We start from the raw sequence: 57,671 nt of genomic DNA on the forward strand, positions 1-57,671 counted from the left end.
GGTCTAGATAGTCCGGGCCGGTTTTAAATACCCGCACCACCTTGCCCTGATTACGCAGCAGCCTTGCCAGCCCTGCCGTGACAGTAGTTTTGCCCTGGCCTGAAGCTGGGGCGGCAATAAACAGCGCGGGGCAAGTCGTGGTTGGTGCACTCATCAGTATTCGATCCCCAGTTGCGCTTTAACGCCGCCGCGAAAGGCGTGGCGTTCGTCCTGAACGGTGCTGATGGTATCCGCGATTTCCTGCAGCGGCGTGGCCATGGTGCGCCCGGTAATAATCACGTTTTGATGAGCGGGTCGGCGCTTCAGCGCTTCTACCACCGGTTCGGGGTCGAGATAGCCGTACTTGAACATATAGCTCATCTCATCTAGCACGATCAGGTGATAAGCGGGATTTTCCAGCAGCCCTTTAGCAACCAGCCAGGCAGCCTGGGCGGCTTCGACATCCCGCTCCCGGTCTTGGGTTTCCCAGGTAAAACCGTGGCCCATAATGTGCCAGTCAAGCTTGGGATGATCGCGGAAGAACAGGTACTCGCCGGTTTCGCGGCGGCCTTTAATAAACTGAATCACCGCGCACTGCTGGCCGTGCCCCAACGAGCGCGCCATGGTGCCAAAAGCGGAGCTGCTTTTGCCCTTGCCGTTGCCTTTGAGCAGAATCAATACGCCGCGCTCTTCGGTGGCGCGGCTGATCCGCTCATCGACTACCTCTTTTTTGCGCTGCATACGGTTTAGATGGCTAGCGTCGCTCATGGGGTTTCCCCGGTTAGTCGGTCAAATAGGGTTTACTAAAGATGGCTTTCCAAAATCAGCCGGCCAATAGCGTGCGCCCAGCTGTTGAGCAATGCGCGCTCCTTGCCCGCGTTTGACCTTGGACTGTTCGGTATCGATTAACAAACAATCGCCTAGCGGAGCGAGATCGTCAACGGACTCCCGGGTGCGGCCATCGGTAATCAGGTAGGTGCGCACCTGCAGGCCGGGCTCGCGGCGCTGCCACTGTTGAATCAGCCGTTTGGCTTCAACAATCGCTTCCCGCAGGGGTGTTCCGCCGCCGCCTTTGGCACTGTCGAGAGTCCCCCGAGCGTTTTTGGGCGCACGACGGCGTGAGAGAATTGGCACCACTCCGCCATTACCAAACCCCAGCACCGCTACCTGCTCCCGCGCGGCGTAGGCTTGGGTCACCAGCGATTCAACCAGCCCTTTCGCCTGACCTAACAGGCGCTGGCCCAGGGTCGAGCCGGAGGTGTCCAGCAGCACCAGATGCGCCGTCGCTTGCCCCGCTCGGGCCTTGCGCATTTTCAACTGCTGCCAGGGCCACTGGCCGCGATTGGCGATAATGGTCGCAAATCCGTCCAGTCGGGAAGTCGCCACCTGGGAGCGCCCCTGGCCCAACGTACCGCCTTTGCCCGCGCTAGAAGCGGTATCGGCGCGTTTAATCCGCTGAAAAAGGTCTTCGCTATCGGGCAAGTTCACCGCTGGCTGGCTAATCGACGCTTGCGCCATAGGAGGCATCGCGCCCCACTGGCCCTGTTCACCGTGCTGATGTGATGAGCCGCCGGTGGGCGCGTTATTAGCGGATGACGAACCGCCCTCGCCATTTGAAGGCGTTTGATTAGGTGGCGATGACGGCGGGCTCTGCTCTGGCGGTTGGGTACGCCGATGCGCCAGCACCCAGGGCTCAACGGTATCGATATCCTGCTGCTCAACGCTACCCACGTCACGCCAGGCAGCATGGGCCTGGGCGGCGCGGTGCCAGGTAACGTCGGCGCGCAGGCCTTCAACCCCGGCAGCTTCGCAGCGGGTAGCAATTGCTCGATATATCCAGGGGTCGGTGGTGATCTCTTTGAGTAAGCGCTGCGCTCTGGCAATACGCTCGGTCAGGGCAATTTGTTCATGCTCAACCCGTTCGAGGGTGCCAGCGGGGTCGAGATCAAAAGCTTCCCGCTGCTGCACAATGGCAATGCGCTCGTCGATGCTTAGCGCACCCGCTTGTTCAAGGCAGAGGCCGAAGCGGTCGAGCAGTTGAGGGCGCAGCTCGCCTTCATCCGGGTTCATGGTGCCGATCAGGCTAAAGCGCGCCGGATGGGAGTGGCTGATGCCGTCGCGCTCAACGATATTGGTACCGCTGGCGGCGACGTCTAGCAGCAAATCAACCAGGGTGTCTGGCAGTAGATTGACCTCATCCACATACAGCACCCCGCCGTCGGCTTTGGCGAGTAAGCCTTGATGAAAAGTCGCCTCACGCTCGGCCAGCACCTTTTGCAGGTCCAGACTGCCGACCAAGCGATCTTCGCTGGCGCCCAGAGGCAGAGTAACAAAAGGGGCACGCTGCCCTTCACTATCGCTGGGCAGAATGGCGGCTAGCGCCCTGGCTAAGGTTGATTTAGCGCTGCCTCTTGGCCCGCTGATCAGCACACCGCCGATGCGCGGGTTAATGGCGTTAAGGAGCAGCGCCGTTTTTAGCGCCTCCTGGCCAACCACCGCCGCAAAGGGAAACTCACTCACCGGCACCTCCCGTGCTGGCCAAGCCCACTAACCGATCACCATTAGCCAACTGATCCAGGGAATGTGGGACTTGAATATGATTCATGATAACTAGCTGAGTGTTAATAAAACCATTCATAAAGAAGTGGGAACAGAAAAGGCGTTCAGTATAGAGGAAGGGGTAGCGGCGAGGCCAATCTGTTACGTGCTATTAACCTTGCAAGCACTTATATCAGTTCACGCTAAGGATGCTGCTGGATTTTTACACGCGCTCAAAATACAATGTTATAACATTACATATATTGCGGGGTCTCATAACATCCTTAGGCTTTCTGTTGTTCGCTATCCACCTGCCACCTAGAATGGCCAGTGTCGGTGTTCCCCACGGAACTTAATAGAGAATCCGCCGCGGCTTGCCGCGAAACGGAACTGCCCCCGCAACTGTAGGCGGTGAGCGATGCTCTTTAATGCCACTGGACACATAGTCTGGGAAGGCGAGCTAGCCATGATCCGTCAGTCAGGAGAACTGCCGACATATTACTTACATCGAGCAAAGTGGCTCGGTCAGTATTTGCTGTCCGAATGCTGAGCTCATCATGCACGGGAGTGTACATGATGTTGAGATTGACCACGGCCATCGCCGCGAGCGCTGTTGGCCTTACCCAGGTGGCTTACGCCGCCACCGACTACCCGCTTACGCTGACCAACTGCGGCATAGAGATCAGCGTGGCGTCGCCCCCGGAGCGAACGGTGACGGTGGGCCAATCAGCCACGGAGATTCTCTATTCACTGGGGCTCGCTGATCGCGTCAGCGGCACCTCGGTATGGTTTAACCCGGTTTTGCCCGCGTTTACTGAAGCCAATGAAGCGATTGAGCGGATTGCCAACGACGACCCTAGCTTTGAGGCCGTGGTCAATAAACGGCCTGGCCTGGTGGCCGTGCAGTACGAGTGGCACGTTGGCCCGACCGGCAGCGTCGCCACCCGTGAACAGTTCCATGAGCTGGGTATTAACACCTATATTATGCCCGCCGACTGCGACACCAAGGATAACTCTACCGGTGGCGACGGTACCCGCACGGCCGCTTTCTCAACGGATTCGATCTATAAAGGCATTACCGAACTAGCCCAAATTTATGATGTACAAGACGCTGGCGAAGCCCTGGTAGCCGATCTTATTGATCGCGAAGCGCGCGCTATTGAGTTGGCGAACAGCCTTGATCTGCCGGAAGACCTGTCGGCGGCCTTCTGGTTTTCATCGACAGACCTGGGGGTTAGTCCCTTTGTTGCAGGCCAACTGGGCGCACCGGGCTATATGATGGACAAACTCGGCATTCGCAATGTGATTGAGTCGGATGAGGAGTGGCCCACGGTGGGCTGGGAGAGCATCGCCAGGGCTGATCCTGATGTACTCGTGATCGCCACCATGGATCGCCGCCGTTTTCCCGCCGACGATATTGAAGCCAAGCGTGAGTTCCTGCGCAATGACCCAGTCACTAGCGAAATGAGCGCGGTTAAAAATAACCGCATCGTGGAGATGGACGCCCATGCCATGAGCGCCACCATGCGCACTATCTACGGCCTTGAAACACTGGCCGAGGCGTTATCGACGATGGCATTTGACGAATGAGCATAGCCTTAACGCGGCTATCAACGGCGGGTTTTGGACTACGCTGGCTCTGGATAACGCCGCTGGTGCTCGTGGTGGCACTGATCGCGGGTACCGCCATCGGCGAGACGCCGATTCCGGTTGATACCATTCTCAAAGTGCTCGCCAATCAGCTACTGGGCGCGGATTACGCAGTAGACCGGATCGATGCAGGGATTATCTGGAACTACCGGCTTAGTCGTGCCGTTGTGGCCGCCTGCTGCGGTACCAGCCTGGCGCTGGCGGGGGTAGTGCTTCAGGCGCTGCTGCGCAATCCCTTGGCCGACCCTTACTTAATGGGCATTTCCGCTGGGGCGTCTACCGGCGCGGTGGCCGTGGCGGTAGCAGGATTAGGCGCTGGGGCGCTTTCGCTCTCACTGGGTGCTTTTGTGGGCGCCCTGCTCGCCTTTGGTATCGTAGTGATGCTCGCCCATGCTGCCAATAGCGGCGTGGGGGGTGGCCGCGGTATTCAGGCTGCAGGGGCGATTATTCTGGCAGGCATTGCCGGTTCGCAGCTGTTCAATGCGCTCACCGCTTTTATCATCACCAAGTCGGCGAGTGCCGAGCAGGCCCGGGGCATTATGTTTTGGCTGATGGGCAACCTTTCTGGGGTGCGCTGGGCCAATGTGACCTTGGCGGTGCCCGCTGCCCTGTTCGGGCTGCTGGTTTGCCTCTGGCACCGTCGCTCCCTGGATGCGTTTACCTTCGGTGCCGACAGCGCCGCCTCCATGGGCATTGCGGTGCGCCCGGTACGCGGCATGCTGATTATTGCCATGGCGCTGGTGACCGCAGTGATGGTGTCTATTGTGGGGGCGATTGGCTTTGTTGGGCTGGTCATTCCCCATGCCATGCGTTTTATTGTGGGTAGCCAACACACGCGTTTGGTACCCGCCACGGCGCTTGCGGGCGCGGTATTTTTGATCGGTTCGGATATTCTGTCGCGCACTCTGATCCCCGGCCAAGTGCTACCGATCGGGGTAATTACCTCGCTGATCGGCGCGCCTGCCTTTGCGCTTATTCTTATTCGCGGCAAGAGGTCTTAATGCGTTTATCGGCTGAAGGGCTCACTTGGGCGGTGCATGGCACGCCACTGCTTGTTGACGTTAATCTCACCATCGAGCCAGGCCAAACCTTTGGCCTGGTGGGGCCGAACGGCTCGGGCAAGACCTCCCTGCTGCGCCTGTTGGCGGGGTTGAACAAACCCAAAGCGGGCCGTGTGCTGATGGATAGCCAGCCTCTACATACTCTCAAGCAGCGGGCGATTGCCCAGTCCATTGCCCTGGTTGAGCAACAGGCGGACACCACCGACCGCATTACCGTCGGCCAGGTGGTGTCACTGGGACGTACGCCCTTCCTTACCGCCTTACGCCCTTGGTCAAGCAATGATGACGCCATTGTCGCTAAAGCGCTATTCGATGTGGATATGGCGCATATGGCTGACCGGCTTTGGCACACACTCTCTGGCGGCGAGCGCCAGCGGGTGCATATTGCCCGGGCGTTGGCCCAGCAGCCAAAAATCCTGCTACTGGATGAACCCACCAATCATCTGGATATCCGCCATCAACTGTCGATTCTTGAACTGGTCAGGCAGCTGCCGATTACGGTCATTATCTCGCTGCACGACCTTAACCAGGCCATGGAGTGTGACCGCATCGGTGTGATGGATCGCGGCCGCCTGATCGACAGCGGCCATCCTGAAGACGTCCTCACTGCCAGCAGGCTACAGCAGACCTTTGGGGTGTATACCCATGTGATTGATGACCCGGTGGATGGCAAGCAGGTTATGCGTTTTCGTAGCGCGGTTTAGGAAACGTCCGTTGGGCTAGGATCTCTCTATTGTTGGAAAGCAGCCATTTTGGGCAAGCTAAAAATGACGACCCTTACTGTTTTTTCCAATCAATCGCTAGCTCGCCCCCTTTTGCCCAGTTCTCATGACTGGTTTCAGCAAAGAAAATTTGCACCGCTTCAGGCGCAACGTCATAAGCTTGCACAAACGCTTCGGTGATTTTATGGGCCAGTTCACGCTTCATTTCGACTGAACGCGGCGACTGCTGGATAGTCACGATAGGCATATTGATGCCTCCTAGTTAATAGGGCTGATTAATGCTATTTCGAAGAACGTAAAATGTCGTCTCTTCAACTACATCATATTGATTTGAGGCTACTTGCCAAGCTCGCTTGGAATTGGCATTGGCCAACTATCTGGCTGGAACCAATTCTTAGAGCCCGACGGAACCAACCTTTCTTTGCTAAGGTGGAATGGTTCATTCTATTAATTGGCGGGATATCCCTATGCGACTTTTATTCACCGGCGGTAGCGGCAAAGCTGGCCGTCATGCAACGGCGTATCTTCGCGACCAAGGTCACCGCGTCACCAACCTGGATTGGGTGACGTCCGATGTGCCCGGCATTAATACCCTGAAGACCGACCTGACCGATGCAGGCCAGGTATTCAATGCCTGCCAGGCTTACGCCGATTTCGACGAACTGGAGCCAGGCACTGGCGTGCCGCGTTACGATGCGATTGTCCACTTTGCGGCCATCCCCGCTATCCTGCACCGGCCAGACAACGAGACTTACCGTATCAATACGTTGAGCACTTATAACGTGCTGGATGCCGCCACCAAACTGGGCATCACCAAGGTCATCTTCGCCTCCAGCGAGACCACTTATGGCGTTTGCTTTGCCGATGGCGAAAAGAAGCCTGACTACCTCCCCATCGATGAAGAGCACCCCACCGTTCCACAAGACAGCTACGCCATGAGCAAGGTGGTCAACGAGGTAACGGCGCGCTCTTTCCAGGCACGCTCGGGCATCGACATCTACGGCCTACGTATTAACAACGTTATCGAACCCCACGAATACCGTCAGAACTTTCCGGCCTACATGGACAACCCGGCCCTGCGTCGGCGCAATATCTTCGCTTACATCGACGCCCGCGACCTTGGCCAGATGGTCGATTGCTGCCTGAAGACAGACGGCCTGGGCTACCAGGTGTTCAACGTCGCCAATGACGATCTCTCGGTGGGCCTGACCAACCCCGAAGTCATCGAACGCTTCTACGCTGGCGTACCGATCAAGCGCGAAATGGGCGAGTTCGAGACTTTCTATAGCATTGAGAAAGCGCGGCGTTTGGTCGGCTTTGCACCGCGCCACTCCTGGCGGGATGAGCTGGAGCAGTAAAGCTAACTGGGGAAATAAGGGGTTATGCTAGGCTCTGTTGACGCTTCACCGCAGCGCGCGCGGAAGCGTCAACAGACTCTATATGCAAACTAATTGAAGTTGGTACGACCACAGAGGCATTACCATCTATTTCTTTTCAAATGCTGAGCCCCCAATGAATGAATACTGACCACTCACCAAATGCGCACCTTGATAAATGGGAAAATGCAAAAAACCCAGTGGTATCAATGTCCAAAGAGTACCCTGCGGGCCATCATATTCCTCCACATCAACATCAGCGTGGGCAGTTGATATATGCCAGCGCAGGTACCATGAGACTAAAAACTTGCGATGAATATTGGTTGCTACCTCCGTTTCGTGGCGTATGGATGCCCCCTGACGTAGAGCATGAAATGAGTGCCAGCACGTCGGTTTCTTTACGAACATTATATGTCAATGTTGAGTCATTCATCTTAAACTTACCTAATTATCCAGTAGGTATCGGTGTCACTCCACTCTTGCGGGAATTACTCATCCGAGCCTCTTATTTCCCGATAAATTACCAGCCTGACAGTTTTGAAGAGCGCTTATTGAGACTAACACTGGAAGAAATGAGGCATGCATTTGAGGCTGGATTAAAGCTTCCCATGGGTAGAGATAAGCGCTTGAAAAAAATATGCGATACGTTGCTGGAAAATCCTGGGGATGTACGCTCATTGGCAGATTGGGCGAATGAGGTGGGAGCAACCACTCGTACGTTAACCCGACTATTTCGCAGCGAGACAGGTGTTTCTTTTAGCCAATGGAGGGAGCAGGTGCGCATCATAAGTGCTATTTCGGGTTTAAGCACCGGAGAACGTGTCAGCCAAGTTGCTGAAAATCTGGGATATGCTTCACAAGGAGCGTTTACTGTCATGTTCAAGCGTGTAACGGGAAAATCCCCACGAGAGTATTTGAACGACCTGTCCCGTTCTCAAATAAAATTGTCGTGTACGGAAGAATAAGATTCGAATGAGATTGATATTGTTCCCCTACTTATTGAAATAACAGGTAGAGGAATATATGAAGCTTTCGCTAAAACCACTGACTGAGCACTATTACTTTCTGATAATTGCATCCACGTTTCTGCAAGGATCTTCTTTTGTCAGCACAAAGATCGTCATGGAAGATATGTCGCCTTTGTGGTTAGCGTCTGCTCGCTTCCTTATCGCAGCAGTATCTTTATCGCCTTTTGTTTTGATGCAAATGCGAAAGCATAAGATATTTTTTAAAGACCTTCCTTGGATAAAACTGTTAATAATCGGTGGGTTTCAGACTGCGGGAGTAATGTCGCTGCTCAATATTGGACTGACAGCGACTACCTCTTCAATAGCAGCTATCCTAATGGCCAGTAATCCTCTACTCGTGGTTGTCTTAGCATGGCTGATTCTGGGGGAACGTTCATCTACACTTGCTTTGATGGGCTTAGCTTTTGCATTTGTTGGCGTGGTGATCTGCATTGGTATCGACAGTGATGGAACCCATGGGATCGGGCATGGGGAAGTGTTTGTTATGTTAGCTTCAACCTGCTGGGCATGCTCCACCGTGTTAAGCAAGAAATTTGCAATTACGCATTCTCCCTGGATAGTCACTTTCTGGCAGATGCTGCTTGGCTCTCTGCTGCTTATTGCGATAGCAGCATTCAGCAAACAGCCTTTTTCCCTACCCACTGATGCTTACCATTGGGGAATGTTTATGTGGTTGGCAATTCCCGCATCGACTGGGGCGATAGGGCTTTGGTTTGCGGCGTTAAAGATTGGCGGCTCCGTGCATACGAGCGGTTTCCTGTTTCTCTGTCCACTATTCGCTGCCCTGGTTGCATTCATGTTGATCGGGCAACGCCCTGAATGGCACGAGATTATAGGTGGTGCGTTGGTAGGTGCAGGTTTGTTCATCATGTCCCGCAAGCAGCATGCTTCCCATAAGCTCAAGGCCGCCTAGCTCTTCAAAAGCGTCATAAGCTAGCAATTTGACTAGATGCCCTCTGTTACCATGCATCCCATTCCAGTAGCATTTGAGGATTTACCCTTAATTGGCTGCGAATTAAAATCAGCATCACCCTTTTATCGGCACAAAAACCGGCGCGCCATCCACTTCTACCACCGCTAGTTTTTGCCGATAAAGGCTTTCCAACGCACTGGGCACCAGCATGCTATCTCGCGGGCCCCAGCAGGCCTCCCCATTGGGATAGAGCAGTAAAATATGGTCGCACCAGCGGGCAGCCAGGTTTAGGTCGTGTAAGCACATGATGACCGCCTGCCCCTTGGCAGCCTGCTCCGCCATCAGCGCCATTACAGCGCTCTGGTGGTGAAGATCAAGATGGTTGGTGGGCTCGTCGGCCAACCACAGGTTTGGCGCTTGGGTCAGTACAGTAGCTATTGCCACTCGCTGGCGTTCACCGCCGGAAAGCGTGCTGACCAAGCGGTCGCGCAGGTGCGCCACATCCAGGCGCTCAAGAGCAGCCTCGGCGCGGGCGTAGTCATCGGCGCCCTCCATCTGCCATGGGGATAGGTAGGGATGGCGACCAATCAGTGCCGTTTCCAGCACGGTCGCCGGAAATCCATCCTGGCGATCTTGAAATACCACCCCTAAACGCTGGGCGATATGGCGGCGACGTAGGTGACCAAGCACTGAGTCGTTAAGTTGAACGCTGCCTGAACGTGGAGCATGCAGCCCTGCCAAGGTATGCAGCAGCGTGGTTTTACCCGCTCCGTTGGGGCCTAACACTCCCCAAACCTGCCCAGGTTCAATGACTAGGTTTAACGGCATACCTCCTGCGCGTTCGGGCACGTCGATGATGAGGTCTCGGGTAGCCAGTACGCTCATCAGCGGCTCCGGTAGAGCAGGAACAGGAAGGTGGGCACGCCCAATAGTGCCGTGATTACCCCAACGGGCAGCTGTTCCGGGGCGATCATGGTGCGCGCCAGAGTATCGGCCAACACTAAAAGCGTACCGCCCGCCAGTGCGCAGGCAGGCAGTATCAGCCGCTGGTCGTTGCCTAACAACAAGCGCAGCATATGCGGTACGACCAAGCCGACAAAACCAATGCTGCCTGCGGTGGTCACGGCCGCAGCGGTGAGCAGGCTGGCGGCAACGTAAATACACCACTCCAGGGGCCTAACCGCAACGCCCAGCGCAGCGGCTTGCTGCGGGCCACGGGCCAGCACATTCAGGCTACGCCCCAGCGGAATCAGTACCACGCAGGTAGCCAATAACAATAGCAGCGGCGGCCAAGGTGTTCGCGCGTAGGAGAGATCGCCCATCAGCCAGTAGAGCATGCCCGGCAAGCGTTCGGCGGGGCTCAACGCCAGCATTAGCGTAATCACCGCGCCCCACCCCGCCGCGACCACTACGCCGGTAAGCAGTAATCGCGAAGGCGTCCAACTTCCGCTGCCGTGGGCCAAGCCAAACACTAAAAAAGTAGAGAAAAGCGCACCGCCAAAGGCCGAACCTGAAATCGCCAGCCCGCCGAGACCACCCAGCATGGCCGCCAGCGCGCCAATCGAGGCACCGCCGGAAAGCCCCAGCACATAAGGGTCAGCGAGAGGATTGCGCAGTAGCACCTGCATCAAGGCGCCCGCGACCGCCAACAAACCGCCGACGGCAAACGCCGAGAGGGCCCTGGGCAAGCGCAGCTCCATCACCATGGTGCGCGCCAGAGCATCGCCTCCACCCTGCCCTATATGACCAAGTGCAACGTCCCAAATTTGCGCCGGAGAAATCTGCGCACTGCCAACCCCAAGGGCGATAATCAGCGACGCCAACGCCGCTAGTAATAGCAGGCTAAGCGGCAGACCCAGGCGTGAAAGCATTAACTGCGCCCACGCTTTTGGCGTGCAATATCCAGCTTCTCACAGAGTATCTGTGTGCCCTCCATCAGCCGCGGCGTAGGCCGTTGAATCAGCGAAGGCGGCACAAAAAAGAGATTATCTTCGGCCACGGCCTTCAGATTGGGGTACTGCTCCCAGTGGGTCAGCCAGTGGCGGTTCTCTTCGCCCATGCCACCGGCAACAATCGCTTCAGGATTCGCGGCTAACACGGCCTCATCATCGATACGCGGCACCCGCCGCGACAGCCCGCCAAACACATTTTGACCGCCGCAAATCTCGATCACCTGACCGATCAGGTGCTGGTCGTTAATGCTCATTAGCGGCTCATCCCACACTTGGTAGAACGTGGTTACCGGGTCGCGATCTCGGTAGCGCGACGTAAGCGTGGCCATGGTGTCGCGGAAATTATCGGCCACCGCCTGTCCGGCAACCTCTGTGCCTGCCAGTCGCGCCAAACGCTCAATGGCACTGGCAACGCCCGCTACATCGCGGGGCTCGATATAGAACACAGGCATGCCCAAGGCTTCGAGGGTTTCAAGTTGTTCGGCTGGGTTACCCGTCACCCAACCAATGACTAGATCGGGTGCCAGCCCCACCAGCGTTTCTAAATCAATCCGGGTGTGGCTACCCACCGACGCCACTTGTTGGGCTTCAGGCGGATAGTCGCTGTAAGAAACCACTGCCACCACCTGATCTCCCGCACCCGCCGCGTAGGTTAACTCGGTCGCGCCGGGGGAAAGTGTCGCAATCCTTCGGGCGCGATCGTGAAGACATACTTCGCGGTCACGGTCATCCATTGCACAACGCGAGTGATCATGACCCAACGACGCTGCCGACAATAGCAGCAGCGCGAGGCCCAAGGCCCCACGCGCAACACCCCTTGCTCTATTGGCCAAAGTGAACACTCAAGAACCCTGCTCGACCAGCGTTAATATAGTCACGTGACGTCGAATACTCTTTATCAAAGGCATTTTCTAGCGTAACACGAGCGCTCCAGAGTGGCGCAAACCGCCATCCTGCGCGCAGGTTAACCAGTCCATAGCCCCCTAACCGCTGGGTATTGGCGACGTTATCGTAGCGGTAACCCTGCGCGACTAACGAGCCCCCAAACGACCAATCGCCAAGCTCGCGGTCTGCATCCAGGCGCACACTTTGACTGGCACGGCGAGCTAATCGATTACCGGTATCTCGATCTTCCGGATCCAGATAGGTAAAGGCAGCCTGGAGTGTCCAATCGTTGACCTCGACCCCGCTGGCTAGCTCGGCACCCCGTATACGCGCACGGTTAACGTTTTGCGGTGCCCATAAACCACTCGACGTTGGTGCCCAGGCAATCAGATCATCGTAATCGTTTTGAAAGGCGGCCAAATCCCAGAACCACTGGCTATATTGGCCGCGAACACCCACTTCAACAGTTTCGGAGGTTTCCGGATTGAGATCGGGGTTGCCAGAATTCGGCCAATAGAGGTCATTGAAGCTCGGCGCTTTGAACGCAGTACCCACACTGGCACGCAGTGTGTGATCGTTATCCAGCTCGTAGCCTAGCGCCAAGCTGCCGGTGACTTCATCGTCATAGGCTTCGTTGTCGTCGTAACGCAGGCTGGCTTGAATGGTGAACGGCGAAAAGTCGAGCAGTCCTTGGGTAAACACAGCGGTGTTATCGCGGCTGGTGACATCAAAATCGTTGGTGCTTGAAACGCGGTCTTCGCTGATTTCAGCGCCAGCGATCAATTCATGGGCGCCAAACTGAAGGTTGTTCTGCCAGCGGGCGGTTTGGGTGCGGGTATCAATGATCGAGTCACCAAAGTTATCTAGCGTGTCCAGCTCGTCGCGGGCTTCGCTAAGGGTCAGGCGACTCTGCCAGGTATCGGTGACCGGCACCTCGCCGTAAATGCCTGCCACCTGCTGGACAAAATCATTCTCTCCACCGTCATATTCGTTGTTACCGCGCGCGCGCAGTGCCAGCATGCCGACTTCAGCGCCACTCTCAAAGGTATGCGCAACGCGGGCCAGCGCCGACGTGTTGTCGTAGCCTTTGTCGTCACCGCCGCGACGAACGGGCTGGCCATCCGTATTGAAATGGCTAGCGGCAAAGCTGTAGCGTGTGCCCCCCTCACGGCCAGAAACGCCTGCGCTTAACCGCTGGGTATTAAAGGAACCACCGCCCACTGAGATTCTGGGGCGCGGGCCTTCTTCTTCTCCATCGGGGGTAAACAGCTGAATGACACCACCGACCGCATCCGCACCGTAAAGGCTACCGCGGGGGCCGCGCACGATTTCCGCGCGGTCAAACATGCGTGGGTCTAGATACTGAAATGCGGCGCCACCCGCCGTGGCAGATCGCAGGCGAATACCGTCGATCATCAGCACGGAGGCATCGCTGGGCGTACCCCGCAGGTAAACGCTGCTATTTTTACCAAAGCTGCCGTTGCTGGTGATATCAACGCCCGGCTGGCCACGTAAAAGATCGGTCAGGCTGGTGGGGTCTTGGCGGCGAAAAGTGGCTTCATCCAGCACAGTAACGGAAGAGAGGCTTTCGTTGGCGGTCCGGGGCGCTAACGTCGCAGTCACAACGACAGGATCTAGCGCGGCTAATTCGGTCGTCGCTTCAGCGTATTGGGCCTGGGCAGAAAAGGAGATGGCTAGCGGTAACGCAGCCATACAAAACGCCGCCCGTTTGGCGGTCGTGTGGAAACGGTGATTCATGTGAGATCCCTTGCTCGTCGTGCTCACCCGCACAACGCAGTTTTTTTGACCGAGCGCAGGGAAAAATAAGGGAGTAACGATAGCGTTGCGCCACCGTTCACTGCCCTAAGAACGCCCTCCGCGGCTCGGCATGGTTTGGTTCAGTTAGAACCATTACTCTCGGGCCGGTCTCCGGGCTGACGAGCGAAAGGCAGCATCTAAAACAGCACCTTTCCGAACGACCACCTTCCCGTGCATAAGCACAGTGGCGTTTTAGCCGTTCTTATCTCGATCACCGTTGCGGGGGCAGCGTTGGAATCACGCAAGGCGTTCACCAACTTCCCGTTTCACTAGCGGCTTTATCCACCGCCAGCACCTTAGAGTGGGCGTAAACTAGCAACTTGCCAAAGGGAGGTCAATTGAATTGGGGTGGGAGGTAAGCCGCTCAAGAAAGCCGCCAGTGGCTATTTGAGCGCCATCACTAACCCATGGCGCACATACCACACCTGCTTGGCTTGGGCGGTGGCATCTTGGGTGAACCAGCCATTGAGATCACGCAGGCGGCGCTGTTCGGGCTGCATGGGCACAATTCCGCGCCCCACTTCCGTGGCGATGATGATGAGTGGGCTGTTTAGCTTGTCGGCGTGCTGGCAGAGCTTAACCATATCGCTCTGCCACTGCTGGCGCAGGATATCGGTATCGTCACGTTCCAGAACAGCGCGGAGCCACTCAAGCACGCCTGTTATAACCAACGGCGTGTTGGCCACCAACGCTTGCTGGCTATCGATGAAGGGCCTATCAGTATCTAGACGCCACCAGTTCGCCGCGAGAAAGCGAGCGGCTACGGCGTCGCGTTTACCAGCGCAGGCACCGCCGATGAAGAGCTGCATTGCCATTCCTCTTTGCCTTGTGCGTTTTTCTGGTAAATAAGCTGCCATCGTCTTCCTTGAGCCTGCAGCACGGAGCCATCCCAGAAGTGAAGGGTTTCAAAACGGCGGCGCAGCTCACGAATTACGCCGCCATGGGTAACAGCTAAAATTTTGCTGTGGCCACTGGCGGGAGCGTTTAGCGCCAGATCATGTAGCCAAGCATCCAAGCGCGCGCGCAGTTGGGCCGCCGATTCGCCGCCGGGAATTTGCAGTTCGCCTACACTATCAATCCAGGCGCGGTAGTGGGGTAAGTCCTTTAGCTCGTCGTAAACTTTGCCTTCGTACTCGCCGAAATCGAGCTCGCGCAGGCGCGGCTCCAGCGTAAGGGGCACGCCTGACTTGGCGGCTTGGGCCCACGCTAGGGTTTGTTGGCAGCGGTTTAAGTCGCTTGAGTAGATGGCATCAAAACGCTCCTCCGCCAACGCTTCACGCAGTGCTAGCAGCCCCTCTTCAGCCTCGGGAAATAGCAGCGGAATATCCTGCTGACCTTGATAACGGCGCTCTATATTCCAAGCGGTGATACCGTGGCGAACTGCCACCAGCTCCACAGTAAGATCAGTAGCCAAAGCTCTCCCCCTTCGATGGTGGCGCCTACCATATCGCCGTTAATTCCGTTAAACAGTCGCAACATTAGCCAGCGCATTAGTACCACAAAAACAGTGACCGTTAGCATCAACACCACCACTGCGGGCGCGAGCAGTGCTATCAGCGCCAGCGGCACCAATGCAAGTGCCACATCTTGACCGCTAAGTGACTGCTGCCAGCTCCACGCCATGCCTTGCTGCTTGGCGCAGGGAGTCAGCACCAGTAACGCTACGCCCGCCCAGCGCCCAAGCGCGGGGACTACTAATAGCCACCAGAGCGGCGCCTGGTAGGTCAGCAGTGCCCAAACCAGCACAGCCTTCCAGGCGAGTAGAAACACCAGCGCCAGCATTCCGAAGCTGCCGATTTGCGGGTCTTTCATAATTTCCCAACGGCGCGCTAATGGCTGATTGCTGCCCAGTGCATCGGCGATATCCATTACGCCGTCCAAATGCAGCCCACCCGAGAGCGCCACCCACACGCTTAGTACCGCCAAAGCGGTGATCGGCGTGGGAACGTTGTGCATAGCAAACACTGTTAGCGCCAGCACGCTACCTATCATCAACCCCACTAACGGATAGGCGCGTACTGCCCATCGGCGGGTATCGGGCGTCCAGGGAGCAGCGATTGGAATGGGGATGCGTGTAAGGAACTGCAGCGTCAGCAACACACCGAACAAGGCATTTTTCAAACGCTTACCTCCTTACCATGCTTCCACTGCTTATCTTTCCATGTCAGTACACTGCCTGCGACGATTTCGAGTACTGTGTCAGCCTCTGCCGCTACCCAGTGGTGGGCACGCTGTAGAAAAGCCAAATAGCGCCATGTTTCCGCATCAGTAGGCGGCAGTGCTTCGTTAATATCATTGGAAACAATCACCAAATGCACGCTGCGTGCTCGGGCATCATTAAGTGTATCTACCAGCAGCGCCAAACCCTCCTCGTCGCTTATCTCACTGGCATACAGGACTTGGCTGGTCCAGAGGGTTAGGCAATCAAGCAGCACGGCGCTACCATCTGGCACCTTGGCAATCGCTTGATCAATTCGTAGCGGTGCCTCAATCGTTTTCCACTGCACGTTTTGCCACTGCTCTTGCCTGGTTTGACGGTGGCGAGCCACTCTTTCGTCCATTTCGTCGTCGTACACTTCTGCGGTGGCTAAGTAGTAACAGGGCGAATTGCCCGCTGCACTCACCACTCGCTGCTCTGCTATCTGGCTTTTTCCCGAGCGCGCCCCGCCGCTAACGAAGACAATCATGCAGTTCCTTTTTCCAAAACATTTTTCAACACGCTTATTAGCCGTCGATTAGCAGCGACATCGCGTAGCGCCACCCGCAGCCAGCCGCCGTGGAGCCCGGCAAAATTATGGGTATGACGAACCAAAACACCCTGGCGTAGCAGCTGCTCAAACAGCGCAGCACTGCTAATTTCATGCATGGCACCAGGCCGGATAAGAAAAAAACACGCGTGGCTGGGCACGACTTCTAACCCTAACTCAGTAAGCGCTTGAGCCATACGCGGACGCTCGCTGGCCAGCCACCGCTGGGTGCGCCGGGCAAAGGCATCATCCGCCAGCAACGGCGCCACCAGTTCAGCTGCGAGGTGATTGACGCTCCAGGGCGGCTGGTGGGCCTGTGCCGCTTGAACAGTCACAGCATCCGCCAGCAGGTAACCCAGCCGAAGCCCTGGCAGGGTATAAAACTTGGTCATGGAGTGCAGCAGCATCAGATGCGGGTAGCGCGCCAACAGCGGTGCCAACGACGCCTCTGTTGGCGCCTCACCCATCGTCTCTCCCACCATGTCGATAAAGGCTTCGTCGACCACAACGCGGCAACCAATTGCAGCGGTGTAATTCAACAAGGTCTCCATTGCAGGGATATCGATAAGCGTAGCGGTAGGATTATTGGGGCGGCATAGAAACAGCACATCAGTGTCGCTTAACGCTTCCAGCAGCGAGTCAACGTCCAGCGTAAAGTGCGGCGCGGGCAGCGCGATCTCGCTGATTGAAAGCCGATGGGCACAGCAAGCGCGGGCATACTCGCCAAAGCTTGGGGTAATAATCGCCGCGCGCTTACCCGCATGCAGCGCGGCGACGAGGAAAATAGCCTCAGCGCCGCCGTTAGTCAGCAGTACCTGTTCTGGCTGAAGCTGGTGATGGGAGGCGATGGCCTGACGAGCAGCGGGATAATCGGGCGCAGGGTAGCGTTCAAGACCTGTCAGCTGTTTTGCTAACCAATCGCTAACCCACGCTGGCGGCCCCAAGGGATTGAGGTTGGCGCTAAAGTCGTCCAGGCGTTGATCGGCGGGCAACCCAAAGTGGGCTAACAGCGCTTCGGCCTGGCCGCCGTGGATGGGCCATATAAATTTGCTCATAATAGCCCCTAAAAAATGAATAGTAGCCCCGTCATCACGACCACTGACAGCAACATAAATAGCATCCAGGCACCGTGCATTAAGCTAACTGTAGCGCTGATATGGGCAACACGCAGCGGCTCAAGCGGCTTGCCCAAGGTCGCCTGGTGTGAAGCCACGCCTTGGTAAAAATTAGTCCCCCCGAGTTGCACACCCAGCAGCCGGGCTACCATGGCCTCTGACCAGCCGGCGTTGGGGCTGGGATGGTGGGGTGCATCTCTGCAGGTGCCGCGCAATGCGCCTTGCCAGCGCAGGGTCAAAACACCTGATGCACAGAGTAGCAGGCCAGCGAGCCATAGGCACAGCGCGGTCAAGCGTGCGGGCGCCCAGTTAACCACATCGTCCAACTTGGCGGAGGCATAACCGAAATCAGCATAGCGTTCGTTTTTGTAACCTACCATCGAATCCAGGGTATTAACCGCTTTATACGCCAGCGCTAGCGGCGCCCCGCCGATCAGGGCAAAAAATAGTGGGGCGGTAATGCCGTCAACGGTGTTTTCCGCCACGGTTTCCACCGTGCCGCGGGTGATATCCGCTTCATCCAAGTTTTGCGTATCGCGCCCTACTATCATTCCCAGCGCCTTGCGTGCGGCAGGCAAATCGCCTTTGGTCAGCGGCTCGACCACGGCCCGGGCCGCGTCGCCCAAGCCTTTAATCGCCAGTGTCGTCGAGAGCAGCCAAAGCTCGGCTATCAATGCTAGGCCAGGATGCAAGCGTTCCAGCAGCGCCAGCGCTAGCCAGCTAATCCCCCCTACGCCGCAGACGACAATAATCGTTAGCAGGAAACCGCTGACTCTGCGCTGCCGCGGTGTACCGCGATTCCACAGCCGCTCAAAAGCGCTGATTAAGCGCCCGATTAGTACCACCGGGTGAGGCCAGGAACGCGGATCACCAACAATTAAATCAATTGCGATCGCTAAGATGATCAGAACAATACCGCCAAAAGTGGCGCCTACCATCACGGCGCTGCCTTATCGCTAACACCAGCATCGGCAAAAGTAGCCATTTCCGCCACCATGGCTGTCGCCGCTTGCAGCAATGGATACGCAAGCGCCGCGCCGCTCCCTTCTCCTAACCGCATGGCCATATCGAGTAGTGGTTTGGCCTCCAGCACTTTTAACGCTACATCGTGGCCTGGCTCCTGGGAGCGATGACCAAAAATCAAATAGCCACGCACGGCGGGGCATATTCTACAGGCGATGAGCGCGGCGACGGAGGCAATAAAGCCATCCACAATCGCAGGCATCTGATTGGCCGCGGCTGCCAAATAGGCGCCGGTCATAGCGGCAATCTCCAGGCCGCCTAGCTTGGCCAGCACCTCTAGAGGGGCCTGGGGGTCAGCGTTACGCGCAGCGATAGCGCGTTCAATCACCGCTACTTTGTGCGTCTGCTGCTGTGGGTTAATCCCCGTTCCCGCACCCACCACGCTTGCCACCGACTCACCTGTTAGTACCGCCAATACCGCGCTGCTAGCAGTCGTATTGGCAATGCCCATTTCACCGACAATAATACACTTTGCACCCGATTTTTTTGCTCGTTCCACGCCAGCCACACCCACATTAATAGCCGCAATGGCTTCAGCCGATTGCATCGCGTCTTCGTCCACCATATTGGCAGTGCCATGGCGCACCTTGGCAGAGGTCACACCAGGCAGTATTAAGGACGAAGCTACGCCTACGTCTACGATCTCGACCTGCGCGCCTATCTGACGGGCAAAGACATTAATCGCCGCCCCTCCGTTGGCAAAGTTGGTCACCATTTGGGCGGTCACTGCTTGGGGAAAGGCGGACACCCCCTCTGCGGCAACGCCATGATCGGCGGCAAACACAATCACCGCAGGCGGCGTTACGCTGGGCTTGAGTTCACCGGTGATTGCGCTCAGCTGAATAGCTAAATCTTCTAAGGCTCCCAAACTACCTGGCGGCTTGGTCAGCGTATCCAAGTAGCGTCGCGTCGCTTCACCAGCCTTGAGGTCAACTGACTGAATGTGGTCAACAATAGCGTGCATGCAAGCTCCGGCTCACTAGGGGTCATCAAACATTCAAAGGCAAAGCGCAAAATGGTAGCAAAAGCCTGGGTGCTATACTTGCTATTTCACTGGCGATGCTTCCACCCTGTCAGGAATCCATGAATACCATCGCGTGCTTTACGTGAGGTGGTCAGCCGCCTACATTCGGGTAATAAAACTACAAATGTGGTTTTTATTGCCGTAAAGTCTCTTAAATCGACGCTAAAAAATGTAAAATAACTACAATATTTATTCACCGTCTCTATCATGCAGAGGTCCCTATGCCGAGCTCAACACCTGCCACTTTAAATTCTACCGTCGCTGAGGTTACCCAGCGCATTCGTGAGCGTTCTGCTGAGCGTCGCGCCCTCTACGAACAACGCATGGCTGACCAGCATAAACGCGGTGTGCACCGTGCTGAGTTAAGCTGCGGCAATCTGGCCCACGGCTTTGCTGCCTGCAACCCGCAGGACAAAGATTCCCTCAAACTGATGAACAGCGCCAACCTGGGAATCATTTCGGCCTACAACGACATGTTGTCGGCTCACCAGCCGTTTGAAACCTTCCCGGCCACTATTAAAGCCGCTGCCAGCGCGATGGGGTCAACGGCCCAGTTTGCCGGTGGTGTACCGGCAATGTGCGATGGCGTGACCCAGGGCCAGCCGGGGATGGAGCTATCGCTGTTTTCACGGGATGTGATTGCCATGGCCGCCGCCGTAGGGCTTTCCCACAACATGTTTGACGCTGCGCTCTACCTGGGCGTGTGCGATAAGATTATCCCTGGGCTGTTTATTAGCGCCGCACGCTTTGGCCACCTGCCAGCAATGTTTGTGCCAGCAGGCCCCATGCCCAGCGGCCTGCCGAATAAAGAGAAGGCGCGTATCCGCCAACTCTACGCAGAAGGTAAAGTGGGCCGTGCTGAGCTGCTGGAGGCGGAATCCGACTCCTACCACAGCCCCGGCACCTGCACCTTCTACGGCACGGCCAACTCCAACCAGCTGATGATGGAAGTCATGGGCCTGCACCTGCCGGGCACCTCCTTCGTCAATCCTGGCACCGAGATGCGCGAAGCACTGACCCGCTACGCCACCGAACAGGCGATTCGCAACACCGAGCCCGGCGGCAACTATCGCCCGTTCTACAAGCAGATCGACGAGCGCGCCATCGTCAATGCCGTCGTTGGGCTTCTCGCTTCTGGCGGTTCGACCAACCACACGCTCCACCTGATTGCCATGGCCGCCGCTGCGGGCATTACCCTAAATTGGGATGACTTCACCGATCTTTCCGCGGTCACGCCCAGCCTGATGAAGGTGTACCCCAACGGTCAGGCGGATATCAACCACTTCCAAGCCGCTGGTGGCATGAGCTATTTATTCCGCGAGCTGCTGGGCGCTGGCCTGCTCCACGGCGATATTCCCACCGTGTTCGGCACCGACCTGACTGCCTACACCCAGGAGCCTTTCCTGGAAGACGGCAAAGTCGTCTGGCACGAAGGCCCTGAGAAGAGCCTCGACGAAGCTGTGCTAAGCCCCGTCGCCAATCCCTTTGCGCCGACGGGCGGCCTTACAGTAATGAAAGGCAACCTGGGCCGCGGTGTGATCAAAGTCTCCGCGGTGGCCGAGGAGCATCGCATCGTTGAAGCACCGGTGAAGATTTTCGAAGACCAGAACGAAATGAAAGCGGCGTTTGAGTCCGGCGATCTAGATCGCGATGTAATCGTGGTCGTCCGCTTCCAGGGCCCCAAAGCCAACGGTATGCCGGAACTCCACAAGCTGACACCGTTCCTGGGCGTGCTACAGGACCGTGGCTATAAAGTGGCGCTGGTCACTGACGGCCGCATGTCGGGCGCATCGGGCAAGGTACCGGCTTCCATTCACATGAGCCCGGAGGCCCTGGACGGCGGCCCACTGGCCAAACTCCGCGATGGCGATATCGTCCGCCTGGATGCCAACGCCGGTACGTTGGAAGCCAAAGTTGCCCCTGCTACCTGGGCTAATCGGGAATTGGCGATTGGCAACCTGGATCACTACCACGTTGGCCTGGGCCGTGAGCTGTTTTCAGGCTTTCGCCACTTGGCCATGCGCGGCGAGGAAGGCGCTGGCGTGTTTGGTGGTTTTGAAGCCGACGACCTCGCCCGCCAGCAGGGGCAAATCTCACAAGAGGATGCCTGATGCGACCGGCACTCATCGGCGATATTGGGGGCACCAACGCACGACTGGCGTTGGTGTCGCCCGGTGAAATAACCCCGCGCGATATTTTGAATCTACCCTGCGCCGACTACCCCGGCATTGTCGAAGCGGTTCAAGACTACTTGAACTGCGTGGGCGCCACCGGTGACAACGCGCCTCAAGAGGCGTGTTTGGCGTTTGCCTGCCCCGTTCATAACGAGCGGGTCAAAATGACCAATAACCATTGGGACTTTTTAAAGAGCGACGTCCAACAGACGCTCAACCTGTCCCTTTTTAAAGTCATCAACGACTTCACCGCCCAGGCATTGGGTGTACCCCATGTGGCTGAAAGTGATTTAGTGGAAATCCAGCCAGGCCAAACCCAAGCACACTCGACACGCTTGGTGATCGGCCCTGGTACCGGGCTGGGCGTTGCCGGGGTATTTCCCGGGCAGCACGCCTGGATACCGCTCCCCACCGAAGGCGGCCACGTTACTTTTGCGCCCACGGATAGCACCGAGCGGGCGCTGCTGGAGGTATTTCTGCAGCGTCACAAACGGGTGAGTGTAGAGCGCATCTTGTGCGGTCAGGGGTTACTGGAGCTTTACCAAGCGCACTGTAGACTTGAGGGAATTGAGCCAAGCCTCACCAGCCCCGCAGAGGTGACCACAGCGGCCAATGAAGGCGATAGCCTTGCTACCGCTGCCCTGCTGCGCTTTCTAAAAATTCTTGGTGATGTGTGCGGCGACGCCACGTTAACCATGGGCGCTAGGGGCGGGGTCTATCTATGTGGCGGTATTCTTCCACGCCTGCTGGAGTGGCTGCCAAAAAGCGAATTGCGCGAGGCCTTTGTTGATAAAGGCCGCATGGGCGCCTACAACGCCGACATCCCCGTGTGGGTGGTGACCGCGCCTTGGACGGGGCTGCTAGGCGCTGCCGAAGCACTGCATAACGAAGAAGTTTTCTGACAGCATTTCTAATAAAATCAACAGGGAACCAGCTATGCCCGCCGCCACTTTTGATGTGCCGTTTGTACTCGGCATGATGCGCTTGCACGAAGCGCCTGCCATGCATGCCCCTGAACAGTTAGCCGATTGGATCGAAGCGCACCTGGAACAGGGCCTAAACTGGTTTGACCATGCCGATATCTACGGTAGCAACCAAGGTGAAACGCTGTTTGGCGCCGCGCTAAAAGCCCGCCCTGCCCTGGCTCGGCGGGTTCATATTGTCACCAAAGCGAGCATCGCCAACGATAACCCCGCGCCCGGATCGGGTAAGGTAAAACACTACAACGTTAGCCCTGCTTATTTAAATAGCGCCATCGACGCATCGCTTGGGCGTTTAAATGTCGAACGCCTCGATCATTTTTTGATTCATCGGCCCGACCTGTTGATGAACGCGGAAGCTACCGGTCGTGTGTTGGACGATGCCATTGAAGCGGGCAAAATTGGTGCTGCGGGCATTTCCAACCATTTACCAAGCCAGTGGCGGCGCTTGCAAGGCGCCATGCATCACCGCCTAAGTGCCAACCAGATCGAGCTCTCAATCGCCCATACAACGCCTCTGTTCGACGGTAGCTTTGATGATCTTTGCGCCGACGGTCACGCCCCCATGGCGTGGTCGCCACTTGCGGGCGGGCAGCTGATGCAGGGCGCCGTTGGCGACTGTTTGGATAAGTGGGCAACCAAGCTTGAGTGCGCTCCAAGCGCTTTAGCGCTGGCATGGCTGCGCAGCCTACCCAACTCGCCGGTACCGGTGATTGGCAGCGTTAAACATGACCGCATCAGCGATATGCTGAATGGCCCCGCAACGCTACCCCCGGAAGCGTGGTATGAACTGCTTGAAGCCGCGCGCGGCCACTGCGTGGCATAAAACTGTTCGGTGCAGCATTGTCTTTAAAAAACTGCCTGTAAAAAACTGCCTAGTTAAAAACTGCCTAGTAAATAACTTGATCGTTATAAAACAAATACATTAATTTTAAGGAGCCACAAATGACACCCGTTATCGCCTTTGGGGAAGCGCTGGTTGATATGCTCTCCAGTCGCTTGGGGGCAGCCACTGATGCCCAGGAAACCTTTACCCCCTACGCCGGTGGCGCCCCTGCGAACGTGGCGGTCGCCTGCGCCCGCTTGGGTGTACCTAGCCAGTTTCTGGGTATGGTGGGTGACGATACCTTTGGGCATTTTCTGCTGCGTGAACTTAAACATCATGGCGTAGACACCAGCGGCGTTATGCTCACAAAGCAGTCGCGCACGGCGCTGGCGTTTGTTTCCCGGGATGACGTTGGCGAACGCACCTTTGATTTTTATCGCCCACCCGCCGCTGATCTGCTTTATCGCCTAGAGCATTTACCCCAGGGTATTTTTGAGACCCCTGCCATTCTGCACCTGTGCAGTAACAGCCTGACTGACCCCGAGATCGCCGACGTTACCCTGGCGATGGCCACCATGGCCAAGCGCGCCGGTTGCCTTGTCAGCGTAGACGCCAATTTACGCCATAACCTGTGGCCCGGCGGTGAAGCGGATGCCAGCTTAGTCACACAGCTGCTAGACGGCGCAGAGCTGCTCAAGCTCTCCCAGGAAGAGCTCGACTACTTACGTGCCGATCATCCTGCAGAATCGTGGCTTTCAGAACGGCTCGCGGCAGGGGTAAAAGTTATTTTGATTACCGACGGCCCCAATGATGTCTTACTCAAAGGCGTCGGTATCGACCAGCGAATTGCGCCACCCAAAGTGGAAGCGGTAGATACCACCGCCGGGGGCGACGCCTTTATTGGCGGGCTGTTATCAGAGCTCTCGGCTCACGGCATCAATGAAAACTGGCATAACGATACAGATTTTCTTCATCGTGCGGTGGATACCGCCTGCCGTTGCGGCGCCCATGCGGTCACTCGGCCAGGCGCTTACGCCTCACTCCCCACCCACGCGGATATCGAAGCGCTTCGCGCAGGCTGATATATAAAGCCTTCAATTAAAATGCCACCCTTTTTTTAGGTGGCGTTTTATTTGCGGCTGATTAATTATCAAACATCAAATTCAGGTTCTAGGGCACGGTATAGACGCTTATAACGTGCAAAGTTATTGGCATGCCGGTGTTTTTTCGGGCTTGGTTCAAAGACTCTTTCGATCTTGGGCGGCTGACAGACCGCCTCGGGATTTTCTTGAGTGACCGCCAAACGCGCTAAACGCGCAGCCCCAAAAGCAGGGCCCGACTCACTCTCTTCGCATCGCATAATAGGCCGCTCTAAAATATCAGCCAGTAGTTGCAGCCAATAATCACTTCGGCTCCCCCCTCCAATCACGGTTAATCGCGTGATCGGCGTACCGGCCTGCTCGATGACATTCCGCGCTTCGCGTAACGAAAACCCCACGCCTTCCAACACGGCCTGAATCACTTCGCCTACACTGCTGGATGGGTGTAAACCAAACAGAACGCCGCGGGCATCGGGGTTGTTATGGGGTGTTCGTTCGCCGTTTAAATAAGGCAGAAACAGCAATGACGACGCGGCACTTTTTTGATTTTCAGCAGCAGCCAGGGCTTCGTCAATCGATACACCCATCAGTTTAGCCGCCCAGGCGAGTACGCTTGCCCCATTGAGCATTGCTGCCATTTGAAACCAACGGCCTGGTAGCGCATGGGCAAAGGCGTGCAATGCATGCTCCGGGGCTGGGCGGTAACCTGATGTGGCGATAAACAGCTGACTCGATGTCCCTAGGGTAAAGAAAGCATCACCTTCGTTAATGGCTCCTAAACCTAGCGCCCCCGCTGCTACATCTCCCGCACCGGCAGCAATCGGAACCTGGTTTTCAATATCCCACTCAATGCCCCATCGAGCTGCGATATCCGGTTTGAGCGTGGCCAAAGCGGTACTGCCCTCCGCCAATTGCGGCAACTGGTGCTCAGCGACCCCACACACTGCCAGTATCTCTGGGCTCCACGCTCGCCTAGCTTGATCAAGCAGCTGGGTGCCCGACGCATCACACATATCGGTGATGCGCTCACCACTCATCCGCCAACGGACGTAATCCTTTGGCAAAAGGAAGTGGTGGGCATTGGCTAGCGTTTCCGGCTCGTGGTCTTTTAACCACAACAGTTTGGCTGCCCAAAAGGCAGGCATGGGTTCAATACTGGTAATCGTAGCAACGTTATTTTTCAAGTGCTGTTTAAGCTGCTGACACTGCTGGCTCGCCCGGCTGTCGTTCCACAAAATGGCCGGACGAATGACGCCGCCGAGCCGGTTCTGAACCACCAACCCATGCATTTGGCCGGATAACCCTATCCCCGCCACTTTTGCCATGGCAGCGCCAGCCTGCTGCCTTAATTGCGCGACCACCTTTTCAACAGCTTGCCACCACAGTTCAGGATCCTGCTCTGCCCAGCCAGCATTGGGGTGAGTAACGCTGTAAGCCGAGCTTGCGGTCGCCAGACAGAACTGGTGAGCATCGACCAAAACGCCTTTTACCGCCGAGGTGCCAATATCCAGGCCTAAATACGTCTGCATACTCATGGGTGCCTTCCGTCTTGTGGTTAGGCTGCCTGGGAGGACGCGTGCCAAGCAATGCGTTCACCGCTAACCGCATCAAACAGATGGTTTTTATTCACATCAATGGCCAGCTGGATGGTGTCGCCGGGCTTAATCTGATGGCGTTCACGGAACACAATGGTGATATGTTGATCGCCTAACTTAGCGACCACATGAATCTCAGCGCCGGTGGGTTCCACCGTGATGACCTCTACCGGAACGCCTTGATCTGCCAGCGTCATATCCTCCGGGCGAATACCGTAGACCGCGTCGACTGCCGAGTTGGAGATATCAATATCTCCCAACGGCAATTGGCCACCGCCACGCACCTGGAAATGCCCATCGTCGCCCACTCGGCCATGAATCAAGTTCATACCCGGTGAGCCAATAAAACTGGCCACAAACAAATTAGCGGGGTGGTCGTACAGCTCCAGCGGCGTGCCCATTTGTTGAACGTAGCCTTGATGCAGTACCACAATACGGTCAGCCATGGTCATAGCTTCAATTTGGTCATGGGTAACATACACGGTAGTGGTTTTAAGCCGCTGATGTAGCTCTTTAATTTCCGTACGCATGGAAACACGCAGCTTAGCATCCAGGTTTGAGAGCGGTTCATCAAACAGGAACACCTGCGGGTCACGCACAATCGCTCGGCCCATCGCCACCCGCTGACGCTGGCCACCAGAAAGCTCACGCGGAAAACGTTTTAACAGCGGCTCTAAATTGAGAATCTCAGCGGCGGCATTCACCTTCTGGTTAATCTCGCTTTTGGGCGCTTTAGATAGCTTCAGTGAGAAACCCATATTGTCAGCGACCGTCATGTGCGGATAGAGCGCGTAGCTCTGAAATACCATGGCGATATCGCGCGCTTTGGGTGACATATCGTTCACCACTTTGCCGCCAATCTTCACATTACCGTCGCTGATCGACTCAAGCCCGGCAATCATTCGCAGCAACGTGGACTTACCGCAGCCGGAAGGCCCCACCAGAATGACAAATTCACCGTCGTTAATTTCGATATCCACACCGTGGATCACTCGCTCTTCCCCGAAGCGTTTTTGCACATTTTCCAGCGTAATGTTAGCCATCGTTGTATATCCTTCTTTGGTCTAATAAGAGCAGTAAAGTGGCTAAAAGTATCGGCATCCAATGTTTAGCGTTAGACATTAGTCCAAATAATCATCTATTTAAACTTAAATATTCAACGTTTAAAAGGATCATTACGACCTCAACCCTTAGCCCTACAAAAAACATAAACACATGTTTTTATTGGTTTTTAAATTCACCTCTAGCTATTATGTTGCCGATCAAAAAACACTAGCGTTACTTATTCTCGGCTCACCCTGTAGTTATTAATTACGCTAGGTGACACGATTCTGCAAATCCTTTATGTTGAACGTCGATCAGATTGGAATTTGATCCAATAAAGTGCCTGGAACAAATTCCTTACTAATAATCACAATGGGTTCTAGCGATTCACCCTTGTAGCGGCGATGCTTACTTTCGACAGAAAGGGCATAACAATAAAGAGCCTTAGGAGATAGACACATGACAACAACACGCATGCTCACCGCCACCGGATTAGGCCTAGCCATAGCCACGGCCAGCGCTACGGCAATGGCGGAAGACGTTACCATCCGCTGGGCGCTTCACCCGGGTGAAGAAGCCGATGCCGTAGTGAACTACTTTGCCCCCGAATATGAGCGCCAAACCGGCGTTAAAGTGATTGGTGAGATACTGCCACCCGACCAGTTACGCGACCGCATGTCGATCGAAGCCATTGGCGGCACCGGGCGTTGGGACATGGGCTATCACAGTCCTGGCTGGTTTGGCAGTTTCAAAGACCATGTGGTCGATTTAACGCCCTACATCGAAAAATATGATTTTGATATTGATGCTTATCCAGCGCGAATTCGCGAATCTCACATGGAGAGCAGTGCCCGCCCTGGTGAAATTATCGCCCTGCCCACCACGCCCGCGGCGCCTATGTTAATCGTCCGCGAAGATTTCTTCTCACACCCGGATGAGCAAGCCGCCTTCGAGGAAGAGTACGGGCGCAAGCTTGAAGTCCCGCGCACCTGGCAGGAGCTTTACGAGGTGGGTGAGTTTTTCACGCGTGAAGCGGGTGAAACCGTTGCCGGTGAAACCCTCGAAGAGGATCTATACGGCTGGACCGACGCTTTAGGTGCGGGCAGCGGCGTGGCACGTAGCTTTATCGTCATGCTCTACTCAACGGGCCTTGAAGGCTGGGACGAAAACTATCAACCCGACCTTGATCACCCCATCTTAGTCGAGGCCGCCAACCTGTTTGTCGATCTTGCCAATGACGTGGCGCCCCGCGCTGCCCGTAACTGGGATTTTCTTGAAGGGCTAAGCTACTTCCGCGATGGCCGTTTAGCCATGGCCACCATGTGGCCCCAGGGGCTTTCCACGGTTGAAGACCCTCAAGGTGAAGCCGCAGGTAACGTGGGCTATCAACCGCTACCCGCCTTCGAAGGCAACCTGCAGGATTACCCCCAAGGCGTGCCCTTCTTAGGTGGCGGCGGGGTCTTCGTTATGGATACTGAAAATTCAGAAGAAGCGTTTAAATTTCTGAAATGGATGCTGCAGGATAACGAAATCGAGTGGGGTAAACGCACTAAGCAATTTTCACGCGTAGCCCACTTCAACAGCGAAGAGTTACGTGGCCTGGAATCCCACTATGCTGACTTCTTGCCCGCCTACGAGCAGACCCTTGAGCACGTATTTGTTCGTCAGGGCATTCCTGAATACGGGACCGTTATGTGGCAGGGCACCGTTGACTTCGCCACCGAAGTGATGAGCGGCGACCTAACCCCAGAGCAAGCGCAGGATCGCTGGGTAGATAACATGACCCGTACCTTCCAGCGCGCAGGCTACCTCGAACGCTAGGCTACCTCGTACCCTAACCTCTTTGGCGGTGGCGGCTTGGCCTACCCCCGGCTAAGCCGCCACTGCTTTTGAATTGATGCTTTAACGAGGTTTGCGCTATGCAAAACAATCTCCTTAATCGCTACACCCGGGGCTGGTATTTTGTATTGCCCGGCTTAATCGTCATGTTACTGATTGTGGCGTTTCCCCTTGGCATTGCCGCACGCTTCAGTCTACACGACGTATTTCTTTATGATTTCAGCAACCAATGGTTCGTTGGGCTAGACAACTACGCACGTGCCTGGACAGACCCCCTATTTATTAACTCCGTTAAGGTGACGCTGCTCTTTACCCTTGCCAATACCCTCGGTTGCTTAATCGTCGGTTTACTGGTTGCCTTTTTATTAAGCGGCAAGCGCATTCGCTTTAAAGCCGGTTGGATGGCGTTATTTCTGCTGCCCTTTGTAATGACCCCGGTAATTGTCGGGATCACCTGGCGGCTATTTATGTGGGAACCGGACTTTGGGGTGATTAACCAGCTGTTAGGCTTTTTCGGTTTAACAGGCCCCTATTGGCTAACCGATAGCTCAACTGCGCTGTTTGCTACTGCGCTCACCAACGCCTGGCACTTAACCCCCATGGCGATATTGGTGCTCTACGCAGCGCTTACCACGATTCCCGACGATATGTATGAAGCCGCCAAGGTCGACGGTGCTGGTGCATTCCAAACGCTTTGGCATGTGGTACTGCCAATGATTCGCGCTCATATTCTGTTTGTCTCCATTATCATCATGACCAGTGCATTCCGCGAATTTGACATGGTGTACACCATGACCGGCGGTGGCCCTGGGCGTTCGACAACAGTGATGAGTGTTTTGGCTTATAACCGCGGCATCGCCAACCAGGATATGGGCATGGCCAACACCATCGCCTTTACCATGTTTATGATTATGGCGGTCGTGGCCTGGCTGTATATTAAAGTCTACAAGGTAAATAAGGAGGCCAGCGCATGAATGATCGTAACAAAGCCAACGCAAAACTCGCTGGTCAGTATTTCGGCTTAACCCTCTGGCTGATTATTTCACTGCTGCCACCGGTTATTCTGCTCGCGGCGGCCTTTAACGAAACCGCCATGTTCCGCTCTCCGCTAGCGCTACTAACGTTAAGAGACTTTACCCTTAACAACTTTAGTGTTGCCTTTAATGCTGGCGATTTTTGGTTCTATTTCCGTAACAGCGTGATAATCGCCGTAGCATCGGTGATTATTTCCGTCGCAGTGTGCGTGCCCATGGCATACGGACTTAACAAACTACGCCCTAAAATACGCGGCGCGCTGTCGTTTGCGATACTGGCCATGCGCTTCCTTCCTCACGTGGTGCTGGCGCTGCCGCTGTTCCTGATTTTTGTTGATCTGGGGTTATCCGGCTCGCGCACGGGGCTGCTGTTTGCCCATTTGGCGATTCATATACCGTTCGCGGTTTGGATGATGGTGGGCTTTTTCGAGAACGTGCCCAAAGAGATGGAAGAAGCCGCCATCGTTGATGGCTGCGGCCCCTGGAAGCTTTTCTGGAGCATTTCACTGCCTGTCGTTCGACCAGGCCTAAACGCACTGGCAATTCTGATTTTCATTATGTCCTGGAACGAGTACCTGTTCGCACTGTTCCTGGCAGGCAGCGACGCCCAGCCACTCACGGTGGGGATTACTCGCTTTATGGGCGGCGTTGAAGCCGGTGCTCAGTATGGCGTTATTGCCGCCTACGCCAGCTTGATCGTACTGCCGGTGATTATCTTTGCACTGCTCGCCAACCGCTACATCGTGACAGGTATGACCGCCGGTGCGGTGAAGGGGTAACGTTTTAAGCACGGCTTACTAGCAACGATTTACTAACCACGATTTGCCCACATCTGTTGCCAACAGACGTGGGCTTTTTTTGCTTGGATTAAAACTCATCAACCGCCCAAAGGGGCTCATAGCGTGACTTGTTTAAATGTCAGACATTTACTAGACTAGCTGTCATCGAACACATAATAAGAGATAACCGATGACGCTGGACGCTCTGCCGCCCCATCAGGGTGGCGCTGAACAATTAGCGCGCCTACTCGCCCAGGCACTACTGGCAGGCCATTGGCAACCCGGTGATGTTTTTCCCCGCGAATTGGATATCGGCGCTCATTTTGACGTCAGCCGTAATCAGGTACGCAATGCACTGACCAGCCTCACCGCGACGGGACTCTTAGAGCGCACCGCAGGGCGCGGCACGCTGGTGCGCGAGATCGGCGACTGGCACCTGCTAGACCCGCTGATGAGCGAATGGATGACCGGCCTCGTCAATCTTGACCCGCAACTGGTCAGGGCTATTTACGCGTTCCGCTACTCTGCCGAACCCGTGGTGGCAGGCCTGGCGGCACAGGAGGCCCAGGCTGAAGACATTGAACGCCTTGAGAGCGCCTTTACGGGCATGGAAAAAACGGCCATTTGCGCTGAAGCCCGTGCCGAGCATGCCGAGTACGACGTTGCCTTTCACGACGCCACTTACCGAGCTAGCCATAATTTAGTCTGGCGCCAAATGGGGCACTTATTGCGCCCTTCAATCATGGCGCTGATACACCGTTCGCAGCACCGCACCGATACGCTAGATGACAGTCTCGCACGCCATCGTCAGGTGCTTGACGCCATACGCAACCGCGATGCCAGCGGCGCAGAGCGTGCCGCGCGAGAAGTTCTGCGCCGCACCGCCATCGACCTTGGCATCGTCAATTAATAAGGACCTGATCGAATGAAAATCACCAAACTCAAGACCTGGCAAGTTCCCCCACGCTGGCTGTTTCTCAAGATCGAAACCGACGAAGGCTGCTACGGTTGGGGAGAGCCAGTTATTGAAGGCCGCGCGGCTACCGTTGAGGCCGCCGTGCATGAGCTCTCCGACTACCTGATTGGCCAGGATCCACACCGCATCGAGCACCTATGGAACATGATGTACCGCGCCGGATTTTATCGCGGTGGGCCGATTTTGATGAGCGCGATCGCAGGGATTGACCAGGCGCTGTGGGATCTTAAAGGTCGCGACCTGGGTGTGCCCGTTCACCAACTGCTTGGCGGCGCCGTACGCGATAAAATGCGCATGTACGCCTGGACGGGCGGCGACCGCCCCAGCGATGTTGGCGCTGGAGCCAAAGCACTGGTCGAAAAAGGCTTTACGGCCTTCAAAATGAACGGCACCCCCGAGATGCAAATCGTCGATTCTCACCGCAAGGTCGATGAAGCCGTCGCTCGCGTGGCCGAAGCCCGCGATGCGGTGGGGCCGGATGTCGGCATTGGCATCGACTTTCATGGCCGCGTGCACCGCCCCATGGCCAAAGCGCTGCTGCGCGAGCTAGAGCCCTTCCACCCCATGTTTGTGGAAGAGCCGGTTGCCCCCGAACATCTGCCCTGCTTGAAAGATATTGCCGGCGGGCTTGGCTACCCGCTAGCCACCGGCGAGCGGCTGCATACCCGCTTTCAGTTCCGCGATTTACTGGCCGATGGCATGATCGACATTATTCAGCCGGATATTTCCCACTGCGGCGGCATCAGCGAAGGCCTCAAAATTGCCGCGCTGGCCTCCGCTTACGACGTCGCCTTAGCGCCCCACTGCCCGCTCGGCCCGTTAACCCTGGCCGCATCTTTACAGCTGGATGCGGTCAGCCACAACGCCTTTATTCAAGAGCAGAGCATGGGCATTCATTACAACCAGGGCAACGACGTCCTCGACTATCTGGTCGATAAATCCGCCCTGGCGATTGAAGACGGCTTCTGCGCTATTCCCCAAGGCCCTGGGCTTGGCGTTGAAATTAACGAAGCGTTTGTTGAGGAGCGCGCCAAAGTGGGCCACCGCTGGCGAAACCCGGTATGGACCCACGAAGACGGCTCTATTGCGGAGTGGTAAGCCATGGGATCAACCGTGATGAGTGAAACGCCTGAAATTACAGATCAATTAATCTGGATTGCCGTGGACTGGGGTTCCAGCAACCTGCGCGCCTGGGGGCTGGATCAACACGACCACGTGATTGCCCGGGCCACTAGCGACAAGGGTATGCTGTCGCTCAAAGCCGATGAGTATGAAGCCGAACTGCTGCGGCTGGTGGGCGACTGGCTGCCCACCACCGGCCAGACTGATGTCCTGGTGTGCGGTATGGCGGGGGCGCGCCAGGGCTGGCTGGAAGCCGCCTATTTGCCGGTGCCTACTCGGCTTGACCAACTTAGCCAAGGCGCAGTACCACCAACGCTTACAGGCGACCAGCTACGTGTTTATCTACTGCCCGGTTTAAGCCAAACCCACAGTACGGCGACTCACTTTGATGTGATGCGTGGCGAGGAGACCCAATTAGCAGGCCTGGTCGCTGACTCACCTGACTTTACAGGGCTTGCCTGCCTGCCGGGCACCCACGCCAAATGGGCCACTCTTGAAGCGGGCGCGGTGAGTGGGTTTTCGACCTACTTAACCGGCGAGCTCTACCAGCTATTGGCCACCAAATCAGTTTTGCGCCATTCCGTCGGCAGCGATGAGCTTCAAGACCCCGCTTGCCGTGAGGCGTTTATTGCGGCCGTTAGCGAGATCTACGCGGCGCCCGAAACCTTTAGTAGTCGCTTGTTCGGCCTGCGCGCGCAGGATTTACTCGATGGTCGACTACCTACAGGCGATACGCGGGGAACGGTGCTCGCCGCACGGCTTTCAGGGCTCGCCATTGGCCTTGAGCTATCCGGCGCCTGCCGTGGGCGCCCCATTGAACAGTCAATCACCCTGATTGGCAACCAAGCCCTATGCCAGCGCTATACGCTGGCACTCAATACGATCGGCTATCAGACGCAGCATGTGGATGGTGACGCCGCGGTACTCGCTGGCCTTCAGCTTGCCCATCAAGCGCTTAAGGCGGCTAACTGTTAATGGAGAGAGTGACTATGACGTTGCCCTTAATCGGTATTTTGCGCGGTGTGGCGCCCGACGAAGTGGTTGATATTGCTAAAGCGGTGCTGGACGCAGGCATTACCCAGATTGAAGTACCGCTTAATTCACCCAACCCGCTGGAAAGCATTCGCCGCTTGGTGGAAGCCTTTGGCGAGCGCGCGGTCATTGGTGCAGGTACGGTGCTCACTCCGGCTCAGGTGCGTGAAGTTCACGCTGCTGGTGGGCGCTTAATCGTTTCTCCCAACTGTCGGCCTGCGGTCATTGAAGAGACGCATAGACTCGGTATGGCGAGCTGGCCGGGGATTGTGACACCCTCTGAAGCCTTCGATGCACTCGATGCAGGTGCCACCGGACTTAAACTCTTCCCCGCGGTGCAGGTAGGATTAGCGGGCATGCAGGCAGTGCGCTCAGTACTGCCCACAGGCGCCCTTTTGTATGCTGTTGGCGGCGTTGGGGTCGATAACTTCGCCGCTTGGCGCGCAGCGGGTGTCGATGGTGCAGGGCTGGGCAGCGCGTTATACAAACCCGGCCAAAGCGCTTCCCAGGTAGGTCAACAGGCCCAAGCCCTTGTCGATGCTTGGTTAGCAGGAGAACAATAAGGAGAACAAACAAAAATGAACACAGGTAGGCATGTTTCAACGTGGCAGGCAGAGTTAGCGGTTGATTGCCGCTGCACCCTGGGTGAAGGCCCACAGTGGGACGCTAAAAATCAGCGCCTTTATTGGTGCGACATTCTTGAAAAACAGCTGCACTGGCTCTCCCCCGCCAGCGGTGAGAGCGGCCACTATCAGCTTGATCATAAGGTGTCACTAGCAGCACCCCTTGATGAGGGTGGCCTACTGCTAGTCGGCGAAGACCGCTTAAGCCGCTTCGACCCAAGCATCGGCAATATCGAAAAGCTGTGCGATTTCGAGGCCGACAACCCCATCACCCGCAGCAATGACGCCCGCATTGACCGCCACGGCAGCCTGTGGCTCTCCAGCATGGGTAAAAGTGCGGAAAGAAACGCGGGAAGCCTCTACCGCCTGCACCGCGGCGAGCTGTCCCGGCTGCGTACAGGGCTGACGATTCCCAATGCTATCTGCTTTGCTGAAAACGGTGAGTTTGCCTGGTTTACCGATACGGTGACCGGGGTGGTAATGCGCTGGGCGCTGGATAGCGACGGCTGGCCGCAGGGCGAGCCGCAGCCCTGGGCAGATTTTTTCGAGCATCAAGGCAATCCAGACGGTGCCGTGGTAGATAGTGAAGGCTGTCTCTGGCTAGCGCTGTGGGGGGCTGGGCAAGTGGTGCGTTTGGATCACGACGGCAACATAATAGGCCGCGTTGAGCTGCCTGTCAGCCAACCCTCCTGCCCGGCGTTTGCAGGCCCTGATCTAAAAACGCTCTATATCACCACAGCGCAAGAGGGATTTAGCGCGGAGCAGCTAGCCCAAGAACCTACCGCAGGCTCACTATATAGGGTCGAAACCGGTATCAAAGGATTGGCTGAACTGCCGCTGCGCCTAGAATAGGCTGTTGCCATTGCCCCAAGCTAACCCTCTGTCATTGCAAGCAAAGCAATCTCGGGGGATCTGCTACCGAAAGTTGAGATTGCCGCGTCGCTGCGCTCCTCGCAACGACGCGGCCTCTTTCCCAATAATCCCAACTTAACCGGCGAAGCTGATATACATAACGATAACTAACACGACCAAGACGATACCGGCGGGTACTGCGCCCTTCCAGGGTGTTAGATCCACATCGCCGCTATGCTGCTGAATCCAATCAGTTTCCCTTGGGCGCAGCTTGCCAATAATCAGCATCACAACGACCAGCAATACAAACACCATCGCCACGAAGTGGAACTCGTGCATGATCTGCGGCAGCAGTGTAAACGGTGGCACAAAGTAACCGGCGGCAATCAACAAGCAGCCGCCCACCAGGGCAATCTTGGCCGCCATCGGTGGAACACGCTTGGTTAATAGCCCTACCAGCACTACTGCTAGAATCGGAATAAAGTAAATCGCGTTCATCTTCTGCAGGTAGCCAAACAGACTATCCTGGCCTGCCAACAACGGCGCGATAATCATGGTAATAATGGCCATGATCCAGCCGAAGACCTTACCCGATTTAACCACCTGCTCTTCAGTCGCCTGCTTATTCAGCACGCCTTTATAGATGCCCAGGCTGAAAATCGTGGTGGTACTGTTCAGAGCGGAGTTAAACGACGACAGAATCGCACCCACCATAACGGCAGCGAAAAACCCGGTTAGATACGGCGGCAATACGTTAAATACCAAATGGCCGTAGGCTTCATCGGCACGCACGCCTTGATCGGCATAAAGATGGTAGGCAATGATCCCCGGCAGTACGAGATACAACGGGCCAAGCAGTTTAAACAGACCGGTCAGCAGCACACCCTTCTGACCTTCAGCCAAGTTTTTGGCCGCAAAGGTACGCTGAATAATCTGCTGGTTGGTGGTCCAGTAGAACAAGTTAATCAGGAAAACGCCGGTAAACAGAGTAAAGAACGGCACCTGCTGATCAGCGCCGCCAATCGAATTAAGCTTATCCGGGTCGCTCTCTTTGAGGATGCTCCAGCCTTCCATAATACCCGTGCCGTCGCTCACAGCCTGAAGGCCGAAATAGACAATCACGAAACCGCCAATCAATAGCCCAACGCCATTAAGCGTATCTGAAACCGCAACCGTGCGTAGCCCTCCAAACAGTGCATACACCGCGCCAATAATACCGACGATCCACACCGTTAACCAAAGCAGCGTCGCCGAAGACTCGATACCGGTCAGCCCCTGAAGATCGAGCATCCCCTGCAGACCGATGGCGCCGGAATAGAGAATAATCGGCAGCAGAACCACTGCATAAGCAATTAGGAAAATGATATTGGTGATTAGCTGGGTGGTCTTATCGAAACGAATTTCGAGTAGCTGCGGGAGCGTGGCAATGCCACTTTTCAAAAACCGCGGCAGGAAGAAGAGCGCCAACGCCACCAATGCGATAACCGCCACCACTTCCCAGGCCATCACGCTTAAACCATCGGAAAACGCCGCCCCATTGAGCCCCACCATTTGCTCGGTGGAGAGGTTGGTCATTAACAGAGAACCGGCGATCAGCGGGAAAGTTAGCGTACGCCCTGCCAGAAAGTAGCCGCTGGTACTTGAGTGGTCATCTCGGCGAGTAATTTGCCAAGTGATAAAGGCGACAAGCCCTGTAAAAAACAGGAAGGACGCCAGGGTCAAAGCGTGCATTTTGACTCACCTCATGATCATTGTAAGTGACACGCACGTTACTGTATGCGCGTATAGCGAAATGTCAGACAAATCTTCCTGCCATTTTAGTTGAGCTGAATATAGCCTGTTATACGTCTTTGGTCGTACGCAGGCGGCTACGATACGCGAATGACAAAATTTCGCTATAAAAAAACCCTAGCAATGGTTAAAAACCATAACTAGGGCCAGCATTTACGCAACCTGCGATAGGTGGCTTATGGATGCCTATTGAGTGGTGCCTGCTTAGTGATGAAAGCGCTCCGCTGATTGACGGGCCAATTCGCGAATGCCGTCCCAATCTTCGGCTTCCACCATCGCTTTCGGCGTCAACCAGGAGCCACCTACACACATCACGTTCGGCAGGGACAGATAAGAGTCTGCATTGTCCACGGTAATGCCGCCGGTAGGACAGAAGCGTGCTTCAGGGATCGGCGCGCCAAACGCTTTGATGGCTTTGGCACCACCGCTGGATTCCGCCGGGAAGAACTTAAACCGACGATAGCCGTACTGCCAGCCAGTCATCAGCTCAGAAATGGTCGACACGCCTGGCAGCATCGGCACTGGGCTTTCCACACCATAGCGATAAAGGGCCTCCGTTGCGCCCGGGGTGACAACGAAATCAGCGCCTACCTGCTCGGCTTGGCGATATTGTGCAGGTGTTAACACGGTACCCACCCCAATGCTGGCACCCGGCAGCGCTTCTTTCATGCGCTTGATGGCGTCCAGGGCGCAATCGGTGCGCAGGGTAATTTCCAGCACGGTTAAGCCGCCTTCCACCAGCGCGCGCCCTAACGGTACTGCATCTTCCAAGCGCTCAATGGTGATGACCGGAATCACTTCGGCTTTCAAGCAGATACTATCCAGCTCTGCAGTACGGGTAGAAGGTAACTGTTTATCGATAGTCATTAGTGAGTCTCCAAGCAACTTATTATTGGCTAAGCCAGCAAACGATCAAGGCGCCCAGTAAATGGCCAATGGGCAGGTTAAAAAGGCACGAATAGGCAGTTGACGTACATCGTCGCCGTTTAATGCCTTGGCCAATACGGCGCGTTTATCATCGCCGGTAATATGTAGAATATGCCGCCGCGCCTGATGCAGGCGGTCGGCCGAAAAGGTAATCCGTGGCTGCGGCTGACTAGGCGTTCTTACCGCCACTAACAATTCGTCCGTGGCGAGCGCCAGGGTCAGTTCAGGACTATCGGGAAACAGTGACGCAGTATGGCCGTCACCGCCCATACCCAAAATCACCACGCTGGCGGGCCACGCTAACGATTCCACTTGCTTGGCCACTTCATCTACTCCTTCCTCGGGGGTAGATGAAGTGCAAGTTAACGGTATAAAGTTAGCATTGGCCGCCTTTCTCTGTAGCAGATGCTCACGCACCAACTTGGCGTTGCTATCACTGCTCTGCTCGTCTACCCATCGCTCGTCGGCAAGCGTTACATCTACCCGCTCCCAGGGCAGCGGTTTGGCCGCCAGCGCCTTAAAGAAAGGCACCGGGGTGGAACCACCTGAAACCACCAGTAGGACGCGCTCTTGGTGGTTTAAGTCGTCGTGCAGCGCCTGAAAAACGGCTTCGGCAAGCTGCTCGGCCAACTGTTGGCGTGCTTGGCTCATATTAATAATCCTCGTACCAGCTGCGGCCGTCTTGAGTAATCATGGCGATGGAGGCGACGGGGCCCCAAGAGCCTGCCGGATAGCGGCGCGGCGGTGTGTCGCGTTTTTTCCATCCATCAATTAGCTGGTCGCACCAACGCCAGGCGTGTTCGATCTCATCACGGCGGACAAACAGATACTGCTGACCTTTCATGACTTCAAGCAGCAGTCGCTCGTAGGCATCGGGTATCCGCGATTTTGGAAATGCATTGTTGAAGTCCAAATGCAGCGGGCCGGGGCGCAGGCGCATGCCTTTATCCAAGCCGCTATCTTTGGTCAACACCTGCAGAGCGATCCCTTCTTCCGGCTGCAGACGAATAATCAGCTTATTCGAAGCGATGCCGCGCTGATCCGGATCGAAGATATAATGAGGCTGCTGACGAAAGTGAATGACGATCTGCGAGAGCTTCTCCGGCATGCGTTTACCGGTGCGCAAGTAGAAAGGCACGCCTGCCCAGCGCCAGTTAGCCACTTCGGTTTTCATGGCCACAAAGGTTTCTGTCTGACTCTGAGTGTTGGCGCCCTCTTCTTCTAAATACCCCGGCACCGGCTGGCCATCGCTAGTACCGGCGATATATTGACCACGCACCACGTCGCGCCCAAGTGCTTCACCCACAAACGGCTTGAGTGCTTTCAGCACCTTCACCTTCTCATCGCGAATAGCATCGGCGTCCAGATTAGAAGGCGGATCCATAGCGATTAAGCACAGCAACTGCAGCAAGTGGTTTTGCACCATATCGCGTAGCTGGCCCGCCTCATCGAAATAGCCCCAGCGCCCTTCGATACCTACCTTTTCGGCAACGGTAATCTCCACATGGGAGATGTTGTTCTGGTTCCACTGGGTGCCAAACAGTGGGTTGGCAAAACGTAGTGCAATCAGGTTCTGTACGGTCTCTTTGCCCAAATAGTGGTCGATACGGTAAATCCGCGATTCGGGGAATACTCCACCGATGGCGTCGTTAATTTCAATGGATGAGTGCAAGTCGTAGCCGATGGGTTTTTCAACCACCACGCGGGTCTCATCGTCCAGACTTTTACTGGCCTGCAGGTGACGGCAGATATCGCCATAAATAGGCGCACCGACGGAAAGATAGACCACCATGGGGCGCGGTGAACCTTTCCGCCACTGACGAATAGCGTCGTACCCTTCAACGCTGGAAAAATCGAGTTTTAAGTAATCCAAGCGGGCAAGAAAACGTTCGAGGCTCTGCTTATCCTGTTCGTTACTTTTTAGCCGTTTTTGCAGCGCGTCGTTAACCATTTTGCGAAATGACGCTGCGTCGTGCTCATGGCGAGCCAGCCCCATAATGCGGGTGCTTTCAGGCATCAAACCTTCGCGATCAAGATGGTATAAGGCAGGAAATAACTTGCGCATGGCAAGATCACCCAGCGCCCCAAACAGCGCTAAATCAATAGCGTGATTCGGATCACCCAGCGGTGCACCTTGGGAAGCAGTGGACTGGCTCATCTTCGCTCCTATTTATAATTAGGCATCTAATGTAGTTAGATTACCTAAAATCTACCGTAAAGGGGGCATTATACGCAATTATTCGTGTAATTTTACTACAAAATAACCACGCCTGCTGCTCTTTCAACGCATACTCCACTTCCCCCTCATGCCATATTTTCACTTTTACTCTACGCCTTTTACGTGCGCCACTACTACGCCCCCTAAGGAGGAGACGAGCTTGGTCATAATTAGCCACTACACAACGACAACGACAACGACAACGACAACGACAACGAGGTTATTATTCAATGGCATTTTTGTCAGGCCACGACTTACTGCCACGCTCTGCATCAGTAGAGGCACGTTTAGTTTATGACCGGTTAAGCGTTAATCAATGCTATTAAAAAGTGTTACAAAAAGCCCGCGACGTATCGCGGGCAAAGTGCATTGGAGAAGAAACAGTTAAATCAAGCTACTCACACCGGTTAGAACCACACCTCGGTCTGAACGCCGAAGGTCCATTGGCCGCCGGTAAAGCCGTCGTTGCCCAGTGCGCTAGCACCGTAGTTGTTGAGGTCGTCATCCCAATCGCTGAAGGTGGTAAACAAACGAATCTCTGGGCGCTGCCAGAAGCCGCCGACTTCGGGTTTGAAGGTGGGCGCAATGGTGAACTTGCTGAAGCCACCATCCACGGCGTTACGACCACTGTACCCCTGGGGATCTAGATCCATCCACTGATAGCCCGCTTCGTACTGCATCTCAAAGTTCTGCGTTAGCTCGTTAGCTAAGCGCACGTTAATACCTGCCCAGTTGTACTTATCGCCCTGGGCATAACGATCTTCGCTGGTTTCAGCCAAAATAGAGGGTGCAATGCGCCACTGTGGGGCGATATAAGTGGTGCCGTAAAGCGCGAGACGTGTAGCGGTGGCATCGTCAGTTAGATCACCCCGTGAACCAATACTTTTGGTCTCGGCGCCTAACCCCTGACCATGCAGCACGGCCGCTTTGAAGTTGCCCTCGCCCATACCGAAGAAACTGTCGCCATGATAAGCAATCATGGTATGGAAACCGGTATCGGCAGCGGTCTGGCCGACATCAATATCGCGCTCGTCATTGTCTGCAGCGGACATACCGTTGACCATCCACTGCCAGTTACCGAAGTAGTTATTAGAGGTTAGAATCAGGTTGTCGGTGTCGCCCTCTAGGCCAGGGTTTTCTCTATCAACGATTGGGTAATCAGCAAAGCTACGGCCATAAATCGAGAGGTTAGACTTCCAGTTGTCTGCCAACTGCATGTCGTAGATACCGCCACCGGTACCCGCCAGGAAAACCACGTCGCTGTCGAGCCAATGGATATCAAAGTTATCGCGGTCAAAGCGCTTACCGGCCCAAATGGAAGCGTTTTCAAAGGCGCCGGTAAAGCTGGGAAGATCACTGAATTCAGCAAACACTTGGCGCACGTTGATATCTGAATCGCCACCTGTCCAGTCATTGCTTGAGGTCGTGCCGTCAGCAATCATGGTGCGGTAAAGCGCTTTGGCGCCATTATCAAACTGCATGCGGTAGTTGAAAATCGCTTCAGCGTAGGTGTCCGGCTCATTGCCTAAACGACCAACGGCGCCACCCTCGCCACCGGCGGGGGTCAGATAAGGGCCAGCGTTCTCGCTTTTACCATCTTCACCAATCAGCAAACCTGAACGGGCATAAACGTTAAACGAGAACCCCTCTTCACCATCAGCGTAGCGCTCCACTCGCGCCAGGCGCTCTTCGATTTCAGCGTCGCTTTCCGGCGCGACCTGGGACTGCTCAGCAATCTCCGCCCGGCGCTCGGCGGCATCGGCACGCTGTTCCGCTGCTTCAATGCGCGCTTCCAGTTCTGCAAAGCGCTGTTCCATGGTCATCTGTGCCGAAGCAACTCCGCTAATCCCTAAGCTGGCAGCGGCAATCGCAATGGCTAACGGCGTTTTAAATGTCATTTTATGCATTGTTTTGAGAATCCTATTGTTATTGGTAAGCCGCTATTTATAAGCGCTTTTATCTAAATCGATTAAGATCGAATCGAAAACACTTTCCCTTTCACAGCTTCCCTACCCAGGCAGTACTGCCTTACTAAGTCACTTACCTTGAGCTCGCTGGCTTGAAGCCGCGCACCTGAGGGCAAGGTGCTTAAGGAAAGAGAGCCAGAACTTAATCGATTAAGTTACTTATTGCCAACGCCTGGATGCTAATTAACGACTAATGTCTAAGGAACGATTTTATTTAGTGAAAACTGAATAATACCCGTTAGACAAAAGTCGCTATTGAATTTTTCCAGCCCAAGCGGCTAACTAAGCGGCACAATCTTAATCGATTAAGAAGACGTTTAAAGTATCGATTGGTTAGCTATTAAACGCTGATTTTGCTGCAGCATCATCCACAACAATAAACATCGAGGTACGCCGTTATGAAAAAGACTTTAATCACTACTGCCATTGCCGTGGCCAGCACGCTGAGCGCGACAAGCCAGGCCCAGGCTGAAGAGCTCACCATTTCTTGCGGCGCGGTAGGCGCGGAGCTAACGCTTTGCCAGCAGGGCGTCGCCGCCTGGGAGGAGAAAACCGGCCATAGCGTCGATGTGGTGTCAACGCCCAACTCCTCCACCGAACGTCTTTCACTTTACCAGCAGATACTTTCGGCTAACGCCAGCGATATCGATGTGATGCAGATCGACGTGGTGTGGCCTGGTCTGCTCGCCAACCACCTGCTAGATCTACGTGAGGTGCTTGGCGATGACGCCGCTGCCGGGCACTTTGACACCATCGTCACCAACAACACCATTGATGGTCGCTTAGTTGCCATGCCGTGGTTCACCGACGCGGGCGTGCTCTACTACCGCGAAGATCTGTTAGAAAAATATGGCCATGAGGCGCCGACCACCTGGCAAGAACTCACCGAGATTGCCCGCGAAATTAAAGACGCCGAACGCGCCGAGGGCAACGACCGTATGCAGGGGTATGTGTTTCAGGGCCGTGCTTATGAGGGTTTGACCGTTAACGCCCTTGAGTGGGTAGCCAGCTTTGGTGGCGGAACCGTCGTGGAAACTGACGGCGAGATTAGTATTAACAACGAACATGCTGCTGAAGCCCTTGACCTGGCCGCCTCTTGGATTGGCGATATCTCACCCAACGGTGTGCTCAATTACACCGAAGAGGAAGCCCGCGGCGTCTTCCAGGGTGGTAATGCGGTGTTTATGCGTAACTGGCCCTACGCCTGGGCACTGGCACAGAGTGACGACAGTGACGTACGTGGCAATGTCGGCGTTACCCAACTGCCCGCGGGTGGAGAAAACGGCCAAAGTGCTGCTGGCCTGGGTGGCTGGAACTTGGCCGTATCACGTTACAGCGAACACCCCGAGCTGGCCGCGGATCTGGTCGCCTTCTTGACCGGTGAAGAGGAGCAGAAGCGCCGCGCCATTCAGTCCTCTTACAACCCCACTATCGACGCCCTCTACCAGGATGATGAAGTGCTTGAGGCGGTACCCTTCTTTGGCACCCTGTACGACACCTTTGTGAACGCTGTTGCCCGCCCCTCCGCCCCCACCGGCGATGCCTACGGCCGGGTAAGCAACGCCTTTTTCAGTAACGCCCATCAAGTATTGTCAGGCAGCAAAGATGGCACCCAAGCGGTCGCCGATCTTGAAGACGAATTGGCTCGCCTGAAGCGTCGCAACTGGTAACCCGGGAGCCTTCCATGCAAACCTCCATCAAGCACGATGACGCGCCCGGCGAGGCGCGTTCACTCACCACCAAGCCGCGCCGGGGTACCAAGGTACGCCGCCAGCGGGTAAAAGCCGCCTGGCTTTTTTTAGCCCCAATGCTGATTGCGTTAACCCTGGTGGCTGGTTGGCCGCTGGTGCGCACCTTTTTTCTCAGCTTTACCGATGCGTCGCTATCGGATATGGGTGCCGCCAACCTGATTGGCTTTGAGAATTACCTCGTCTATGACGATGGCCGCTGGTATGGAGTACTGGCCGACTCGGTGTGGTGGCAGTCAGTATGGAATACCGTCTACTTCTCGGTGGTGTCGGTATCGCTGGAAGTGGTTTTCGGGGTCATTGTCGCGCTAATTTTGAACGCCGAATTTAAGGGCCGCGTCATCGTGCGCGCTGCGGTGCTGATTCCGTGGGCAATTCCCACCATTGTCTCTGCGCAAATGTGGGCGTGGATGCTCAACGACCAGTTCGGCATTATCAACCACCTACTGATGAACGTGGGCATTATCGATGCCCCCATCGCTTGGACGGCCAACGCCACCTACTCCATGTGGGCGGTGATTATGGTCGATGTGTGGAAAACCATCCCCTTTGTGGCATTGCTGGTGCTTGCTGCCTTGCAAATGCTGCCCAAGGATTGCTACGAGGCCGCCGAAGTAGACGGCATCCATCCGATACGGGTGTTCTTCAGGGTCACCCTGCCGTTGATTACCCCGGCGCTTATGGTGGCGGTGATCTTCCGCCTGCTGGATGCGCTACGCGTCTTCGACGTTATTTACGTCCTGACCTCTAATTCCACCAGCACTATGTCGATGTCGGTCTATGCCCGCCAGCAGTTGGTCGAATTCCAGGATGTCGGTTACGGCAGCGCTGCCTCCACCCTGCTGTTCTTAATTATTGCTCTGGCCACCGTGGCTTATCTCTACGTTGGGCGTAAACAAATCCAATTGGGAGGTGACTGATGACAACTCGTCAACTGGGTAAAATTGCCAAGCGTATCGGTTTTTGGGCGTTAATTATCCTGATCATGCTATACGCCGTGTTCCCCTTCTACTACGCGGTAGTCACCTCGTTAAAGCCCTCTAGCGATCTGTTTCGGGTTGAGCTGTGGCCGTCTTCGTGGAACCTCGATAACTACGTCCATATCTTTAGCCAAACCAGCTTTCTACGCGCTATTTTTAACTCAATCGTAGTGGCATTTAGCGTGGTTTTTATCGCCCTGCTGTTTGGTCTTACCGCCTCTTACGCCCTTGGCCGAGTCCGCTTTCGCGGGCGCTCTACGGTACTGCTAGTGATCCTGGGTGTATCCATGTTTCCCCAGGTGGCGGTGCTCTCCGGGCTGTTTGAAGTAATTCGCTCGTTAAACCTCTATAACAATCCCGCAGGGCTAATTTTAAGCTACACCATTTTCACCCTGCCCTTCACGGTATGGGTGCTGACCACCTTTATGAAGCAACTTCCCATGGAGCTGGAAGAGGCCGCCATTATGGATGGTGCCACTCCTTGGGTGACGCTCACCAAGGTATTTCTGCCGCTTATGTGGCCCGCCATGGCGACCACCGGTCTGCTGGCATTTATCGCCGCTTGGAATGAGTTTCTGTTTGCTCTCACCTTCACTCTCACGGACACCCAGCGCACGGTGCCCGTCGCCATTGCGTTGCTGTCAGGCGGCAGCGCCTACGAACTGCCCTGGGGGCCGATTATGGCCGCGTCTGTGGTGGTCACGGTGCCGCTGGTCGTATTAGTGATTATCTTCCAGCGCCGCATTGTGTCAGGCCTTACCGCAGGTGCCGTTAAAGGCTAAGGATTTTTTATGTCAACGATGGATTTCAAGATGCAAGACAACACTCTTTGGTGGCGCGGCGGCGTTATCTACCAGATCTACCCGCGCAGCTTTATGGATAGCCGCGGCGACGGTATTGGCGACCTTAACGGCATTACCGAAAAACTCGATTACGTGGCGTCTCTGAACGTGGACGGTATCTGGCTATCGCCGTTTTTCACCTCGCCCATGCTCGATTTTGGCTACGACATTAGCGACTACTGCGATGTCGATCCGATGTTCGGCACCCTGGAGGACTTTAAAGCACTGCTGAAAAAGGCCCACTCGCTGGGGCTTAAGGTGATGATCGATCAGGTGATTAGCCATACATCGGATCAACACGCCTGGTTTCAGGAAAGCCGCCAGGATCGCAGCAACCCCAAGGCCGACTGGTTTGTATGGGCCGACCCCAAGCCGGACGGCACGCCACCCAACAACTGGCTGTCGATTTTTGGCGGCCCGGCATGGACGTTTGATTCACGCCGCCAGCAGTACTATATGCATAACTTTCTCACCAGCCAGCCGGACGTCAACTTCCATAACCCGGAAGCGCGACAGGCGCAGTTGGATAATATGCGCTTCTGGCTGGAGTTGGGCGTGGATGGTTTCCGCTTGGATACCGTCAACTTCTACTTCCACGACGCCGAGCTGCGCGACAACCCGCCGGTTCCCAAAGGTGAAGCCAAAACCCTGGGCGCGCCCGATAGCAACCCCTATACCTGGCAGCGCCATGTCTACGACCTTAGCCGCCCGGAGAATCTCGACTTCCTGAAAGACCTGCGCGCACTAATGGACGAGTACCCCGGCACCACCACAGTGGGTGAAATCGGCGATGATAACCCGCTTGAGCGTATGGCCGAGTACACCGCCGGTGGCGACAAGCTGCATATGGCGTACACCTTCGACCTGCTCAACAAGCCCCACTCGGCGCGCTATATTCATGAAGTGCTGGAACGCTTTCAGCGCCTGGCGGGCGATGCCTGGCCCTGCTGGGCAACCTCTAACCACGATGTGGTTCGCAGTGCTACTCGCTGGGGTGCAGATGAAAATCCTAGCGCCTACCCGAAAGTGGCGCTGGCCATGCTCTGCTCGCTACGCGGTAGCGTCTGCCTCTACCAAGGTGAAGAGCTGGGCCTGCCGGAAGCCGACGTCCCCTTTGAACGCATCCAAGACCCGTACGGCAAAGTGCTGTGGCCGGAATTCAAAGGCCGCGACGGTTGCCGCACGCCAATGCCCTGGAACGACAGCGAACACGGCGGCTTCTCCAAAGTTGAGCCCTGGCTCCCCATGGAGGCCAGCCACCGCGACCTGGCGGTAAGCCGCCAGCAGGATGATGCTAATTCCACCCTGAACGCGCTACGCGGCATGCTGGCCTTCCGTCGCCAGCACCCCGCGCTGTTCGACGGTGACTTAACGCTGGTCGATGTGGGCGAAACGCTGCTCGGCTTTAGCCGTCAAAAAGATGCTGAAAAGCTGCTGTGCGTTTTCAACCTTACCGCCGAGGCGCAGACGGTTAGCCTGCCGCTAGCGATAGACAGCGACTTGCAGGGCCACGGCTTTACCCCCCAGCGCGACGGTGACAGCCTAACGCTGCCGGGATACCAAGCAGCCTTTATGCGCGTCGCCGATAATACTTAACCATACAAAACAACAGGCCGGCCCAACGCGAGTAAAGCAGTGAGGTCGGCAAGGAGTCACCCATGGCCAGTGTAACGCTTAGCAAGATCAACAAAGTGTTTGGCAGCGATCACATTATTAACGATGTGGATTTACATATAGGCGACGGCGAATTTGTGGTGTTCGTTGGCCCTTCCGGCTGCGGCAAGTCGACCCTTTTGCGCCTGATCGCTGGTTTGGAATCGATTAGCGATGGCGACCTGCGCATGGACGACACCGTGGTCAATGACTTGCCACCGCGGGAACGCGGGGTGGGCATGGTGTTTCAATCCTATGCGCTTTACCCGCACATGACCGTTTACGACAACATGGCGTTTGGCCTGAAACTGGCTAAAACCGCTAAAGAGACGGTGCACGAGCGGGTCATGAGCACAGCCAAGATTTTGCAGCTTGAAGAACTTCTGCACCGTAAGCCCAAAGCGCTTTCCGGCGGCCAGCGCCAGCGGGTGGCCATGGGCCGAGCCATGGCGCGTGAACCGCGCATACTGCTGTTTGATGAGCCGCTCTCCAACCTGGACGCCTCGCTGCGGGTGCAAATGCGCAACGAGATCGCCCGGCTGCATCACCGTCTCGGTTCCACTATGATTTACGTGACCCACGACCAGGTGGAAGCCATGACCCTGGCCGACAAAATCGTGGTGCTTAACGGCGGCTACGTCGAGCAGGTCGGTAGCCCCCACGAGCTTTATCAGCGCCCAGCGACGAAATTTGTTGCCGGGTTTATGGGCTCACCGACCATGAACTTTATGCCCGCAGAGTTGCTCGCTGGCGATGCCAACGGTTGCCGCGTGCGGGCCACAGGCATCGGTGAACTCGCCCTACCCCAGGATGCCCAACAACGGCAAAGCGGTGAAGCGCTGACGCTTGGCATTCGCCCCGAGCATCTATGCTTAGCGGCGCCCACTGATGGCAACTGCTTTGATATCGTCAACGTCGAGTACTTAGGCAATGAGGTTTACGTCTACCTTGAGCCCAAACAGGGCGATACGCTACTGATCCATCGCAGCGAAGCGCCCAGCCAATGGAAGGAAGGTCAGCAGGTGTCATTGGCAGCGGAGTGGGAAAAAGTCCACTTGTTTGATGACAGCGGTACGGCGCTGAAATTAGCGGAACAGCAGGCAGCCGCTTAATTCACGAGACAACCAAGATACCCGCATTAACGACCCGCTGTGTGTGCCTAACCTCCCCTTCGCTTATCATGGGGAGTGGCAGCACCCAGCGGGTCGATTTTATCTAACGCGCCTTTTAAATAGCGAAGTCTTCAATTATTAAAAAATAGCCTGCTAAGGACACATTGTGACTGATCAGCGCCGAATGACACTCAAGGATCTTGCCCAGGAACTCAACGTCTCCACGGCGACGATTTCCAATGCTTTTAATCGTCCGGATCAACTCTCCCCCGCCCTGCGCGAACGAATACTCAAGCAGGCCAAACAGCTGGGGTACAGCGGCCCTGACGCCAAAGCACGCAGCCTGCGCACTGGCCGCTCGCGGATTATTGCGGTGATTCTTGCCGAAAGCCTTACCTACAGTTTGAACGATGCCGTGGCCAGCGAGTTTCTTTCTGGGGTCGCCGAAGTCCTCGATGCCCATGGGCACACACTGCTACTACTGCCGGGGCGTGGCCACGCCTCCCAACCGCCGGGCTCGGCCAATATCGCCGATGGCTTTATCGTCTATGGGCTAATGCCCAACAATAAACTGCTCGATGAACTGCCTGCCCAGCGTAATTTGGTGTCCGTTGATTTTGATATAGAAGGCTGCCCAACGGTACATATCGACGATACCGCCGCCAGCTATAAAATCGCCCAGCATGCGCTGAGCCATCTGCCCAAACGCCCGGCGATTATCAACCTGCGCTTGACCAAAGAGGCCTGCAACGGCCGCGTGACGCCTGAACACACCCTGCTACCCCCTACCAGTACGATCAGCCGCGCACGACTGGAGGGATTTCACGCCGCGCTTCAAGAGCGCGCGATGGATACGGAGCAGGTGCCGCTATGGAATATCGAGGAGAATACCTTTGAGGTGTGTTCGCCGGTAATTGCCGAGATTCTCGACCAGCCCATCGAACAGCGGCCAGACCTGCTGCTGTGCATGTCTGACCGCATTGCGCTGACGGCGCTAACCCTCGCCGAACAGCGCGGTATTCGAGTACCGGAAGAGCTACGCATTACGGGCTTTGATGGTATTGCCGAAGGGCAGTACCGCGCACCGCGTTTAACCACGGTACGCCAGGATAGCGGGGATAAGGGGCGGATCGCAGCACAGATGATTCTAGGTCGCGTGCCCCTCGCCCAACAGCTGCTGCAAACGGAGCTGCTGCTGGGCGATACCTGCCCTTAGGAAGGCGTTATTTAGCCGTCGCCTGCATCGCCAGCGCGGTATCCAGCATACGGTTGGAGAAGCCCCACTCGTTGTCGTACCAGGCCATGATTTTGACCAGACGGCCATTCACGCGGGTGTGGTTGGCATCAAAGGTCGACGAATTGGCATCGTGATTGAAGTCGATAGAGACCAATGGTTCGGCATTCACTGCCAATACCGGCGAGTTGGCGGCAGCCTTCTCGACAATGGCATTGATCTCTTCTTTAGTGGTATCGCGTCCGGCAGTAAACGTGAGATCCACCAGCGAGACGTTGATCACCGGCACACGAACCGCCAAACCATCGAACTTGCCCGCCAGCTCCGGCAATACGATACCTACCGCCGCGGCAGCGCCGGTTTTAGTCGGGATCATCGAGTGGGTGGCACTGCGCGCCCGGTAGGGGTCAGTGTGGTAAACATCCGACAGGTTTTGATCATTGGTGTAAGCGTGCACGGTGGTCATCAACCCGTTTTCGATACCCACAACATCGTTTATGGCTTTCGCTACTGGCGCCAAGCAGTTGGTGGTGCAAGACGCGTTAGAGACAACGGTATCTTCAGCGGTCAGCACACCTTCATTGACACCATAAACGATCATCGCATCGGCATCCGGGCTGGGAGCAGAAATCAGCACGCGCTTGGCACCCGCTTCAATATGCTTGGCCGCCGCCGCACGCTTGGTGAACAACCCAGTGCACTCCATTACCAGATCAATATTCATTGCTGACCACGGCAGTTGCGCTGGATCCCGCTCTGAAGAGATGGCAATACGATCGCCATCCACCGTGATACTCTCGGCATCATGTTCTACTTTAAAAGGAAAGTGGCCATGCACGGTGTCGTGACGCAGCAGGTGGGAATTTAGCGAGGGATCGCCTAGATCGTTAATGGCAACCACCTGAACGCGGTCACGGTAGCTGTTTTCGTAGAGGGCGCGCAGCACATTGCGGCCAATACGGCCAAATCCGTTAATCGCAACTCTTATTGTCATGATAGCTCCTCAATTGACCAGTAATAATGAGAGGTACTTTTAGTAAAAAAATTACTAAAAATACGTATTTAAGCGTCATGAGGCCGATAAATAGCGTTTTAACCGCCCCAAAAGGCTAGTAGAAATCCAATATGTAGTAAAATTACTATATAAACGCTATCGTAGTCCAATACTAAATTGCCAACAATACCCTTGTATAAGGAGAGCGCTCTCGTGACCAATGCTACCTCGAACACAGCAGCTCAGGCGTCTACTGCCCCTCTTTCGAACACCCCGACCAACTTACACACCCCACTACGGCGCACCAAGATCGTTGCCACCCTCGGCCCCGCCAGCGATCGCCCCGGCGTGCTGGAAGCGATGCTCAAAGCCGGTGTGGATGTGGTGCGGCTTAACTTCTCCCACGGTTCGGCGGACGATCACCGCCGTCGCTTAAGTGAAGTACGCGTGATCGCCGAACGGCTTGGCCGCAGCGTTGCTGCGCTGGGCGACCTGCAGGGACCGAAAATTCGTATTGCGCGTTTTGTTGAAGGCGCCGTCAAACTTGATGTCGGCCAGCCATTTGTCTTAGACATGGCGCTGGACGCCAACAGCGGCACTGCAGAACGCGTCGGCTGCGACTACACAACCCTGCCCAATGATGTCGTTGAGGGTGATCGTCTACTGCTTGACGATGGCCGTTTGGTACTCGATGTAACACGAGTAGTTGGACAAGAAGTGCATACCCGCGTTCACGTGGGAGGCAAGCTCTCCAACAATAAAGGCATTAACAAACAGGGAGGCGGCCTATCTGCGCCCGCCCTCACTGAGAAAGACAAGGCCGATCTGAAAACAGCTATCGAGATTGGCGTTGACTATTTGGCGGTCTCCTTCCCGCGCAACGCCGCGGATATGCAGGAAGCCCGCGAACTACTTGGCGAAGCCGGTAAAGAGATTGGCCTAGTGGCTAAACTTGAACGCGCCGAAGCGGTTGCCGATGACGCCACCCTTGATGGCATCATTGAAGCCTCAGAGGCCGTCATGGTGGCCAGGGGCGACCTGGGCGTTGAGATTGGCGACGCCGCGTTAATTGGCACCCAGAAGCGCATCATCAAGCATGCGAGGACGCTGAACCGTGCGGTGATTACCGCGACTCAGATGATGGAGTCGATGATTGAGTCGCCGCTGCCCACCCGCGCCGAAGTCTTCGACGTGGCCAACGCAGTTCTTGACGCCACCGACGCGGTGATGCTCTCTGCAGAAACCGCCGCGGGTGATTACCCGGTGGAAACCATTGAGGCGATGGATCGTGTCTGCCTGGGCGCCGAGCGTGAACGCCTTGCCCAGGAGTCAGGCCACCGTATCCATGAAGGCTTTGAGCGTATCGACGAAACCATTGCGCTGTCGGCAATGTATGCGGCGAACCACTTATCCGGCGTTAGCGCCATCGCCTGTATGACAGCAACCGGCTATACGCCTTTAATTGCGTCGCGGATTCGCTCCGGCCTGCCGATTGTAGGCTTAGCCCATAACCCTATCGCCCAGCGGCGCATGGCGCTCTATCGAGGCGTTGTCTCAATACCTTTCGACACCACCGACATGGACCCCACCAACCTCAATCAAGAGGCCTTGAAACGCTTGCAGGCGCAGGGATTTATACACCCTGGCGAGCATGTCATTCTCACTCGCGGCGACCATATGAATGCCCATGGGGGGACCAATACGATGAAAATCCTTGCCCTGGATAGCGAGTAACGGATTAATCTCGGTAGCGATGTTTAAAAGAAATCGACGGTTAAAACAAAAAAGCCCTACGGCCACACGATCGTAAGGCAAGAGAACCATGAGGGAAGTGACGAAATGAGTGACGCACAACCGCCTCGCCAGGCCATCCGCACCCTGCAAGCGCGCAAGCGCATTGCACTGATTGCCCACGATGGCAAGAAGAGTGAAATGCTTGAGTGGGCAACCCGCTGGCAGGATACGCTGAGCCAGCACGAGTTGATTGGCACGGGCACAACCTCTAAGCGGCTTAAAACCGCTTTAGGATTAGAAGTCGAGGGTCTAATGAGCGGCCCCTTGGGTGGAGACCAGCAGATTGGCGCACGGATTGCCGAGCAGCGGCTTGATGTGTTGATCTTCTTTTGGGATCCCTTCTCGCCCCAGCCCCACGACCCGGATGTCAAAGCGCTGCTGCGTTTAGCGGCGCTATGGAATGTACCGGTCGCCTGCAATGCGGCGAGTGCCGACTTTCTGCTCTCCTCGCCCTACTTGAGCGAGCGCTACGACATGTCGATACCGGATGCAGCAGCTTGGGCTCAAGCCAGAGCGGTCTAGGGCATGACCACCTGGGTTTAAATACCGGGCTTGGTGTTTACCGGGTGTGGAGGTGGCGCGCCACTACTTGCTGCCCGCACTCATAGCGACCGCTCATGGCAGTGAGTGCGCAGTTTAACGTTAACTCGGCGATACGGTCGTAATCCTGTAGCGCCGAGTTCACTGGCTGCGGCAGGGAAACCAGCAGCCGGGGGGCGCCGAAGGTAGCCAAACGCATATTGTTCGGTAAACCGCCACGCTCCAAGAACACATCGAACACCCCCTCCATCAGTGTGTAAGAGCCAGTCACCAGTGCGTCGGCACCGTGCTGTTTATCCAGCAGTTGCGCTGCCAAACGTGCCCCTTCGCTGCGCTCATAGTGCGACCCGGTTAAATAGATAGGTTCAATCGAAGTACCTGTGAGAGCCGCCTGAAAACCCGCCCGGCGTTCGCAGCTCACCGACAGATCCGGCATCGCTTCCAACCAGGCAACGCGCTTGGTTGTCTCACCGATTACCGAGCGGGTCAACGTCTTCGCCGCCTCCTGATCGTTACTCACGACACTGGCAAAGCGCGCCGGATTGAGGCCGCGATCCATTCCCACCACGCACCAGCCCTCGTCTACCAAGCCGGCATAAAAAGTGTCATCGCTGGGCAGGCAACTGGCAGTGATCAATACCTCACAGCGCTGGGCACGCAGCGCCAACGCTAATGTTCGCTCACTCTCTGCGCAGTCATCGGAGCTTACGATCAATAACTGATAACCCTGCTCCCTGGCACCACGCTCCAGGCGTTTGGCTAGGCGGGCATAACTGATGTTCTCCAGGTCCGGCACGATAAGCCCCAGCAAGCGGCTTGCGCCCCGGCGTAGCGCTGCCGCCTGGGGGTCAATGTGATAGCGGTGTAGGCGCACCACTCCCATCACCTTATCAATTGTCGCCGCGCTAATGCGCCGCTGCTCGGCCTGGCCATTAATCACGTAACTAGCGGTCGTGCGCGAGACCCCAGCTAGCCGGGCAATATCGGCAAGTGTCATGCGGTTTCCCCTCGGTGTGATCGGGCAGTTTATCAGCAAGTTAACGTCTACCAGACCAAAGTCTAAAAGCACAAACCTTGTGTCATTCAGTGAATCGATTCAGCATAGCCAACTATACACAGATGAAACGAAACGCTCACTTCGATGCGCTACGACTATGGTTCTACACGGAGACACCTATGTTGACACTCGGCCCCAATGACATCTTGCTAGGCCGCAACGCTGACAGCTGGCAAACCGCGCTGGACAGTGCCGCTGAAGCGCTGGTTGACGCCGGATTGGTTGAGGCCGAGTACCGCGACGGCCTACACGCCCGCGAGGCGCAATCATCAACCTTTCTAGGCAACGCCATTGCGATACCCCACGGTACGCCGGAAAGCCGCCAGTATGTAAAGCAAACGGGCGTCCGCGTACTGCAGTTTCCCAATGGGGTCGAGTGGCACGATGGCCAGAAGGTCCACGTACTGGTAACCATTGCCGCCCAAAACGATGAACACCTGGATATCCTGCGCCAGCTAACCCACGTACTGGATCGCGAAGGCGTTTCAGAGCAGTTGGCCAATGCCACCTCCGCGGCAGATGTCGCCCGTCTGCTTTCAAAACCAGCATTAGAGCCGCGCCTGGACGCCGACACCCTGTGCGTCAACTTTCCCGCCCGCGACCCACAAGAACTCGCCTTGGCGGCGGCTGCCCGTTTACGCCAAAGTGGCTGTGTCGATAACGCCTTTATTACCGCCGTCGCCGCAGCGCAGCCGACCTGGTTAGGCCAAGGCATTTGGCTGGCCAGTAGCGCCCAGGGGGTTAACCAGCCCGCGCTGGGGGTCGCCACGCCTGCTGAGCAAAGCCTTGAAAGCGCGGGCCATCCGGTGCATGCGTTGTTCTGCCTGGCCGCCCACGGAGATGCCCACCGCCCGCTGCTAGAACAGCTAATGGCGGTGTTAGACAACGGCGAAAGCCAACGCTTGGTGGGAAAAACCAGCGCGCAGCTGCTGGCCACCCTAGCAGGCGAGACCGCCAACACCCAGACCCGCCGGGTGCGGGTGCTTAACCCCCACGGCCTCCACGCCCGTCCCGCCAAACAGCTTGTACAGGTAGCGCGCGCCCAGGCCATGCCGATTCAGGCACGTTTAGAAGAAGGCAGCGCCACCCCGGTTTCCGCCGCCAGCCTGACCAAAGTGATTGGCCTAGGCGCACGCCGTGGCCAATGGCTGGTGCTTTCAGCCGAGGGTGAGCAGGCAAGCGCAGCACTTGAGGCCGTTGCCGAGGCTGTTGAATCGGGTCTGGGAGAAAAAGTCACACCCTTTGACGGTGGCTTTGATAGTGCGCCGGAAGCGAGCAACGCTCAACCTGCCGTCGAGCCCCTCGCTGCCGATAAGCCCCATGCGGGTGTGGCTGCTTCGCCGGGTTTGGCCATTGCGCCAGTGTTTGTTATTCGCCCGATGCAGTTCGACTACCCCGAGCACGCCAGCGACGCTGAAAACGAAATCAGTCGTTTAAATAGCGCGCTGAAAGAGGGCGCCGCCCAGCTGCACAAGCTCGTGCATAACGCCCCCGGCGGCGAAGTCGCCGACATTCTCTCCATGCACGAAGAGATGCTCGACGACCCCGAACTCCATCACGCGGCCGTAGATGCCATTCGTGAAGGACGCTCGGCGGAAGCGGGCTGGTGGGAAGCGATTGAAACCGCGGCCCACGCCCAGGAGATGCTCGCCGACCGTCTGCTGGCCGAACGCGCCGCCGATTTACGCGACGTAGGTCGTCGGGTGCTAGGCGTGCTTTGCGACGTAACACTTCCGGAACCGCCGGATCACCCCTACATCCTGGTCATGGACGATATCGGCCCTTCCGATGTGGCCCGTCTGGATACTTCCCGGGTGCGCGGACTGCTCACCGTTCGCGGCGGCGCCACGGCGCACAGTGCTATTCTGGCTCGCGCACTGGGTATCCCTGCGGTCGTCGGCGCCGGGCAAGCGGTGATGGCGCTTAACAACGCCAGTATGATGATTTTGGATGGCGAACGTGGCCGGGTGACTTCCCAGCCTTCCGAAGAGCGCCTGCAGCGCGCCGAGCAGCAGCTGCTCGACCTCCAACAGCGCGAAGCCGATGCCTGGGAAACCCGCTTTGAGGTCGCCCAAACCCGCGACGGGCACCGTGTCGAAGTCGCTGCTAATCTGGGCAACACCGCCCACGCCGCCGATGCGGTGGAGCGCGGCGCCGAGGCCGTTGGCCTGCTGCGTACCGAATTCCTATTTATGGCCCACGCCAGCGCCCCGGATTTAGCCACTCAGGTTAGCGAATACCGCCAGGCGATTGACGCCCTCGATGGCCGCCCGCTGGTCGCCCGCACGCTTGATGTCGGCGGCGACAAACCGCTGCCCTACTGGCCGGTGCCTCAGGAAGACAACCCCTTCCTGGGCCTGCGCGGTATTCGTCTGGCGCTGACCCAGCCCGAAGTGCTCGAAACCCAGCTGCGCGCGCTGTTGATGGCCGGCAAAGACAGCCCTCTGCGTATTATGCTGCCGATGGTCAAAGACATTGCCGAGTTCCGCGCAGTCAAAGTCATCTATGACCGCCTACTCCAGGAGATTCCGACTTCCCAGCGCGCCACCGATGTGCAGCTGGGGGTGATGATTGAAATACCCTCCAGCGCACTGCTAGCGCCCAGCCTTGCCGCTGAAGTGGATTTCTTCTCGGTAGGTACCAACGACTTAACCCAGTACACCCTAGCCATCGACCGCGGCCACCCGGAGCTTTCCGCCCAGGCCGATGGTTTGCACCCCGCAGTGCTGCGTTTGATTCAAATGACCGTGGCGGCTGCCCACAGCCAAGGTAAATGGGTCGGCGTGTGCGGCGAGTTGGCCTCAGACGCCGTGGCCATTCCGGTGCTGGTGGGCCTTGGCGTGGACGAACTTTCCGTCAGCGCGCGGCAGATCCCGCTGGTTAAAGCGCGCCTGCGCGAATTTGATTTTGCAGATGCCCAGGCCAGCGCTCAGTTGGCGCTTTCCCAGGCGACCAGCGATGAAGTGCGCGATGCGCTGGAGGCGCGCTAATGGCCCGTGTGCTGTGT

52 protein-coding genes and 2 riboswitches (2 of these 54 cut by a window edge) are annotated in these 57,671 nt (G+C 56.2%); of the genes, 28 read left to right on the plus strand and 24 right to left on the minus strand.

The genetic code is table 11. From position 1 onward, the window contains the following. The 3 genes in view from KUC_RS09705 to KUC_RS09715 are tightly spaced (at most 21 nt apart) and all read right to left on the minus strand, a layout consistent with a single transcriptional unit that may run on beyond the window. Positions 1-154: the 5' end (the start) of a cobyrinic acid a,c-diamide synthase CobB gene (locus KUC_RS09705; protein ID WP_007113011.1), read on the minus strand. It extends 1,235 nt beyond the left edge of the window; only the first 154 of its 1,389 coding nucleotides appear in the window; the start codon lies at positions 152-154; its stop codon lies beyond the left edge, outside the window. Continuing rightward, positions 154-747, minus strand: a complete 594-nt coding sequence (gene cobO / locus KUC_RS09710) for a cob(I)yrinic acid a,c-diamide adenosyltransferase (protein ID WP_007113012.1) — start codon at positions 745-747, stop codon at positions 154-156. The genes KUC_RS09705 and cobO overlap by 1 nt, the downstream gene beginning before the upstream one ends. 21 nt (positions 748-768) lie before the next feature. Next, positions 769-2,499 (minus strand): AAA family ATPase, encoded by a 1,731-nt coding sequence (locus tag KUC_RS09715; RefSeq protein ID WP_007113013.1) that lies wholly within the window; start codon positions 2,497-2,499, stop codon positions 769-771. A 335-nt stretch (positions 2,500-2,834) separates the two neighbouring features. After that, a riboswitch (cobalamin riboswitch) is annotated at positions 2,835-3,026 on the plus strand. A 64-nt stretch (positions 3,027-3,090) separates the two neighbouring features. On the opposite strand from KUC_RS09715, the gene KUC_RS09720 reads away from it, so the two are divergent. Genes KUC_RS09720 through KUC_RS09730 form a run of 3 tightly spaced genes read left to right on the plus strand, consistent with a single transcriptional unit; the run spans position 3,091 to position 5,932 of the window. Then, the gene (locus KUC_RS09720) at positions 3,091-4,107 is read left to right on the plus strand and encodes an ABC transporter substrate-binding protein (protein WP_007113015.1); all 1,017 of its coding nucleotides are present in this window, start codon (positions 3,091-3,093) and stop codon (positions 4,105-4,107) included. Continuing rightward, on the plus strand, positions 4,104-5,168 hold the full coding sequence (locus tag KUC_RS09725; protein ID WP_007113016.1) for a FecCD family ABC transporter permease: 1,065 nt from the start codon (positions 4,104-4,106) through the stop codon (positions 5,166-5,168). The genes KUC_RS09720 and KUC_RS09725 overlap by 4 nt, the downstream gene beginning before the upstream one ends. Beyond that, positions 5,168-5,932 (plus strand): ABC transporter ATP-binding protein, encoded by a 765-nt coding sequence (locus tag KUC_RS09730; protein ID WP_007113017.1) that lies wholly within the window; start codon positions 5,168-5,170, stop codon positions 5,930-5,932. The genes KUC_RS09725 and KUC_RS09730 overlap by 1 nt, the downstream gene beginning before the upstream one ends. A gap of 73 nt (positions 5,933-6,005) precedes the next feature. Here KUC_RS09730 and KUC_RS09735 read toward each other — a convergent pair whose 3' ends face one another. Beyond that, positions 6,006-6,197 carry a tautomerase family protein gene (locus KUC_RS09735; protein ID WP_007113018.1) on the minus strand — a complete coding sequence of 64 codons (192 nt, stop codon included), beginning with the start codon at positions 6,195-6,197 and terminating at the stop codon, positions 6,006-6,008. A 220-nt stretch (positions 6,198-6,417) separates the two neighbouring features. Here KUC_RS09735 and KUC_RS09740 point away from each other — a divergent pair, with 220 nt between their 5' ends. The 3 genes from KUC_RS09740 to KUC_RS09745 all read left to right on the plus strand — a co-directional run bounded on the left by KUC_RS09740 (position 6,418) and on the right by KUC_RS09745 (position 9,267). Beyond that, entirely contained in the window at positions 6,418-7,308 is an 891-nt protein-coding gene (locus KUC_RS09740) for an NAD-dependent epimerase/dehydratase family protein (protein ID WP_040480611.1), read from the plus strand. Between the two features lie 158 nt (positions 7,309-7,466). Further along, positions 7,467-8,291 (plus strand): AraC family transcriptional regulator, encoded by an 825-nt coding sequence (locus KUC_RS19330; RefSeq protein ID WP_007113020.1) that lies wholly within the window; start codon positions 7,467-7,469, stop codon positions 8,289-8,291. A gap of 58 nt (positions 8,292-8,349) precedes the next feature. Next, positions 8,350-9,267, plus strand: coding sequence for a DMT family transporter (locus KUC_RS09745; RefSeq protein WP_007113021.1), 918 nt, complete (start codon positions 8,350-8,352; stop codon positions 9,265-9,267). Positions 9,268-9,381: 114 nt separating this feature from the next. On the opposite strand, the gene KUC_RS09750 is transcribed toward KUC_RS09745, so the two are convergent. The 11 genes from KUC_RS09750 to cobT all read right to left on the minus strand — a co-directional run bounded on the left by KUC_RS09750 (position 9,382) and on the right by cobT (position 19,771). Then, positions 9,382-10,152: an ABC transporter ATP-binding protein gene (locus tag KUC_RS09750; RefSeq protein ID WP_007113022.1), complete on the minus strand. Its 771-nt coding sequence runs from the start codon at positions 10,150-10,152 to the stop codon at positions 9,382-9,384. Next, a complete protein-coding gene (locus tag KUC_RS09755) occupies positions 10,152-11,138 on the minus strand; it encodes a FecCD family ABC transporter permease (RefSeq protein WP_007113023.1) in 987 nt (328 codons plus the stop codon). Before KUC_RS09755 ends, KUC_RS09750 begins: the two co-directional genes overlap by 1 nt. After that, entirely contained in the window at positions 11,138-12,061 is a 924-nt protein-coding gene (locus KUC_RS09760; protein ID WP_176459037.1) for a cobalamin-binding protein, read from the minus strand. The genes KUC_RS09755 and KUC_RS09760 overlap by 1 nt, the downstream gene beginning before the upstream one ends. Next, a complete protein-coding gene (locus tag KUC_RS09765) occupies positions 12,042-13,862 on the minus strand; it encodes a TonB-dependent receptor domain-containing protein (protein ID WP_040480614.1) in 1,821 nt (606 codons plus the stop codon). The genes KUC_RS09760 and KUC_RS09765 overlap by 20 nt, the downstream gene beginning before the upstream one ends. Before the next feature lie 145 nt (positions 13,863-14,007). After that, a riboswitch (cobalamin riboswitch) is annotated at positions 14,008-14,236 on the minus strand. Positions 14,237-14,305: 69 nt separating this feature from the next. Continuing rightward, the gene (locus KUC_RS09770; RefSeq protein WP_007113026.1) at positions 14,306-14,731 is read right to left on the minus strand and encodes a bifunctional adenosylcobinamide kinase/adenosylcobinamide-phosphate guanylyltransferase; all 426 of its coding nucleotides are present in this window, start codon (positions 14,729-14,731) and stop codon (positions 14,306-14,308) included. After that, the gene (locus KUC_RS09775; protein ID WP_040480615.1) at positions 14,683-15,336 is read right to left on the minus strand and encodes a histidine phosphatase family protein; all 654 of its coding nucleotides are present in this window, start codon (positions 15,334-15,336) and stop codon (positions 14,683-14,685) included. Before KUC_RS09775 ends, KUC_RS09770 begins: the two co-directional genes overlap by 49 nt. Then, positions 15,273-16,043, minus strand: coding sequence for an adenosylcobinamide-GDP ribazoletransferase (cobS, locus tag KUC_RS09780; RefSeq protein ID WP_007113028.1), 771 nt, complete (start codon positions 16,041-16,043; stop codon positions 15,273-15,275). The genes KUC_RS09775 and cobS overlap by 64 nt, the downstream gene beginning before the upstream one ends. After that, positions 16,040-16,609 (minus strand): bifunctional adenosylcobinamide kinase/adenosylcobinamide-phosphate guanylyltransferase, encoded by a 570-nt coding sequence (locus KUC_RS09785; RefSeq protein ID WP_007113029.1) that lies wholly within the window; start codon positions 16,607-16,609, stop codon positions 16,040-16,042. The genes cobS and KUC_RS09785 overlap by 4 nt, the downstream gene beginning before the upstream one ends. Next, positions 16,606-17,724, minus strand: coding sequence for a threonine-phosphate decarboxylase CobD (cobD, locus tag KUC_RS09790; protein ID WP_007113030.1), 1,119 nt, complete (start codon positions 17,722-17,724; stop codon positions 16,606-16,608). The genes KUC_RS09785 and cobD overlap by 4 nt, the downstream gene beginning before the upstream one ends. Before the next feature lie 8 nt (positions 17,725-17,732). Next, positions 17,733-18,722: an adenosylcobinamide-phosphate synthase CbiB gene (gene cbiB / locus KUC_RS09795; RefSeq protein WP_007113031.1), complete on the minus strand. Its 990-nt coding sequence runs from the start codon at positions 18,720-18,722 to the stop codon at positions 17,733-17,735. Beyond that, entirely contained in the window at positions 18,722-19,771 is a 1,050-nt protein-coding gene (gene cobT, locus KUC_RS09800; protein WP_007113032.1) for a nicotinate-nucleotide--dimethylbenzimidazole phosphoribosyltransferase, read from the minus strand. The genes cbiB and cobT overlap by 1 nt, the downstream gene beginning before the upstream one ends. Positions 19,772-20,052: 281 nt before the next feature. Here cobT and edd point away from each other — a divergent pair, with 281 nt between their 5' ends. The 4 genes from edd to KUC_RS09820 all read left to right on the plus strand — a co-directional run bounded on the left by edd (position 20,053) and on the right by KUC_RS09820 (position 24,893). Next, positions 20,053-21,942: a phosphogluconate dehydratase gene (gene edd, locus KUC_RS09805; RefSeq protein WP_007113033.1), complete on the plus strand. Its 1,890-nt coding sequence runs from the start codon at positions 20,053-20,055 to the stop codon at positions 21,940-21,942. Continuing rightward, complete coding sequence (glk, locus tag KUC_RS09810; RefSeq protein WP_007113034.1) at positions 21,942-22,907, plus strand: glucokinase; 966 nt, start codon at positions 21,942-21,944, stop codon at positions 22,905-22,907. The genes edd and glk overlap by 1 nt, the downstream gene beginning before the upstream one ends. 34 nt (positions 22,908-22,941) lie before the next feature. After that, positions 22,942-23,811 (plus strand): aldo/keto reductase, encoded by an 870-nt coding sequence (locus tag KUC_RS09815; protein ID WP_007113035.1) that lies wholly within the window; start codon positions 22,942-22,944, stop codon positions 23,809-23,811. Between the two features lie 119 nt (positions 23,812-23,930). After that, complete coding sequence (locus KUC_RS09820) at positions 23,931-24,893, plus strand: carbohydrate kinase family protein (RefSeq protein WP_007113036.1); 963 nt, start codon at positions 23,931-23,933, stop codon at positions 24,891-24,893. A gap of 68 nt (positions 24,894-24,961) precedes the next feature. Here KUC_RS09820 and xylB read toward each other — a convergent pair whose 3' ends face one another. Next, complete coding sequence (gene xylB, locus KUC_RS09825; RefSeq protein WP_007113037.1) at positions 24,962-26,446, minus strand: xylulokinase; 1,485 nt, start codon at positions 26,444-26,446, stop codon at positions 24,962-24,964. Between the two features lie 20 nt (positions 26,447-26,466). Beyond that, entirely contained in the window at positions 26,467-27,549 is a 1,083-nt protein-coding gene (locus KUC_RS09830) for an ABC transporter ATP-binding protein (RefSeq protein WP_007113038.1), read from the minus strand. Positions 27,550-28,009: 460 nt separating this feature from the next. Between KUC_RS09830 and KUC_RS09835 the strand changes: the two genes are divergently transcribed. The 8 genes from KUC_RS09835 (at position 28,010) to KUC_RS09870 (ending at position 35,807) form a co-directional block, all read left to right on the plus strand. Further along, entirely contained in the window at positions 28,010-29,371 is a 1,362-nt protein-coding gene (locus tag KUC_RS09835; RefSeq protein WP_040480617.1) for an ABC transporter substrate-binding protein, read from the plus strand. A gap of 98 nt (positions 29,372-29,469) precedes the next feature. Continuing rightward, positions 29,470-30,363 (plus strand): carbohydrate ABC transporter permease, encoded by an 894-nt coding sequence (locus KUC_RS09840; protein WP_007113040.1) that lies wholly within the window; start codon positions 29,470-29,472, stop codon positions 30,361-30,363. Next, positions 30,360-31,202 (plus strand): carbohydrate ABC transporter permease, encoded by an 843-nt coding sequence (locus tag KUC_RS09845; protein ID WP_007113041.1) that lies wholly within the window; start codon positions 30,360-30,362, stop codon positions 31,200-31,202. Before KUC_RS09840 ends, KUC_RS09845 begins: the two co-directional genes overlap by 4 nt. Positions 31,203-31,392: 190 nt before the next feature. Continuing rightward, on the plus strand, positions 31,393-32,112 hold the full coding sequence (locus KUC_RS09850; RefSeq protein ID WP_007113042.1) for a FadR/GntR family transcriptional regulator: 720 nt from the start codon (positions 31,393-31,395) through the stop codon (positions 32,110-32,112). Between the two features lie 15 nt (positions 32,113-32,127). Then, the gene (gene dgoD / locus KUC_RS09855; RefSeq protein ID WP_007113043.1) at positions 32,128-33,276 is read left to right on the plus strand and encodes a galactonate dehydratase; all 1,149 of its coding nucleotides are present in this window, start codon (positions 32,128-32,130) and stop codon (positions 33,274-33,276) included. 3 nt (positions 33,277-33,279) lie between these two features. After that, positions 33,280-34,275: a 2-dehydro-3-deoxygalactonokinase gene (locus KUC_RS09860; RefSeq protein WP_050804845.1), complete on the plus strand. Its 996-nt coding sequence runs from the start codon at positions 33,280-33,282 to the stop codon at positions 34,273-34,275. A gap of 14 nt (positions 34,276-34,289) precedes the next feature. Further along, a complete protein-coding gene (locus tag KUC_RS09865) occupies positions 34,290-34,895 on the plus strand; it encodes a 2-dehydro-3-deoxy-6-phosphogalactonate aldolase (protein WP_007113045.1) in 606 nt (201 codons plus the stop codon). Positions 34,896-34,910: 15 nt separating this feature from the next. Further along, on the plus strand, positions 34,911-35,807 hold the full coding sequence (locus KUC_RS09870) for an SMP-30/gluconolactonase/LRE family protein (RefSeq protein ID WP_007113046.1): 897 nt from the start codon (positions 34,911-34,913) through the stop codon (positions 35,805-35,807). Positions 35,808-35,942: 135 nt separating this feature from the next. On the opposite strand, the gene KUC_RS09875 is transcribed toward KUC_RS09870, so the two are convergent. From KUC_RS09875 to KUC_RS09895, 5 genes are all read right to left on the minus strand, one after another. Then, positions 35,943-37,538, minus strand: coding sequence for a solute:sodium symporter family transporter (locus KUC_RS09875; RefSeq protein ID WP_007113047.1), 1,596 nt, complete (start codon positions 37,536-37,538; stop codon positions 35,943-35,945). Positions 37,539-37,802: 264 nt separating this feature from the next. Further along, entirely contained in the window at positions 37,803-38,465 is a 663-nt protein-coding gene (locus KUC_RS09880) for a bifunctional 4-hydroxy-2-oxoglutarate aldolase/2-dehydro-3-deoxy-phosphogluconate aldolase (protein WP_007113048.1), read from the minus strand. Positions 38,466-38,510: 45 nt separating this feature from the next. Then, positions 38,511-39,176 (minus strand): 6-phosphogluconolactonase, encoded by a 666-nt coding sequence (gene pgl, locus KUC_RS09885; protein ID WP_007113049.1) that lies wholly within the window; start codon positions 39,174-39,176, stop codon positions 38,511-38,513. A 1-nt stretch (position 39,177) separates the two neighbouring features. Next, a complete protein-coding gene (zwf, locus tag KUC_RS09890; protein WP_007113050.1) occupies positions 39,178-40,683 on the minus strand; it encodes a glucose-6-phosphate dehydrogenase in 1,506 nt (501 codons plus the stop codon). A gap of 467 nt (positions 40,684-41,150) precedes the next feature. Beyond that, positions 41,151-42,650, minus strand: a complete 1,500-nt coding sequence (locus KUC_RS09895; protein ID WP_007113051.1) for a carbohydrate porin — start codon at positions 42,648-42,650, stop codon at positions 41,151-41,153. 458 nt (positions 42,651-43,108) lie between these two features. Here KUC_RS09895 and KUC_RS09900 point away from each other — a divergent pair, with 458 nt between their 5' ends. The 6 genes from KUC_RS09900 to KUC_RS09925 all read left to right on the plus strand — a co-directional run bounded on the left by KUC_RS09900 (position 43,109) and on the right by KUC_RS09925 (position 50,261). Next, entirely contained in the window at positions 43,109-44,380 is a 1,272-nt protein-coding gene (locus KUC_RS09900) for an ABC transporter substrate-binding protein (RefSeq protein WP_007113052.1), read from the plus strand. A gap of 14 nt (positions 44,381-44,394) precedes the next feature. Continuing rightward, the gene (locus KUC_RS09905) at positions 44,395-45,378 is read left to right on the plus strand and encodes a carbohydrate ABC transporter permease (RefSeq protein WP_007113053.1); all 984 of its coding nucleotides are present in this window, start codon (positions 44,395-44,397) and stop codon (positions 45,376-45,378) included. Further along, positions 45,378-46,220, plus strand: coding sequence for a carbohydrate ABC transporter permease (locus tag KUC_RS09910; RefSeq protein ID WP_007113054.1), 843 nt, complete (start codon positions 45,378-45,380; stop codon positions 46,218-46,220). Before KUC_RS09905 ends, KUC_RS09910 begins: the two co-directional genes overlap by 1 nt. Before the next feature lie 30 nt (positions 46,221-46,250). Then, positions 46,251-47,876, plus strand: coding sequence for an alpha-glucosidase family protein (locus tag KUC_RS09915; protein ID WP_040480978.1), 1,626 nt, complete (start codon positions 46,251-46,253; stop codon positions 47,874-47,876). A 62-nt stretch (positions 47,877-47,938) separates the two neighbouring features. Then, positions 47,939-49,045 carry an ABC transporter ATP-binding protein gene (locus tag KUC_RS09920; RefSeq protein WP_007113056.1) on the plus strand — a complete coding sequence of 369 codons (1,107 nt, stop codon included), beginning with the start codon at positions 47,939-47,941 and terminating at the stop codon, positions 49,043-49,045. A gap of 166 nt (positions 49,046-49,211) precedes the next feature. Further along, entirely contained in the window at positions 49,212-50,261 is a 1,050-nt protein-coding gene (locus KUC_RS09925) for a LacI family DNA-binding transcriptional regulator (RefSeq protein ID WP_007113057.1), read from the plus strand. Between the two features lie 7 nt (positions 50,262-50,268). On the opposite strand, the gene gap is transcribed toward KUC_RS09925, so the two are convergent. After that, complete coding sequence (gene gap, locus KUC_RS09930) at positions 50,269-51,273, minus strand: type I glyceraldehyde-3-phosphate dehydrogenase (protein WP_007113058.1); 1,005 nt, start codon at positions 51,271-51,273, stop codon at positions 50,269-50,271. A 213-nt stretch (positions 51,274-51,486) separates the two neighbouring features. Here gap and pyk point away from each other — a divergent pair, with 213 nt between their 5' ends. Beyond that, complete coding sequence (gene pyk / locus KUC_RS09935; RefSeq protein WP_007113059.1) at positions 51,487-53,007, plus strand: pyruvate kinase; 1,521 nt, start codon at positions 51,487-51,489, stop codon at positions 53,005-53,007. A gap of 105 nt (positions 53,008-53,112) precedes the next feature. Next, positions 53,113-53,589 carry a methylglyoxal synthase gene (locus KUC_RS09940; RefSeq protein WP_007113060.1) on the plus strand — a complete coding sequence of 159 codons (477 nt, stop codon included), beginning with the start codon at positions 53,113-53,115 and terminating at the stop codon, positions 53,587-53,589. A gap of 37 nt (positions 53,590-53,626) precedes the next feature. Here the strand turns inward: KUC_RS09940 and cra are convergent, their stop codons facing one another. Next, positions 53,627-54,604: a catabolite repressor/activator gene (gene cra, locus KUC_RS09945; RefSeq protein ID WP_007113061.1), complete on the minus strand. Its 978-nt coding sequence runs from the start codon at positions 54,602-54,604 to the stop codon at positions 53,627-53,629. A gap of 179 nt (positions 54,605-54,783) precedes the next feature. Between cra and ptsP the strand changes: the two genes are divergently transcribed. Together ptsP and pfkB are read left to right on the plus strand one after the other, a co-directional pair. After that, a complete protein-coding gene (gene ptsP, locus KUC_RS09950; protein ID WP_007113062.1) occupies positions 54,784-57,654 on the plus strand; it encodes a phosphoenolpyruvate--protein phosphotransferase in 2,871 nt (956 codons plus the stop codon). After that, on the plus strand, positions 57,654-57,671 hold the beginning of the coding sequence (gene pfkB / locus KUC_RS09955; RefSeq protein WP_007113063.1) for a 1-phosphofructokinase. Its footprint extends 954 nt past the window's final position; only the first 18 of its 972 coding nucleotides appear in the window; the start codon lies at positions 57,654-57,656; its stop codon lies off the right edge, out of view. Before ptsP ends, pfkB begins: the two co-directional genes overlap by 1 nt.

It is taken from the genome of Vreelandella boliviensis LC1 (assembly GCF_000236035.1).
Taxonomy (GTDB): Bacteria; Pseudomonadota; Gammaproteobacteria; order Pseudomonadales; family Halomonadaceae; genus Vreelandella; species Vreelandella boliviensis.

Bases quoted from the DNA above. Each gene is read 5' to 3' on its own strand.
- glk (WP_007113034.1), top strand. From the start codon at position 21,942: ATGCGACCGGCACTCATCGGCGATATTGGGGGCACCAACGCACGACTG.
- KUC_RS09915 (WP_040480978.1), top strand. From the start codon at position 46,251: ATGCAAGACAACACTCTTTGGTGGCGCGGCGGCGTTATCTACCAGATC.
- KUC_RS09895 (WP_007113051.1), bottom strand. From the start codon at position 42,650: ATGCATAAAATGACATTTAAAACGCCGTTAGCCATTGCGATTGCCGCT.
- KUC_RS09785 (WP_007113029.1), bottom strand. From the start codon at position 16,609: ATGATTGTCTTCGTTAGCGGCGGGGCGCGCTCGGGAAAAAGCCAGATA.
- zwf (WP_007113050.1), bottom strand. From the start codon at position 40,683: ATGAGCCAGTCCACTGCTTCCCAAGGTGCACCGCTGGGTGATCCGAAT.
- edd (WP_007113033.1), top strand. From the start codon at position 20,053: ATGCCGAGCTCAACACCTGCCACTTTAAATTCTACCGTCGCTGAGGTT.
- KUC_RS09765 (WP_040480614.1), bottom strand. From the start codon at position 13,862: ATGAATCACCGTTTCCACACGACCGCCAAACGGGCGGCGTTTTGTATG.
- KUC_RS09900 (WP_007113052.1), top strand. From the start codon at position 43,109: ATGAAAAAGACTTTAATCACTACTGCCATTGCCGTGGCCAGCACGCTG.
- ptsP (WP_007113062.1), top strand. From the start codon at position 54,784: ATGTTGACACTCGGCCCCAATGACATCTTGCTAGGCCGCAACGCTGAC.
- cobT (WP_007113032.1), bottom strand. From the start codon at position 19,771: ATGCACGCTATTGTTGACCACATTCAGTCAGTTGACCTCAAGGCTGGT.
- KUC_RS09755 (WP_007113023.1), bottom strand. From the start codon at position 11,138: ATGCTTTCACGCCTGGGTCTGCCGCTTAGCCTGCTATTACTAGCGGCG.
- KUC_RS09750 (WP_007113022.1), bottom strand. From the start codon at position 10,152: ATGAGCGTACTGGCTACCCGAGACCTCATCATCGACGTGCCCGAACGC.
- KUC_RS09770 (WP_007113026.1), bottom strand. From the start codon at position 14,731: ATGCAGCTCTTCATCGGCGGTGCCTGCGCTGGTAAACGCGACGCCGTA.
- KUC_RS09840 (WP_007113040.1), top strand. From the start codon at position 29,470: ATGCAAAACAATCTCCTTAATCGCTACACCCGGGGCTGGTATTTTGTA.
- KUC_RS09835 (WP_040480617.1), top strand. From the start codon at position 28,010: ATGACAACAACACGCATGCTCACCGCCACCGGATTAGGCCTAGCCATA.
- KUC_RS09815 (WP_007113035.1), top strand. From the start codon at position 22,942: ATGCCCGCCGCCACTTTTGATGTGCCGTTTGTACTCGGCATGATGCGC.
- KUC_RS09735 (WP_007113018.1), bottom strand. From the start codon at position 6,197: ATGCCTATCGTGACTATCCAGCAGTCGCCGCGTTCAGTCGAAATGAAG.
- KUC_RS09820 (WP_007113036.1), top strand. From the start codon at position 23,931: ATGACACCCGTTATCGCCTTTGGGGAAGCGCTGGTTGATATGCTCTCC.
- KUC_RS09865 (WP_007113045.1), top strand. From the start codon at position 34,290: ATGACGTTGCCCTTAATCGGTATTTTGCGCGGTGTGGCGCCCGACGAA.
- cbiB (WP_007113031.1), bottom strand. From the start codon at position 18,722: ATGGTAGGCGCCACTTTTGGCGGTATTGTTCTGATCATCTTAGCGATC.
- KUC_RS09910 (WP_007113054.1), top strand. From the start codon at position 45,378: ATGACAACTCGTCAACTGGGTAAAATTGCCAAGCGTATCGGTTTTTGG.
- KUC_RS09880 (WP_007113048.1), bottom strand. From the start codon at position 38,465: ATGACTATCGATAAACAGTTACCTTCTACCCGTACTGCAGAGCTGGAT.
- KUC_RS09870 (WP_007113046.1), top strand. From the start codon at position 34,911: ATGAACACAGGTAGGCATGTTTCAACGTGGCAGGCAGAGTTAGCGGTT.
- KUC_RS09725 (WP_007113016.1), top strand. From the start codon at position 4,104: ATGAGCATAGCCTTAACGCGGCTATCAACGGCGGGTTTTGGACTACGC.
- KUC_RS09830 (WP_007113038.1), bottom strand. From the start codon at position 27,549: ATGGCTAACATTACGCTGGAAAATGTGCAAAAACGCTTCGGGGAAGAG.
- KUC_RS09730 (WP_007113017.1), top strand. From the start codon at position 5,168: ATGCGTTTATCGGCTGAAGGGCTCACTTGGGCGGTGCATGGCACGCCA.
- KUC_RS09745 (WP_007113021.1), top strand. From the start codon at position 8,350: ATGAAGCTTTCGCTAAAACCACTGACTGAGCACTATTACTTTCTGATA.
- KUC_RS09920 (WP_007113056.1), top strand. From the start codon at position 47,939: ATGGCCAGTGTAACGCTTAGCAAGATCAACAAAGTGTTTGGCAGCGAT.
- pgl (WP_007113049.1), bottom strand. From the start codon at position 39,176: ATGAGCCAAGCACGCCAACAGTTGGCCGAGCAGCTTGCCGAAGCCGTT.
- KUC_RS19330 (WP_007113020.1), top strand. From the start codon at position 7,467: ATGAATACTGACCACTCACCAAATGCGCACCTTGATAAATGGGAAAAT.
- xylB (WP_007113037.1), bottom strand. From the start codon at position 26,446: ATGAGTATGCAGACGTATTTAGGCCTGGATATTGGCACCTCGGCGGTA.
- dgoD (WP_007113043.1), top strand. From the start codon at position 32,128: ATGAAAATCACCAAACTCAAGACCTGGCAAGTTCCCCCACGCTGGCTG.
- cobD (WP_007113030.1), bottom strand. From the start codon at position 17,724: ATGAGCAAATTTATATGGCCCATCCACGGCGGCCAGGCCGAAGCGCTG.
- KUC_RS09905 (WP_007113053.1), top strand. From the start codon at position 44,395: ATGCAAACCTCCATCAAGCACGATGACGCGCCCGGCGAGGCGCGTTCA.
- gap (WP_007113058.1), bottom strand. From the start codon at position 51,273: ATGACAATAAGAGTTGCGATTAACGGATTTGGCCGTATTGGCCGCAAT.
- KUC_RS09845 (WP_007113041.1), top strand. From the start codon at position 30,360: ATGAATGATCGTAACAAAGCCAACGCAAAACTCGCTGGTCAGTATTTC.
- KUC_RS09875 (WP_007113047.1), bottom strand. From the start codon at position 37,538: ATGCACGCTTTGACCCTGGCGTCCTTCCTGTTTTTTACAGGGCTTGTC.
- cobO (WP_007113012.1), bottom strand. From the start codon at position 747: ATGAGCGACGCTAGCCATCTAAACCGTATGCAGCGCAAAAAAGAGGTA.
- cra (WP_007113061.1), bottom strand. From the start codon at position 54,604: ATGACACTTGCCGATATTGCCCGGCTAGCTGGGGTCTCGCGCACGACC.
- KUC_RS09740 (WP_040480611.1), top strand. From the start codon at position 6,418: ATGCGACTTTTATTCACCGGCGGTAGCGGCAAAGCTGGCCGTCATGCA.
- KUC_RS09940 (WP_007113060.1), top strand. From the start codon at position 53,113: ATGAGTGACGCACAACCGCCTCGCCAGGCCATCCGCACCCTGCAAGCG.
- KUC_RS09720 (WP_007113015.1), top strand. From the start codon at position 3,091: ATGATGTTGAGATTGACCACGGCCATCGCCGCGAGCGCTGTTGGCCTT.
- KUC_RS09860 (WP_050804845.1), top strand. From the start codon at position 33,280: ATGGGATCAACCGTGATGAGTGAAACGCCTGAAATTACAGATCAATTA.
- KUC_RS09850 (WP_007113042.1), top strand. From the start codon at position 31,393: ATGACGCTGGACGCTCTGCCGCCCCATCAGGGTGGCGCTGAACAATTA.